Genomic DNA, 56,733 nt, shown 5'->3' with positions numbered 1-56,733 from the left:
CGGTGGGGTGGAGCGGGTCTGTTCCTTGCGGGGCTGTGCTTTGCGGTTTTGCGGGTGTCTGCAGGTCTTTGCGGGGTGTTGCAGCTCTTTGCGGGCTCGGGTCAGTCGCCGCCGCGCAGTTCGCGGAAGGAGTCGCGGAAGCGGGTGAGCAGGGTGGCGAGCTGGGCGCGCTCGGCGGGATCCCAGTCGCGCCACACGGTGGAGATGTCGCGCAGCCACACCTGCCGGACCCGCTCGCGGACGTCCAGCCCCGCCTCGGTGAGGTGCAGGCGCACGGCCCGGCCGTCCCGCGGATCGGTGTCCCGGTGCACCAGCCCGTGCTCTTCGAGCGGTCGGATCTGCCGGCTCGCCGTCGACTGCTCGACCCCCAGGCGCTCGGCGATCTCCTTCACCCCCAGCGGCCCGTGGCGATGCAGCACGAACAGGATCGAAATCGCCGACCGCGGCAGCGACCGCCCCGATGCGGCCTCGATCCGCGCGCGGTACCCCGGCGCACGATCGGCCTCGACGACGAGCGTGATGAACGCACTGACCATGGCCTCGGGCGCGTCGTCGGGGACGGGGGCCGGGAGGGGGGCCGGGGCGCTCGGGGAGCCGGCGGTGCCAGTGGTGCCGGGGGGTGGGTCGGCGGGCATGGGCGGATGCTTGCAGGTGTACATGCAATTCACAAGGGTTGGATGGGTGGCGTGGGGCGTGGGGCGAGGGGTGTGAGGGGGGCGAGGTGCGGTGGGGGCGGCGCTCGCGGTGACGGAGCGAGGCGGCTCTGCGCCTTCGTGCTGCGCCGCGCGTGTCCGCCTTACTCCCGCCCCACCCCGTGCTTCGTCCGCATCTGCTGCGTCTACACGACTGCTCCGCGTCTCCGCGTCTCCGCGTCTCCGCGTCTCCGCGTCTCCGCGTCTCCGCGTCTCCGCGTCCTCCCGCCTTCGCTCCGCTCTGACCGCCGCACCCTTCGCGTCTGTGTCGTCCTGTCCTTGGCCCCGTCGGGCCGGGCGCGCGCGGCATTGCCGTCCCCGCCCTCTCTAATCAATCAATCGTTTGAATTCTCTTGCGGCTGCGGGGCTTCCCCGTTAGAACCGTGGCGGGTAGGGGTCTTCGGCGGAGAGGGCGGCGTGGTGCGCGAGTTCGGGAATCTGGTGGGTGGCAAGGTTCTTCCGGCGGCGGCGGGTGGTGGGTGGCTGGATTCCGTGAACCCCTCGACCGGGGAGGTGTGGGCCCGGGTGCCGCGGTCCGGTGCCGTGGACGCGGAAGCCGCGGTGGAGGCCGCGCGGAGCGCCTTTCCGGGGTGGGCGGCGCTGCCGCCCGCGCGGCGCGCGATGTACCTCAAGGCGGTGGCGCGCGTCGTCGCCGAGCACGCGGCGGAACTCGCCGAGATCGAGGCCCGGGACAACGGTCGGATCATCCGCGACGTGGCCGGCGGCGACCTGCCCGGCGTCGCTTATATGTGGGACGCGTTCGCGGGCGAGTGCGATGCCGCGGTGCGCGGCATGAGCACGCAGGTCGGGCCGACCACGGTCGGTCTGACCCGGCGCGAGCCCTACGGCGTCGTGCTCGGCATCATCCCCTGGAACGCGCCGCTCCCCACCCTCACCGCGAAGGCCGGTGCCGCGCTCGCCGCCGGCAACACCGCGGTGATCAAGCCCGCCGAGCAGGCGTCCGCGTCGTCGCTGCGGTTCGCCGAGCTGGTGGCGGACGTGCTGCCGCCCGGCGTCCTCAACATCGTCGCGGGGCTCGGCGAGGAGGTCGGCGATCCGCTGGTCCGGCACGCGGGAATCGACCGGATATCCCTCACCGGCTCGACCGCGACCGGGCAGGTCGTCACCCGCGCCTCCGCCGACCACCTCAAGCCGTTGGCGCTCGAACTCGGCGGCAAGTCCCCGAACATCGTCTTTGCCGACGCCGACCTCGACGCCGCCGCCGTCGGCGCCACCACCACGGCCGTCTTCACCGGCAACGCGGGCCAGGTCTGCTACGCCGGGACCCGGATCCTCGTCGAACGGTCCGTCTTCGACGACTTCGTCGAGCGGATGCGGGCCGCGGTGGCGGGCGTCGTGCTCGGCGACGCGCTCGATCCCGCGACGACGATGGGGCCGATCGTGTCCGCCGAGCAGTTCGCCCGGGTGGCCGGATTCCTCGACGGCGCCGCGGGGGAAGGCGCCGAGACCGTGTTCGGCGGGCGCCGTCAGGCCGCGTTGTTCCCCGACGGATCACCGTACGCCGAAGGCTACTTCGTCGAGCCGACGCTGCTCCGGGTGCCGGACAACACGCTGCGGGTGTGCCGCGAGGAGATCTTCGGGCCGGTCGCGGTCGTCATGCCGTTCGCCGACGAGGACGACGCGGTGCGGATCGCCAACGACACCGGCTACGGCCTCGCCGCCGGCGTCTGGACGCAGTCCCTCGCCCGCGCGCACCGCATGAGCGCCGCACTGCACGCCGGGTTCGTCTGGGTCAACACCTACCGCCGCCTCGGCGGCGGCCTCCCATTCGCGGGCATCGGCGACAGCGGCTACGGCCACGACTCGGTGCTGGAGAACACGCGGGAGAAGTCGGTGATGATCGAACTGCTCGGCTAGTCCGTGTCCGGCCGTGTCCGTCCGGTGCCCGTGGCGGGCGTCGGGATCCGCCGGACACAGCCCGGGTGTCCGTAGCGACGTTCGACCGACGACCATGCGGCAACGAACCGGGGCAGGATCGGAGACGGCGCGCCAACGCTGCTCGGGGCCCCGCGGCTACTCCGAAGCCGCCGATCCGCTCCCCGATGCCGACTGCCGCCGCCCCGTCGCCTGCTTCACCGCGACCTTGGCCGTGCTGGCCTTCGCCCGCGTCCGGGCCCGGAAAGCGGCCGCCTTGGCGCGGTTGCCGCAGCCCCGCATGTCGCACCAGCGGCGGGAGCGGCGGTGGGACGCGTCCACGTACAGGCGCGTGCACGGCGTGGCTTCGCATTCGCGGATGAGGACCGCGTCGGGGCCGCCGAGGAGTTCGACGGCGGAGCGGGCCACGTCGGCGAGGACGCTGCGGATGTCCCCGGCGCGGCGCACCGTCGCGTCCGCGCCCAGGCGGACGGTGCCGGGCGCGTCGGCGGCGTGCCGGTTGACGGTGGCCAGGTCCTTCCGGGTGAAGCGGGCGCCGGTGCGGGCCGCGGTGGCCAGCCGGTAGACCGCTTCGCGCAGCGTGACCGCGTCCGCGTAGTCCGTGTCGGACGGCGGCTCGGCGAGCGCGCCGCCCGCGGTGCCGGATGCCGCCGCCCAGACCGCCAAATCGACGGTTGCGGGCATGAGTTCGATCGGCTCGGTGGTCCGCTGACCGACCGTGCCGACGAAGTCGAGGGCGAGATTTCCGCTGACGAACGTGAACTCGGGCGCTGACATGCCGTCGATCCTAACCGAATTGACAGGTTACTTTCTCGTCAATAATCTCTGGTAACCACATTGTAGGGTTACTTCTTGGGGGCTCTTGTGACCACGGCGACAACCGCGCCGGTACCGCACACCACCGTCCGGCCGCGGCACCGCTGGGTTGTGCTGGCCCTCGGCGTCGCCGCGCAGGCGGCGTTCTCCGCGATGTTCTCCGGGCTCCCGGTGACCGGCGTCACCATGCGCGCCGACTACGGCTTCAGCACCGGCCAACTGGGCTTCGTCATCGGCTGCCTCGGTCTGGGCGTCGCGGCGTCGGACATCGTGTGGGGCTTGCTGACCGACCGGTTCGGCGACCGGCGGATCCTGCTGACGGGGCTGATATCGACGGGATCGGTACTGGTGGCGATGGCTGCGGTCGCGACGCCCGCGGACGGTGCCGGGGTGTGGCGGTTGGCCGGATTCCTGTGTGCCGCGGGCGCGCTCGGCGGCAGCGTCAACGGTTCGTCCGGCCGTGCGGTGATGACGTGGTTCAGCGATGCCGAGCGCGGGTTCGCGATGAGCGTCCGGCAGACCGCGATCCCGGTCGGCGGGGCGGTGGGGGTGGCGGTGCTGCCGCCGGTCGCGTCGGCGTACGGATTCCGCGCCGCGTACCTCACCCTCGCCGTGTTCCTGCTGCTCACCGCGGCGGCCATCGCCCGGTGGCTGCGCGCGCCGGGGGAGCCGGCGCGGACGCCGGAAGCGGCCGCATCGGGCCCGAGCCCCTTGCGCCGCTGGGACGTGTGGCGGGTCGCACTGGCCGGGGCGCTGCTGACCGTCCCGCAGTTCGCGGTGCTGTCTTTCGCCGGGATCTTCCTGCACGACGCGAAGGGCGCGGGCGCGGCGGCCGCCGCCGTCGCGGTGGTCACGGCGCAACTCGGCGGCGGCGCGCTGCGGATCTGGACGGGGCGGCGCAGCGACCGGGGCGGCGACCGGCGCACGTACATCCGGGTGATCGGCGTGGTCGCGGCGGTTGCGATGGCCGCGGTCGCCGTCCTCACCCACGCGCCGACGCCGGTCGCCGTGCTCGCGTTGGCGGCGGCGGGTGTGGCGGCCAACGCGTGGCACGGCGTGGCCTACACCGAAGTCGCCGTCCTGGCCGGTGCGGACCGCGCGGGCACGGCCCTCGGCCTGGCCGGCACCACGATCTTCGCCGCGGGCTTCCTGACCCCGCTCCTGCTGCCGGTCCTGCACGGCGCGACGTCATGGCCGGTGGTCTGGGCCGCCGCGGCGCTGGCCGCGTTGGCGGCCGTGCCGTTGACGCCGGGCGCGCGCCACCGCTGACGGACCACAGCCGCCGGGTGCGCGGCACGGCGGCGGCTGGAGGGCCGAACGGCGAGATGTGGCGCCGTTCGGCCGTGTCCAAGGCAACGCGTCAGGGGGCGTGGCCGGCTGCCGGGTCGGTCAGGACGGTCAGTTGGCGGGTGGCGCGGGTCATGGCGACGTAGCGGTCGACGGCGCCCTCGATGCCGGTGCCGAAGGTGTCCGGGTCGAGGAGGACGACCAGATCGAATTCGAGGCCCTTCGACAGGTCGGGTGTGAGGGCCTGGACACGGGGGCGGCCGACGAGCGACTCCCGCAGCCGCTGGTGCTGTTCTGCGTGGGTGATGACGCATGCCACCCCCTCGTCGTGGTCGGCGAGCCACGTGTCGAGGATCGTGTCCAGGTCGGCGAGCGGGCCTCGGGTGACCGGGATGCCGCTTGCGCGGATGGACGTCGGCACGTTGGCGTCCGGCAGCGCGGCGCGGATCACCGGCTCGGCCTCGGCCATGACCTCTTCCGGCGTTCGGTAGTTGACGCTCAGCGACGCGACCTCGATCCGGTCGAAGCCGACGCGTTCGAGACGCTCCCGCCACGATTCGCCGAAGCCGTGCCGGGCCTGCGCGCGGTCGCCGACGATGGTGAAGCTGCGCGACGGGCAGCGCAGCAGCAGCATCTGCCATTCCGCGTCCGTCAGTTCCTGCGCCTCGTCGACGACGATGTGGGCGAACGGGCCGGCCAACGCGTCGCGGTCGGCGGCGGGTACGGCGTCCTCGTCGACCAGGCTGTTCCGCAGGTCGCCGATGCGCAGCATGGTGACGGCGCCTTCGCCGTCGTCGTCGGCCGCGACGACGTTGTCGATGACGTCGGCCATCCGCTCGCGCTGCGCGGCGAGGTCGGCCTCGCGGCGGCGCTTGCGCCGCGCGGCGTCCGGGTCGCCGAGGCGTTGGCGTGCGGCGTCGAGCAGCGGCAGGTCGGCGACCGTCCACGCGTGCGCGTCGGGGCGCTGAAGGGCGCGGACCTCGTCCGGGGTGAGCGACGGCGCGCACATGCGCAGGTAGGCGGGGACGGACCACAGGTCGCCGACCACGTCGGCGGGGTCCAGCAGCGGCCAGGCGCGGTTGAGTGCGTCGGTGAGGTCCTCGTCGTAGCGGAGCGAGCGGCGGAACAGGTCGGGGCCGATCGTGTCGTCGTGCTCGCTCAGCTTGTCGTGGAGGATCGTGGCCAGTTCGTCCCAGATCAGGTCGCGGGCCTCGTTGTGCGGGGTCGCCGCGCCGGGGGCGGCGAAGGCTTCGGCCCAGTCGTCGGCGGTCAGCCGGATGTCGGCCCAGTCGGTCGACACCGTCATGCCGCGGGACGGCGGCTCTTCGTAGAGCCGGACGGCCTTCTCGATCCCCTTCACCAGGTCCGCGGACGACTTGAGCCGCGCCACCTCGGGGTCGGCTTCCGGCGGCGCGTCCGCGCCCTCGGGGAGGAGGTCGCGGACGGTGCAGGTCAGCACGCCTTCCTCGCCGAGGCTGGGGAGGACGTCGGCGACGTAGTTCAGGTACGGCTGGTGCGGCCCGACGAACAGCACGCCGCCGCGGCGGTGGCCGAGGCGCGGGTCGGAGTACAGCAGATACGCGGTGCGGTGCAGCGCGACGACGGTCTTGCCGGTCCCGGGGCCGCCGTCGACGACCAGCGCGCCGCGGGAGCCGGCCCGGACGACGGCGTCCTGGTCGGCCTGGATGGTGGCCAGCACGTCCCGCATGTGGGGCGAGCGGGTGGTGCCGAGGCTCGCGATGAACGCCGACTGGTCGTCGAGCGCGGCGTGCCCGTCGAGACCGTCGGCGGTGAAGACCTCGTCCCAGTAGTCGCCGACCCGGCCGCGCGTCCAGCGGTACCGGCGGCGGCTGGCGAGCCCCATCGGATCGGCGTGCGTCGCCCCGAAGAACGGCGCGGCGGCAGGCGACCGCCAGTCGACCAGCAGCCGCCGGCCGTCGGCATCGGTGAGGCCGAGCCGTCCGACGTACACGGGCTCGTCGGCGCCCTCGGGCACCATGCGGCCGAGGCACAAGTCCAGCCCGAACCGGCGCAGCGCGCGCAGCCGGCCGCTCAGCCGGTACACCTCGACGTCCCGCTCCATCGCGGCCTGCCCCGCCCCGCCGGGCGCCTTCCGCACCGCGTCGAGCTGCTCGGCCACCTCGGCGGTCGCCCGCGCCAGGCTCTCCCCGATCGCCGCGAAATGCGCCTCGTCGTCCCCGATCAGTCCCGGATCGGCCTTCCCGGCCAACCGCTCCGGCAACGCGAACGCACTGCCGCCCTGCGCCCCGTCCCGTTCTGACTTTTCCGACAAACGCACAGACAAAGTGCTAACCGCCCAATCCTTCAGCTTTTGGCTTCGGCGGATGATTCTGCGGGGTGAGGGGGGCCTTGCCGCAAGACCCCCTGTGCGCTATACCTTGAACATGGCGAGGAGAGCACAAGCTCCTCGCCTTTGTGTTTCCCGGACGCGCGCCCGGCTGCCGGGCCGGGGCGGAACGGGCGCGATGGCGGCGAGGCGCGGTCCTGTGATCATGCGCCGCCCGGCGGGGGTTCGCGATCGGCGGATGCCGCCCGGCCCGCTGCCGACTCCTGTCGACCGAAGCCGGGGCGTGTCGCGCGGAAGGCTTCCCGCCCCGCGGGGTTCACCAGCGGCGGGAACGGCGGCTCTTGCGGCGGAAGAAGATGATCTTGAAGAAGCCTTGGATGAGATCAAGGATGACGTCCATCCCACCGTTCCCCCGACTCGATGGTTGTTGCGGTCGACTGTAGACGGTTGGTTGCCCCGGCCGTCTCCGTCGCGCTGAATTCACTCAGGCGTTTGACTTGATTCCGTTGCCGCGGCGCGCTTGCATGCGGGGATGGTGGACGGGTGGCCGCGGGACCGGGTGGCAATTGCCGGGGTGGGGTGGACCGAGTACGCGAAGGACTCGGGGGTCAGCACGCTGACGCTGGCGTTGCGGGCCGTCTCCCGGGCGCTGGCGGATGCCGGGCTCGGGCACGGCGACGTCGACGGGGTCGCGTGCCACCGGGTCGGGGACTCGGTGCAGGCGGTGCTGGTGGCGCAGGCGCTGGGGGTGCGGGACCTGCGGTTCCACCTGGACATGTTCGGGGGCGGCGGTACCTCGCACCAGGTGGTGGCGCAGGCCGCGTTGGCGGTGGCCTCCGGGATGGCCGAGACTGTGGTGTGCTGGCGGGCGGTCAACGCGCGGTCGGAGTTCCGGATGGGCGGCACCGGGCGAGCGGCGCCCGACGCGTTGGAGTTCGCGTACCAACTGCCGTACGGCTACGCCACCCCGCCGCAGCAGTACGCCATGCTCGCCCGCGCCTGGATGCATGCCCGCGGCGCGGTGCCCGAGGACCTCGGCCGGGTGGCCATCACCCAACGCGAACACGCGCTGCTGAGCGAGCGCGCGATGATGCGGAAGCCGCTCACCATGGACGACTACCTCGCCGCCCGCCCCATCGCCGAGCCGCTGCGGCTGTACGACTGCTGCCTGGAGACGGACGCCGCCGTCGCCGTCGTCGTCACCAGCGCCGAACGGGCCCGCGCGCTGCGGCAGCCGCCCGTGCTGATCGCCGGGGCCGCGACCGGCGGAGGGCACTGGCTGTTCTCGAACGGCCGGGAGGACCCGACGGTGAGCGCGGCGGCCGACCTGGCGCCGCGGCTCTACCGGGCGGCCGGTGTCGGACCCGACGAGATCGACGTCGCCGAGCTGTACGACGCGTTCACGTTCCTGGTGCCGCTCCAGCTCGAGGACTACGGCTTGGTGCCACGCGGCGAGACCGGCGGGTTCTACGCCGACGGCCACGCGCGCCTCGGCGGACGGCTGCCCGTCAACACACACGGCGGGCACCTGTCGGAGGGCTACGTGCACGGCATCAACCACATCGCCGAGGCCGCGACGCAGCTGCGCGGAGCCGCCGGTGCGCGTCAAGTCCCGGGCGCGGAAACCGCGCTGACGACCGGTCAGCCGGGATATGTGGGCGGGACGTGCTCCGCCCTCGTCCTGCGGCGCGATCGGTAGCGCCCGACCTCCGACGCGACCAGGAGCACCCGACGCGGAAAGGCCCGACATGACCGTACGACCGAACGTCGACCGCGACTCCGCGGTGTGGTGGGCCCGAATCGCCGCGCACGAACTCGTCTTTCAGCGCTGTGTCGACTGCGCGCGGTGGCGGTGGCCCGACCGGGCGATGTGCAACGCCTGCGGCTCGTTCGCCTGGCGGCACGAACCGGCCTCGGGAAACGGCGAGATCGCCAGTTGGATCGTCAACCACCACCGGTTCTCCGCGGATTCGCCGGTGCCGTACGTCGTGCTCACCGTGCGCGTGGACGAGCAGCCGGATCTGCTGCTGCCCGGCGCGTTCGACGGCGCCCACGACGATCCCCGGCTGGCGATCGGCGCCCGCGTCACGGTCGGGTTCCGGGACCTGCCGGGGGAGCCCGCGGCGGCCCTGCTGACCTGGTCGGTTGCCGCGCCGCAAGCCGGTGGGCCGCGGCAAAATTCAAGCACTCGCTTGATTTAGCTGGAACCCACCGGCAGGATGCGCCCAGAGCCCCACGCCCGTACACACGACCCGCGACTCTTCCAAGGCAGGTCCCGCGATGCGCAACGGATTTCCGGTCTTCGACGCCGACGCCCACGTGATCTACCCGCGCGACCTGTGGACGCGGTTCCTCGACAAGAAGCACGCCGACCGGTTCGGCCGCCGCCAGCCGTTCCCCGGGTTCGACACGTACAACCCGGTGACCGTGGACGGCCGTTGGACCCAGCACGACACCATCGTCTACGGCCGTTTCCAGGAAGCCATCAACTGGACCACGGACGACATGCGCCGCATCTACGGCGACGACCTGCTCCTCAACGGCTTCACCGGCGACCGCGTGGCCGCCGCCCTCGCCCGGGACGGCATCGACGTCGCGGTGATCTACGGACCCGAGTACGACATGTGGTTCGACGGCATCGACCCCGAACTCCAGGCCGCCATGGCACGCGCCTACAACCGCTGGGGACAGGAGATGCGCGAGACGTCCGGGCACCGCGTCCACGTCTCCGGGCCCGTCCCGCTGGTCGACATCGGCCGCGCCGTCGAGGAAGTCGCCTACGCATACGAGACGTTGGGCACCCGCTGCTTCTGGGCCCGGCCGAACCTGTTCGACGGGCGCACCCTCGGCGACCGCTACTACGACCCGCTGTGGGAAGCCCTGCAAGACCTCGGCGTCGCCTTCGGCACCCACGAGTTCATGGGGCTCAAGGGCCAATCGTTCGGCCACGACCGGTACAAGACCTTCACCGAATGGCACACGGTCGTGCACCCGTTCGAGACCATGGGCGTCATCACCTCGATGATCGTGCACGGCGTGTTCGAACGCTTCCCGCGGCTGCGCGTCGCCTACCTGGAAGCCGGCTGCGGCTGGCTGCCGAGCTGGCTGCACCGCATCGACGAACAGCTGGAGATGGCCGGAGAGCGGGAGTTCCCCGAGCTGACGATGAACGCGACCGGCTACTTCCGGCGCAACGGATGGATCTCGACGGAGTGCGAAGACCCCTTCGTGGCCGACGTCGTGCGCTGGATGGGCGACGACCGGATCCTGTTCGAGAGCGACTTCCCGCACCCCGACTCCAAATTCCCGCACACCACCGAGGAGTTCCTCGGCCAAGGCGCGCACATCCTGTCGGACGCGAGCAAGCGCAAGATCCTGTGGGACAACCCGGTGGACTTCTACCGCTTCCCGGACGCCTACCTGCCCACGGACCTCACCGAAGCCACGGACCGGAGCAACGCATGACGACGCGCATCATCTCCGCGGACTGCCACGTCAACGAACCCCCGCACGTCTTCGACAGCGTCCCGGCCGAATACCGCGACCGCACACCCCGCCTGATCCGCGGAGCCGACGGCGGCGACGGCTGGAGCTTCGACGGCAAGCCGCCCAAGCGCACCTACGGCGTGGAAGCGATGGCGGGCCGAACCAAGGACGAACACGTTGCCTCCGGGCTCCGGTTCGACGACATCCTGCCCGGCAACTACGACGGCGCCGCACACGTCGCCGACATGGAACGCGACGGCGTCGACGTGTCCGTGGTCTACCCGGCGCAGGCGATCTTCACCTACCAGGAAACCGACCGCGGCCTCGCGCAGGCCTGCATGCGGGCCTACAACGACTGGATCCTCGGCGAGTTCCAGGCCGCCGACCCGCGCCGGATCGTCGGGCTGCCGATGCTGCCCGTCGACGACGGCACGGCGGCCGCGACGGCCGAACTCGACCGGGTGCTCGCGGCGGGCGCGAAAGCGGCCTTCCTGCCCGGGAACCCGGAACGGCCCTACCACGACCCGTACTACACGGAACTGTGGACGGCCGCCGAACGCAACGGCGTTCCGCTCACCTACCACCGCACGTTCGGCGGGAAGCCGCAGGAAGCCGACTGGGACAACGTCGCCGCGAACAACTTCAGTGCGGCCGGCACCGTGCACCGGTTCTTCAGCTCGACCAAGCAGCTCACCTACATGGCGCTCGGCGGCGTCTTCGAACGGCACCCCGGGCTGCGTCTGGTCATCGGCGAAGTCAACTTCGGCTGGCTGCCGTTCTGGGCGCAGACCGCCGACGAGCAGTTCGAGAACCAGCACAGCATGGGCACCCACCGGATCACCGCACCGCCGAGCGGGATCCTCGGCGAGCAGGTGTTCGTGACCGTGCTCGACGACCGGGTGGGCTTCGACCTCGTGCGCAGCGGGGGTTACCCCTATCTGGCGAAGGCCGCGATGTTCTCCACGGACTACCCGCACAGCGTGTGCCTGTGGCCGAACACCCGCAAGATCGCCGACGAGCTGACGCACGGGCTGGTCGAAGCCGACACGGCGGCGATCCTGGCGGGCAACGCGGCCCGGATATACGGAGTCTGACGATGTCTCAGGGCATCCGCCGACCGCACGAGGCGGTGGACTTCGGCGAGGCGGCACACCGCTTCCCGCCGCCGCCGGAGTACTTCGAAACGGCCTACTTCGCCACGCCGGACGAGATCGAGCGCACACAGCTCGCGCGGCTGAGGCACCGAGCGGACACCGCATACCGCATCCCGTTCCACCGGCGGCGCTGGGACGCGGCCGGGTTCGCCCCCGGTGACCTGCGGAGGCTGGACGACCTGTGGAGGGCGCCCGCGTACACCGTCGACGACATCCGGCGCAGCATCGAGGCCGCGCCGCCGTACGGCGACTACCAGGGCGTGACGCCCGCCGACGCGGCCCGCGAGCCCATGCGGCTCTACATGTCGGGCGGTACCACGGGCGCCTCGCGGCCGACGTTCTACACCGCCTGGGACCGCGCGGTGGGCGGCATCCTGGAGGCCCGGCAGTTGTACATGCAGGGCGTGCGGCCGGGCGACGTGGTGATCAACTCGTGGTCGTACGGCACCCACAACGGCGCCTTCTCGTTCGACGAAGCCGCCTACCAGTGGCTCAACTGCGTCGTGATCACCGCGAGCACCGGCAACGTCACCTCCAGCCGCAAACAGGTCGAACTGGCCCTGGAATACGGCGCCTCGGCCATCCTGACCACCGGCGACTACGTGCTGCGCCTCGCCGAAGTCGTGCGCGAGATGGGGCTCGACCCGCGCACCGACCTCGCGCTCAAGGCGATCCCGAACATCGGCGACACCAAGCTGCTCGAAGGGACCTTCGGGCTGCCCTGCTACGCGACGTACGGCTTCCACGAAGTGCAGACCGTCGCGGTCGAGTGCGAGGCCCGCAGCGGCCTGCACATCTTCGAGGACGCGTTCGTCGTGCAGGTCGTCGACCCGGAGACCGGCGAACGCCTGCCGGACGGCGAGACCGGCGCGCTGGTCGTCACCGAACTGTACAAAACGGGCAGCGCGCAGTTCCGCTACAACATCATGGACCTCTCCTACCTGATGCCGCGTCACCGGTGCGCCTGCGGCTCCTGGTTGCGCAAGATCGGGCCGTTCGCCGGGCGCGGCGACAACATGGTCAAGCTGCGCGGCGTGAACCTGTGGCCGGAGGTCGTGGGCGAGATCGCGACAGGCGTGCCGGGCACGGCACCCGACTACTTCGTCCGGGCGATCCGCGAGGGGAACCGCGACGAGATGGTCGTGCACGTGGTCGGAGAGGGGGACCCGTCGGGCTTCGCGGTGCTTGCCGCTAGCGTCGAGGAAGCCCTGCGCGAACGCTTCGGCGTCCGCATCCGCGCCGAGATCGCGGTGCCCGGCGCTCTCGACGCGTGGACGGGCGTCGACGTCTCGCCGAAGCTCAAGAGGTTCCGCGATGAACGCTGAGACGAACGCCGAGACGAACGCCGAGACGAACGCCGCGATGAACGCCGCGATGAACGCCGGCGGCGCTCCCGCCGCCCTGCCCGTCGTCGACTACCTGTGCAACGCGTTCTTCCCGGACCGGCAGGCCCTGTGGAACGAGGCGATCGCGGCGACCGGCATCAACGTGCGCGTCCGCCGCGGCCCCGACGAGGCGTTCTGCGACGCCGACACGATGGTCGGACGGATGGACACGCTCGGTGTGGCCACCGTTCTGCTGCCTACCGGGGACCTGTCCGCGCGCGCCGCGATCGACCCGCGCGACTACGACCACTTCGCGATGCGCTGGGACGAGTACGGAGAGTTGACGAAGCGTCACCCCGGGCGTTTCGCCGCCCTGCTGGTCGTCGACCCGACGCGCGGCATGGCGGGCGTCGCCGAAGCACGGGCGCGGATCGCCGACGATCCGACGATCGTCGGCCTGTACCTGCACACGCACAGCTGGGACCGGCGCTTCGACCACGCCGACTACTACCCCTGGTACGCGATGTGCGCCGACCTCGACATCCCGGTCGCCATGCAGGCTGGAACCTCGGGCGGCCTTATGGCCAGCGAATGCGGCCACCCGATCGGCATCGACCGTCCCGCGCTGTACTTCCCGACGGTGCGGTTCGTGCTGTCGCACACCGGCTGGCCGTGGGTCGACGAGGCGGTCTCCCTGGCGCTGAAGTTCCCGAACGTCTACCTCGGCACCGGCGCGTACCCGCCGCGGCACTGGCACGCATCGGTGCACCAGTTCCTGACCGGGCCCGGCCGCCGCAAGGTGCTGTTCGGGACGAACTTCCCGACCGTCGCGCACGCCAAGGCCCTCGCTCAGATCGACGAGCTGGGACTGCGCGACGACGTGCGGGCGCGGCTGATCGGCGGGACGGCGTACGAGGTGTTCACCCGCCTCGCCCCGGTCCCGGGACTTCTCGGCACGGCAGGAGGATCCGCGTGAGCGAGGCGACGAACGGCGTGGCGACCGGGGCAGCGGCGGCGGACGTCGGGCCCACCGTGGGGGTGGTCTACGGCATCCCGCCGCAGCCGCCGGTCGCGGCGAACACCCGGATGCTGGAGGCCGGGGCGCTGCGGATCGGCGTCGAGTACCGCGATGTCGACCCGGAGGCGCTGCGTGCCGCGTACGCGGGCAACGCGGCACAGCTCGCCGAACTGGAGGCGAAGTCGCCGGTCGGCGGGTTCTCCGACGAAGGCGTCTCCGTGCACGTGTTCGACGCCGAGGACGGGCACGAGTACCTGCGGTTCGACTTGTTCGACGGCGAACCGCACTACCACTACAACCACCGTCCAGGGCCTGCCGGCGAGACGGTCAACAACGTCGTGCCGTTCGACGTCACCGCGGGCGGCGACATGCTGGAGTGGGCGTTCGAACGCCTGCGCACCCGGCTGCCGCAGATGTTGGCCAAGGCCGGCGGCGGGCACCTCGTGCCTCGGGTGGACCGGGCCGCACTGGAGCCCGTGCTCGCCGAGGCCCGGGCACTGGCGGTGGCCGCGCGCGAAGGCTACCGGCGGGCCGCGGAGGCCGGCGCGTGACCGGTGAGCCCGGGAAGGCTGTGCCCGGGAAGGCTGTGCCCGAACACGAGGTGAAGGCGCTGCTCGCCGGGTTGGGTGTGGCGGTGCCGCGCGGGATCGTGGTGGATGCCGGGGAGCGCGAGGTCGACTGGGCGGCGCGGGCGGGGTCGCTCGGCCCGCTCGTCCTCAAGGCGTACGGCCCCGGCATCGTGCACAAGACCGACGTCGGCGCGGTACGCCTCGGCCTGAACGCGGCGACGTTGCCGGACGCCGTGCGCGCGATGCGGGACCGCCTCGCCGACCACGGGATCATCCCGGACGGGTGGCTCGTCGAGGAACAGCAACCTCCGGGGGTCGAACTCATCGCCGGGGTGATCCGCGGCCCGTTCGGCCTCGCCACTCTCTTCGGGCACGGCGGCGTGCTCGCCGAGACCCTCGACCAGGCCGTGGTACGCCTCCAGCCGCTCGGCGACGGCGGCGCGGCCGCCTTGGTGGACGCTTTGCCGGGCGCCGCCGTGCTGCACGGGGTGCGCGGCGGGGCCGCGGTCGACCTCGACGCGGTGACGGCCTTGCTGCGCTGCCTCGACGGGGTTCCGGAGGCGGTGGCGAAGGCGTATCCGGGATTCGTCCTCGACGCGTTCGAATGCAACCCGGTGATCGCCACGCCCCACGGGGCGGTGGCGGTGGACGCGCGCCTGATCCTGCGCGCCGCGGATGCCCCCGAGCCGCCGCGGGACGGCACCGACTTCACCCGGCTCTTCGCCCCGCGCACCGTTGCGGTCGCGGGCGCGTCCACCACGAAAGTCACCTTCGGGAACCGGTTCCTGGCCGCGTACCGGGCCTTCGGCCGCACGGACGGCCTGTATGCGGTCCACCCGACGGCCGCCGAGGTGGACGGCGTCCCGGCGGTGCCCTCGGTCGCCGAGATCCCCGGCGGCGCCGACTACCTGCTCGTCGCCGTCCCGGCCGCGGCGACGCCGGACCTGGTCGCCGGCACGGCCGGGCACGCGCGGTTCGTGCACGTGGTCAGCGGCGGCTTCCGGGAAGCCGGAGATGCCGGGCTGGAAGCCCGCCTGGCCGCCGCCGCCCGTGACGCGGGCGTCCGGCTGCTCGGACCGAACTGCCTCGGCGTGTACGCCCCCGCCGGGCGCCAGACCTTCCAGCTCGGCGTGTCCGCCGAACCGGGCGGCGTCGGCGTCGTCTCGCAGAGCGGCGGCCTGGCCGGCGACATCGTCGCCGCCGGCATCCGGCGCGGCCTGCGGTTCTCCGGACTGGTCACCATCGGCAACGCGGTCGACGTCGACGCCGCCGAACTCCTCGGCCACTTCGCGGACGATCCGGCGACCCGGGTGATCGGCCTGTACGTCGAAGGCACCGGCGGCGGCGAACGCCTCACCGCCGCGCTGCGCCGCGCGGCCGACCGCGGAAAGCCGGTGGTGGCGCTGGTCGGCGGACGCAGCCGCCAAGGCGCCCGCGCGGTCGCGTCGCACACCGGCGCCCTCGCCGGGGACGCCCGGATGTGGCAGGCGCTCTGCGCGGACACCGGGCTGACCGTCGTGGACTCGCTGGAGGACTTCCTGGCCGTGCTGGGGATGTTCCAGCGGTATGCCGGGCCTTCGCGGGGCGCCGAGGGCGTGCTGGTCGTCGGCCCCGGCGGCGGCGCGTCCGTGCTGGCGACGGACGCGTGCGACCGCGCCGGGCTGGATGTCCGGCCGCTTCCCCCGGAAACGGTGGCCGGGCTGCGGCGGCTCGGCTACGGCGCCGGAACATCACTGGTCAATCCGATCGAGATCCCGCTCGGCCCGGCCGTCGAAGGCGGCTCGGTCTTCGCCCGGGTGCTGGCGGCGGTGGCGGACAGCGGCGCCGCGTACGGGGACGCGCTGCTGCACGTGAACGTCCAGTCTTATTACGGGTATGCGGACACCGGCGCCGCACCGCTCGTCCGACTTGTGGACGGGCTGGCGGAGTTGCCGCCCTCCGGACCGCGCCTGAGCCTCGTCCTCCGCAACCTGGAATGCGCGCCCCCGGACGATGCGGAGGCCATCGCCGCGGCGGGCCTCCGGGCCGCGATTCCGCTGTTCGGCAACCTCGACCAGGCCGCGGCGGCGATCGCGGCCGTGCGACGCCGGCAAGGCCTCCTGCACCCCCATGTGCACCCTCACCCGCACCCCCACCGCCTCCGAACCGACGACGACCGGAAGCCGATTCCGGTACGGGAGTTATAGATGCGCGCTGCTGTGCTGACCGAGTTCCACGCGCCGCTGGTGCTGCGCGACGACGTCGAGATCGCGGACCCGGGCCCGGGCGAGGTGCTCGTCCGGGTCGCCGCGTCCGGGATCTGCGGCTCCGACCTGAAGGCGATCGACGGCAAGAGCCCGGTCGCCCGCGAACTCCCGGCCATCCTGGGGCACGAAAGCTCCGGCATCGTCGAGGAGATCGGCGCCGGCGTCACCATGGTCGCGCCGGGCGACCGCGTGGTGGTCGCGATGACCGGCCACTGCGGGCGCTGCGCGGGCTGCCGCAGCGGTTCACCCGCGGCCTGCCGCAGCCCGATCCGGCAGAGCCAGCTCGGACGCATGCGGGACGGGACGACGCGACTGCGGGTGGACGGGATGGCCGCGTACCCGTTCATCGGCATCGGTTCATTCGCCGAATACGTGTGCGTGAACGAGGAGATGCTCGTCCCGGTGCCGGACGCCCTGCCGCTGGACGCGGCGTGCCTGCTCGCCTGCGGCGTGGTCACCGGGGTCGGCGCGGTGCTGAACACCGCGGACGTGCAGCCCGGTTCGACCGTGCTGGTGGTGGGCGCGGGCGGCGTCGGGCTCAACGTCGTGCAGGGCGCGGTGCTGGCGGGGGCCTCGCGGATCATCGTCGCCGACGTGAACCCGGCGAAACTGCCCGGCGCGATGGCACTGGGCGCCACCGAGACACTGGTCGCGGACGACGCGCTCGCCGAGACGGTCGGCAAGGCGACGGACGGCGGAGTCGACTACGCGTTCGACGTCACCGGTCACGCGGGCGTCCTCGCGCAGGCGTTCGCCGCCACGCGCGAAGGCGGCACCGCGGTGATGGTGGGGAGCCCGCCGAACGAGCCGATCAGCGTGCTGCCGCAGCACCTGTTCTTCAACCGCACGCTGAAGGGCTGCGCGGGCGGCGGCGGCCTTCCGTCCCGCGACTTGCCGCGACTGATGGCGATGGCAGTGTCCGGACGGCTCGACCTGGGTGGGTTGATCACCCGTCAGGTGCCGTTGGAGGAGATCAACACGGCCATCACAAGCGTGCGTTCGGGACGTGAGGCGCGAGCGGTGGTGTCGCTGTTGGCGTGAGCGGGGGCAACCAGCGGCGGGTCGCGCACGGAACTTCGTGTTAGCGGTGAGCGACACAGTCGCGCCCTGCTACTCGCCTACGGCTCCGACGGCGGCTGATCGCCGAGGGCGGAGACAAGCTGCGCTACGGCTGATTGCCGTTCTGGCGTAGGGAAACTCCGCCAACCGTAGGGGAGTTCCTCACGACCTGCGCCCCGTCACCGCGTTACCTTCTGGGAAACGCGGTGACACGGGGGGTTACGCGACATGGTCGAAACGTTGACTGAGCTTTGGGTCAGGGCAGGCAGCGGGGGAGGCCGCGGCGGGGGCAGCGGTGGCGGCGGACGCGGTGGTGGCGGGGGCGGTGGCCGCGGAAGCAGCGGGGGCGGCGGCAGTGGTGGTGGCTACTACGGGGGCGGTAGTAGCGGTGGCTACTACGGGAACGGCGGTGGAGGCGGGGCCGGGGACCCCGGTGACTTCTGGCTGGTCATCACGATTGTGCTCGTCTCTGTGTTCGTGCTCGTCCTGGTGGTGCTGATCGTCCGCCAGAACCAGGCGAACGCCGTCGCGGCGGCAGTCGGCGCCGCCTTCGTCCCACCCCTGCCGCCCTACCCGCCCCGCCCGACGACACCCGCACCGACGATGCCCCCACCGACCGCCCCACCGTTCGCCATCCCCCCACCGACGACACCGTGAACGTCTGACCCGGCCGGTGTCGGATTCCACGCCACCACGCCGGGGTGAAAACCGGTGCAGTGCCCGGATTGTGGAGTCCCGGGCCGACCGGTTCTGGTGCAATGGGGGCCTGGCTGCGGCAGCCGGGACGGGGTCGGATGCCCCGATGCCCGGGGTCGCGACGAGGGGGGCCCGGATGAGCACGGTGCAGCACGACGTGGATACGGTGCGGCCGCCGCGGGTGGAGGAAGTTGCGGACGGGGTGTTCGCGTATGTGCAGCCCGATGGGACCTGGTGGATCAACAACACGGGGTTCATCGTCGGGCGGCGCGGGGTGATCAGTGTGGACGCCTGTGCGACGGTGCGGCGGACGCGCGCGTATCTGGACGCGATCGCCGGGGTCACCGCGCAGGCCGTGCGGACGTTGATCAATACGCACCACCACGGCGACCACACGTTCGGCAACCACCTGTTCCGCGGGGCGACGATCGTCGGGCACGAGGCGACGCGGCAGGGGATCGCCGACTGGGGCGAGCCGCGGTCGGCGCCGTTCTGGACCGACGTCGAATGGGGGGACGTGGTCCTCGAACCGCCGTTCCTGACGTACACCGACGGGGTGACGATGTGGTCCGACGACATGCGTGCGGAGGTGCGGCACGTCGGCGGACCGGCGCATACGACGAACGACTCGATTGTCTGGCTGCCTGAGCAGCGGCTGCTCTTCAGCGGTGACGTGCTGTTCAACGGCGGTACGCCGTTCGTCGTCCAGGGGTCGGTGGCGGGCACCATCCAGGTGCTGGAGGAGGTCGTCAAGCCGCTCGGTGCCGCGACGATCGTTCCGGGACACGGCGCGGTCGCCGGGCCGGAACTGGTCGACCGGGTGCTGGGCTACCTGCGGTTCGTGCAGGCCGCGGCGGTGGCCGGGCACAGTTCCGGGCTGACGCCGCTGGAGACCGCACGGGAGCTGGATCTCGGCGAGTACGGCGAACTCCTCGACAGCGAACGCATCGTCGGCAATCTGCACCGGGCCTACGCGGAGCTGGAGCCGGGCCCGCTCGGCCGCCCGATCGACGTCGTGGCGGCGTTGGGCGACATGGTCGCGTACAACGGCGGCAAGCCGCTGACCTGCATGGCGTGAGAGCGGTGACGAAGGCCGACCGGTGTTGGGCCGGTCGGCTTGTCGTCACCCCTGCGGCGTCACTCTTCCGGCGGGCGGGTCGTCGCCGCCAGCATCCCGTCCAGCAACTCGCCTATGCCCAAAGCGATTTCGTCGCGTGACGGTGGTTCGTTCCAGCCCGCGCCCGCGACGGAGTCGAACATGACGCCTTCGCACCACATGACGAGGAAGCGGCCGTGGCGGGCCGGGTCGCGGGAGCCGAGGGCGCGCATGATGCCGACAGCGGCGGTGCGGAAGGTGCGTCCGGCGTCGTCGTAGGCGCCGCGCAGTTCGGGGCGGCGGGTGGCTTCGAGGGCGAGTTCGTAGCGGGCGATCTTCTGGTCGCGGCCGTCGCGGATCGCGTCGGAGACGATCGACGCGAGCAACTGCACGATGCCGTCGCGGTCTTGCGGGAGCAGCGCGGACAGGTCCGGCGGCGCCGGGTCGCCGGCGGGGGCCGGAGCCGCGCCCGGTTCCGGCATGACGTTGCCGAATTCGCCCGCTTCCAGGACGGTCATGCGGGCGAGTGTGAGTTCGAGGAGGGCCGCGCGGGTGCGGGCGTAGTAGGACGTCGAGCCGGCGGGCAGGCCCGCGGTCTCGTCCACGGCGCGGTGGGTGAGGCCGCGCATGCCGCGTTCCACGAGCAGGCGCACGGCGGTGTCGCCGAGGAGGTCGAGCCGGGCGCGTCTGCCGACTGCGGCACCGGTTCCGGACGCACTGCCACCCGACGTGCCTCCCTCCGCGGGCTTGCCCCCGGAAGGTCCGTTCCCGGACGAGCCCCCCGGTTCGGGAGCGCTGCCGGTGCCGGGTTCGGGGCTGCCGCTGGTGATCACGCTGCCACTGTAGCGAGCCGAGCACGCCGCACTACACCTGTAGAGAAAGGTCCACTACACCCGTAGAGGCATCGCCACTACAGGTGTAGAGTCTGGCGCACGGCAAGCGCTCTACACCTGTAGTGGGAGTGCCTGGCCTGGGCATGCCGACGCGGCATGTCCGCACCCTGACTTCGTGAAAGGGCCTGCCATGACCTCCCCGTCGACCCCCACCCCCACCCCCACCCCCACCCCCACCGCCCTCGTCGTCGGCGCCGGTATCGGCGGTCTCGCGGCGGCGGCCGCGCTGCACGGCGACGGCTGGGCGGTCACCGTCCTTGAGCGCGCCGATGCCGTGGAGCCGGTCGGCGCCGGTATCGCCATCGCCCCGAACGGCCTGCGTGCCCTCGACACCATCGGCGTCGGCGACCGCATCCGTGCGCTGTCCGCGATCCAAGGCGCCGGGGTTCTGCGCCGCCCGGACGGCCGGATCCTCGCCACGACCAGCGGCGACGCGATCCGCGAGCGCTTCGGCGACCCGATCGTGTTGGCGACCCGGGCGTCCGTCGTCGAAGCCCTGCTCGACCGGCTGCCCGCCGGGGTGCTGCGCCTGGGGAGCGCCGTCGTCGACGTCGATCCCGGCGACGCGGCGCGGCCGGCGAAGGTGACGACCGCCGACGGTGCGGCGTACACCGCCGACCTGGTCGTCGCCGGGGACGGGATCCGCTCCGCGATCCGCGGCGTCCTCTTCCCCGGTCACCCGGCGCCCGTCTATGCGGGCTTCACCACGTGGCGCGCCGTCGTCCCCGCTGCGGCGCAAGCAGGCTTCACGCTCGGCGAGACCTGGGGCCGAGGCCAGGTCTTCGGTGCGATGCCGCTCACCGACGGGCGGATCTACTGGTACGCGACCGCGAACCGCCCGGAAGGCGAGAAGTACGCCGACCCGCGGGCCGAAGTGCTCGCCTTGTTCGGCGACTGGCACGACCCGATCCCGGAACTCGTCGGGGCAGCGAGCCCGCGGGAGGTCCTGCACCTCGACGTGCACTGGTCGGCCACTCCGTTGCCCGCCTTCCACCGCGGCCGGGTCGCGCTGCTCGGCGACGCGGCGCACGCGATGACGCCCAACCTCGGCCAGGGCGGCAACCAGGCGCTCGAGGACGCGGTCGACCTGGCCGCGCTGCTGGCGAACGGAGGCGGCGATGTCGCCGCCGCGCTCCCGGCGTACACCGCACTGCGGCTGCCGCGGACCACCGCGGTGGTCCGCAAGTCCACGCGGATGGGCGCGATGGCGCAGTGGCAGGGCCGCGCCGCCGTTGCGCTGCGCGACCGGGCCCTCCGGCTCTCCGCCCGGCTGTCGCCGGACACCGCCATCAAGCCGCTCGACGACGTGATGGCGTGGCGGCCGGTGGCCCGCGCGTAACCGGCGACCGGGGCCGGTTTTTCCCCGGCCGGGGAAAATTTGCCCGACCGCAACCCGTCCCCGGCGAAAAACAGAGGACGGTACCGGCTCCTTGGTGGTTACATATATCTTTCGCCCGAACGGGGTGCGCTTCGGCTTGCCCCGCTTCGGCACGGCGCGGTCGGGAAGGCTGCACCGTCGGAGTTGGTGGGGACCTCCCCCCGTTGCCCTGAGAGATACCGTGCTGATCAAACTCGTCAGGGGCCATTTGCGGCCCTATGCCGGGGCCATCGGATTGCTGGTGATCCTCCAGCTGATCCAGACCTCGGCGACGCTCTATCTGCCCACCCTGAACGCGGACATCATCGACAAGGGTGTGGTCAGAGGCGACAACGGCTACATCTGGCGCACCGGCGGGGTCATGCTGGGCGTTTCCGTCCTCCAGATCATCTGCTCGGCCGGCGCCGTCTACTTCGGTGCCCGGACGGCCATGGCGCTGGGCCGCGACATGCGCGCCTCGGTCTTCGACCGCGTCCAGTCGTTCTCCGCGCGCGAAGTGGGGCAGTTCGGCGCCGCATCGCTCATCACCCGCACCACGAACGACATCCAGCAGGTCCAGATGCTGGCGCTCATGACGTTCACGCTCATGGTGTCGGCGCCGATCATGTGCGTCGGCGGCATCATCCTGGCGCTCAACCAGGACGTGCCGCTGTCCATGCTCCTCATCGCGATCGTGCCGACCCTCGGTGTGATCGTCGGCGTCATCGTGAGCCGACTGCGTCCGCTGTTCCGCCGCATGCAGGACGACATCGACACGGTCAACCGGGTGCTGCGCGAGCAGATCAGCGGCCTCCGGGTGATCCGCGCGTTCGTCAAGGACGAGCACGAGCGCGAGCGGTTCGCCGAGGCGAACGAAGAGCTGACCGATGTGTCGTGGCGCGTCGGCCGGATCATGGCGCTGATGTTCCCGCTGGTGATGACCGTGGTCAGCCTTTCCAGCGTGGCCGTGATGTGGTTCGGTGCGCACCGCATCAACAGCCATTCCATGGAGATCGGGTCGCTCACCGCGTTCCTCAGCTACCTGATGCAGATCCTCATGTCGGTGATGATGGCGACCTTCATGTTCATGATGGTGCCGCGCGCCGAGGTCTGCGCCGAGCGCATCCAGGAAGTCCTCGACACCGAGACCACCGTGGTGCCGCCGCTCGCGCCGGTGCGCGAGGTCACCCGGCACGGCTATGTCGAACTCCGCGACGTCGGCTTCCGCTACCCCGGCGCCGAGGCCCCCGTGCTGCGCGGCATCGGCTTCACCGCCCGGCCCGGCGAGACCACCGCGGTCATCGGCTCGACCGGCAGCGGCAAGACCACGCTGCTCGGGCTCATCCCGCGGCTGTCCGACGTCAGCGAGGGCGCCGTCCTCGTGGACGGCGTGGACGTCCGCGAACTCGACCCGGCGCTGCTCGCCCGGTCGGTCGCGATCGTGCCGCAGAAGCCGTACCTGTTCTCCGGCACCGTCGCCACCAACCTGCGCTACGGAAACCCGGACGCCACCGACGAAGAGCTGTGGGAGGCGCTGGAGACCGCGCAGGCCAAGCCGTTCGTCGAAGCGATGCCCGAGGGCCTGGACGCGCCGATAGCGCAGGGCGGCACCAACGTGTCCGGCGGCCAGCGGCAGCGCCTGGCGATCGCGCGGGCGCTGGTACGCAAGCCCGAGGTGTACCTGTTCGACGACTCGTTCTCGGCGCTCGACTACGCCACCGACGCGCGCCTGCGCGCCGCGCTGGCCCGGGAGATCGGCGAGGCGACGGTGATCATCGTCGCGCAGCGGGTCAACACCATCCGCGACGCCGACCGAATCATCGTCCTCGACGAGGGCGAGGTCGTCGGCGTCGGCACGCACAACGAACTCATGGCGGGCAACGAGACGTACCGCGAGATCGTGCTGTCCCAGCTCACCGAGGAGGAGGCGGCATGACGGACGTCGAACGCAAGGATGCCGTGCCGCCGCCCGCCCCGGAAGGCGGCGCGTCCGCCGCTTCGGAGGGCGAAGGAACGACGGCCGCGCCGCGCCGCGGCCCGGTGGCGCAGCCCGGCCCCGGCCGGTTCATGGGCGGCCAGCCCGTGGAGAAGTCGCTGAACTTCAAGGCGTCCGGCAAGCGGCTGCTGGCGCTCCTGGAGCCGGACAAGTTCCTGGTGTACGTGGTGGTCGCGCTGGCCGTGCTCGCGGTCGCGCTGTCCGTCGTCGGGCCGAAGATCCTCGGCGAGGCGACCGACAAGATCTTCCGCGGCGCGTTCGGGCCGTCGGGCGTCGACTTCGACGCGGTCGGGGTGATCCTCGGCTGGGCGGTGCTCGTCTACGTGCTGTCCGGCGTGTGCAGCATCATCCAGTCGCGCATCGCGAACTCCGTGCTGCAGCGCGCCATCAAGCGGCTGCGCGGGGACGTCGAGGACAAGATCGGGCGGCTGCCCCTCTCGTACTTCGACAAGCAGCCGCGCGGCGAGGTGCTGAGCCGCGTTACCAACGACATCGACAACCTCGGCCAGACGCTCCAGCAGACCATGAGCCAGCTGCTGTTCTCGCTGCTGACCATCGTCGGCGTGCTCGGCATGATGTTCTGGATCTCCTGGCTGCTCGCGCTGGTCGCGCTCGTCACCGTGCCGGTGTCGATCGTGGTCGCGGCGCGCATCGGCAAGAAGGCGCAGCCGCAGTTCATCCAGCAGTGGAAGACCACGGGCAAGCTCAACGCGCACATCGAGGAGATGTACACGGGCCACTCGCTGGTCAAGGTCTTCGGCCGCCAGGAGGAGTCCGCGGAGATCTTCCGCCAGGAGAACGAGAAGCTCTACAACGCCTCGTTCCGCGCGCAGTTCGTCTCCGGGCTGATGCAGCCCGCGATGATGTTCATCGGCAACCTCAACTACGTGCTGGTCGCCGTCATCGGCGGGCTGCGGGTGTCGTCGGGGGCGCTGTCGATCGGCGACGTGCAGGCGTTCGTGCAGTACTCGCGGCAGTTCAGCCAGCCGCTGACGCAGGCCGCGAGCATGGCGAACCTCATCCAGTCGGGTGTCGCGTCGGCCGAGCGCGTGTTCGAACTGCTGGACGCGCAGGAGCAGTCGCCCGACCCGGACCCGCCGGCCCGGCCGGCCGAGCTGCGCGGCCGCGTGGCGTTCGAGAACGTGGCGTTCTCCTACAGCCCGAGCAAGCCGCTCATCACCGGCCTGTCGCTCACCGTCGAGCCCGGCCACACGGTCGCCATCGTCGGCCCGACCGGCGCGGGCAAGACCACGCTGGTCAACCTGCTCATGCGGTTCTACGAGGTGACCGGCGGCCGGATCACCCTGGACGGCGTCGACACCGCCGCCATGTCGCGCGACGAACTGCGCAGCGCGGTCGGCATGGTGCTCCAGGACACCTGGCTGTTCGGCGGCACCATCGCGGACAACATCGCCTACGGCTCGGACGGCGTGACCCGCGACCAGGTCGTCGCGGCGGCGAAGGCCGCGCACGCCGACCGCTTCATCCGCACCCTGCCGGACGGCTACGACACCGTCGTCGACGACGAGGGAACCGGCATCAGCGCGGGCGAGAAGCAGCTGATCACCATCGCCCGGGCGTTCCTGTCCGAGCCGACGATCCTCGTCCTCGACGAGGCGACCAGCTCGGTCGACACCCGCACCGAGGTGCTGATCCAGCGCGCGATGGCCCGCCTGCGCGACGGCCGTACCGCGTTCGTCATCGCCCACCGCCTGTCCACCATCCGCGACGCGGACACCATCCTCGTCATGGAGAACGGCAGCATCGTCGAGCAGGGCACGCACACGTCGCTGCTGGCGTCGGGCGGCGCGTACGCACGGCTGTACGAGTCGCAGTTCGCGGCGGCGCCGGCGGAGGTCGACTGACCGGCTGTTCCCGGTTGCCGACAGGGCCCGGATCGCTCGTGGTGAGCGGTCCGGGCCCTTGTCGTTCTCACGCGGGTCGGGTCGGTGTGGTGCCGCGCAGGAGGATGTCGACGAGGGCGGCGAAGTCCATCGGCGGGTCGGCGGGGAAGCCGGACTGCTCGGCGGCGATCCAGCCCATCACGGCCGCGGCGAAGGCGTACCAGCACTGGCGGGCCCGGTCGTGCGGATTCCCGGCGAGTTCGAACGCCCGGGTGGCGGCCCGCTCCACGGGCCCGTGCCCGGCCTCGCGGTGGATGCCGACGGACAGCATGCGCGCGGCGAAGCCGGGGAACGCGGTGAACTCGCGGCGGATCGCGTACGCGAGATCGGTCAGCCACTCCCGCCAGTCGGCCGCCGTCGGCTCGCGCTCCGGCACGATGCGGCGGCCCATCTCCGCGCTGGCCAGGTCGAGCAGCTCGTCGCGGTTGCGCACCCAGCGGTAGAGCGCGGACGGCGCGACGCCGAGGCTCCCGGCCACGCTCTGCATCGTCAGCGTCGCGAGGTCCTGCGCCATGACGGCGGCGGTGATCCGCTCCCGGTCGAGGGTCGGTGGACGTCCCACGCGCGGGGCGCGGAGGCCGCGGGCGGTGGTGGCGGCGCGTTTGACGGCCGGTTTTCCTGCCGGCTTGCCCGTCGGCTCTGCCGCCGGGGGCGGCTCGGGTGCGTCGTCGTCGTGCGGCATGCGGGGGAGCATAGCTGGCCGCCCTGGTTAGTGAATGAGCTTCACAAACTACTTAGGTTCGCCTACTCTCGTGCTTCGTCAGGAGTTCCGTACGTCTTTTACGGGGGTGGCTCCGCCATGCCTGCACGTCCTGTTTCCGCTCCTTCTCCTTCCTCCGGTTCCTCTCCTCCTTCCGGTTCCCCTGTTCCGGGCTCCGGTTCGCCGACGGTCGTGCGCGACGGCCCGGCCGGTCCGCGGCCGGGTGTCCTGTTGGGGCTGGCCTGCCTGGTCGTGTTCGTGGTGATCCTCGACGCGACGATCGTGTCCGTCGCCCTGCCCGGCATCAGCGACGGCCTCGGCATGAGCGCTACATCGCTGCCCTGGGTCGTCAACGCCTACACGCTGGCCTTCGCCGGCTTCCTGCTGCTCGGCGGCCGGTGCTGCGATCTGTACGGGCGGCGCCGCACGTTCTTCGCGGGCCTCGTCCTGTTCACCGCCGCCAGCGCGGCCTGCGGGGCGGCGAACGGCGCCCCCGCGCTGCTGACCGCGCGGATCGCGCAGGGGGTCGGCGGCGCGCTGCTGACCCCGACGACGCTGGCGATCATCACCCACACATACCCGGAAGGCCCGCGCCGGGCCCGGGCGTTGGCGCTGTGGAGCGCGGTGGGGGCGATGGGCGCGTCGGCGGGCACGGTGCTCGGCGGGGTGCTGACCGAATGGCTGAGCTGGCGCTGGGTGTTCCTCATCAACCTGCCGGTGGGCGCGGCGGCGTTCGCGGTCGCGGCGCGGGTGCTGCGCGACCACCCGTCGGCGTCGTCCGCGCGGGGCGCGGGCCGGCACCGGCTGGACGTGCCGGGCGCGGTGCTGGCCACCGGCGGTATCGCGGCACTGCTGTACGGGCTGATGGAGTCGTCGGCGTACGGCTGGTCGGCAGGGCGGGTGTGGGGGCCGCAGGTCGCCGGGGTCGCGCTGCTGGCGGCGTTCGTCGTCCACCAGGCGCGGTTCTCGCCGAGTCCGCTCGTGCCCAAGGAGGTTGTCCGGGCACGGTCGGTGGTGAGCGGGAACCTGGTGATGTTCCTGATGGGCCTCGGGTTCTTCGCCAGCCCGGTCCTGCTGTCGCTGTACGTGCAGGGCGCACGCGACTGGTCGCCACTGCGGGCGGGCCTGGCGTTCCTGCCGGTGAGCGCGGCGCTGATGGCGGGCGGCATCGCGACGGGACGCCTGCTGCCCCGGTTCGGCCCACGCCTGGTGGCCGGCGTGGGCACCGCCATCGGCGCGGTCGGCTTTGCCTGGCTCGCCCTCGCCCTGGCTTTCGCCCGCGACTCGGGCTACCTGCCGACGATCGGCCTGCCCGGCGTGGTCTTCGGCCTTGGCATCGGCGCGTCGTTCACCCCGATCACCGTCTCGGCCACGTCGGGTGTGGCCCCGCACCTGGCCGGGATGGCCTCGGGGATGCTCAACACCACACGGCAGTTGAGCGGCGCGGTGGGCCTGGCGGTGCTGACGACGATCACCGCATCCGCGTCGTCGTCCTACGCCGACGACCACCCGGGTCTGGCGGGCGGCACGGCGGGTACGGCCGCGCTCGCCCATGGCAACGCCATCGCTTTCGCGATCGCGGCGGCCGCGGCGGTGGCGGCGTCGGGGGCGGCCTGGTGGCTGATGCGGGGGGCGGGGGTGAAGGCGGAGGGGCGGGGGTGAGGGGGTGAGGGGGGTGGTCTAGTCGGTGTCGGGGACTGGTGTCGTCCCCGACGCCGACGGGCCAAGGCAACGGGATCTGCATCTAGGCTCCGTACAACGGGACGTCGGCGGAGGTGTGGACGCGTGATCGGTGACCGGTGGGGCGTCAACGAGGACGAGACCGCCCGCTCCTACCCGTGCGACGAGTTCGTCGAGTCGCCGGCGCTGCAGGCGTGGCGGGGCGTGACCGTCGAGGCGCCCGCGGAAGCGGTGTGGCCGTGGGTCGCACAAGTGCGGCTTGCCCCCTACGCCTACGACTGGATCGACAACCTCGGCCGTCGCTCGCCTCGCGAACTGGCCGGCCTTCCCGAGCCGCAGGCCGGAGAGCGCTTCACGTGCGCCGGCGGGCGCAAACTGGGCCGGATTGTCTCGGTCGAACAGGGACAGCAGATGACGGGCACCATCATGGGCGCCTTCATGTCCTATGTCCTCGTGCCTCAGGGCGACCACACCACGCGCCTGCTGCTCAAGGTCACCATGGAAACGAACCGCGTGGTGGCCCTCGGGCTGTCCCTCGGCGATCTGATCATGGCCCGCAAGCAGTTGCTGAACCTGAAGCTCCACGCGGAACGGCATCACCGTCGTCGCTCTCCTCACCGCCCCTGAAGCCGCCCGCCCGAGCGCCGACGGCCGCCTCCGGCTCGACGACCAAAGCGCGGTGGTGAACGTGCCACGGAGCCTAGCTTCCGGAGCGGCGATCACCGGTCACCGCCGAAGCGACTGAACCGCGATGGACATGGTCGTCGGGGGTTGGGCGGCGTAGCATGCGCGACGTGATCCTGGGGTTCTCGCACATTCAGCTTGTGGTGCGCGATGTCGATGCAAGCGCGGCCTTCTATCGGGCGGTTCTGGGGCTGGAGGATCTCGCTTCGGGAACGCTCGGGTCCGGCGCGTACGCGGCCTTGCGGCATCCGACGGCGGGGTTTGTGGTCGGGATGCAGATGGCGGTGGACGGGGGCAGCACGGCCACGGCCGGGATCGACCACCTCGCGTTCGCCGTGGCCGACCTGGGGACGCTCGAAAGACTGCGCGGCGAGCTGGCCGCTGCGGGCTTCGCGCCCGGTGACATCTTCGAGGAAGCGGTCAGCTACAACCTGCGGCTGACCGACCCGGACGGGCTCGTGCTCGAACTCAGCGCGCCGAAGCGGCAGTAGCGTCCAAGCCCGCCGCGCACCCGGTCGGCGGGCACCACGGCGTTCCTGTTGCGGGACATCAGGAGCACCGACGGCAACGCGGACAAGGCAGCGGGCAGTGGCACCGCTTCGAAGCAGAGCACACCCCGAAACGCGGGAACCAGGTCTAGAACTGACGGACGTTGTTTACAGGTGGGACCGGCCGTCCCACGGCCGGCCGGGCATGCGCCTTACCGGGCGTCCGGGCCGCCGAGGTCGCCACGGCGCGGGCCGGGGCGCACGTCGCGGCCGAACCCCTCCGGACCGGGCGCGGGCTCTGTCCCCTGCGGGCCGGGAGTCGCCTGCTGCCAGGGGCCGGCGGCGGGCGGCGGCGTGGTGGTCCGACCGGCCGGATCCGCCGGCGGGATCCGGAAAGCCGCGGCCTCCGGATCGAAAGCCCCCGCATCCGCGCCGGGCGCTGCGGCTGCCTGGGCCGGGACCGCGGCAGGGGGGTAGGGGTACCCGCCGACGGGTCCCGGGTTCGGCCCGGCCGGCCCCGGGCCGCGCGTCGGGGTGCGGAGTCCGGCCCAGAGGGCCAGTGGCACCGCAAGACCGGCGAGTACCAGCAGCGGCACGGGCACTCCCCACGGCCGTTCCGTCAGCGCATCGACCCACGCGTAGTGCACCGCCGAACTCTGCAGATCCGGCCACACCGGGCTGCAGGTGGCGGTCAATCCCAGTGCCGCCAGGGCGGGTTCGGGCCGCAGGGCGCCGATGACGACGCCGAGGGCGAACGCGCCCGCGGCGCGTGTCAGCAGGACGTGCGTCTCGCCGGTGTCCGCGCCGGCCGCTTCGCAGAGGACGAGGAGCACCGCGGCGAGGACGATCGCGTACGATCCGCCGGCCCGCGCCACGACCGCGCCGACCACGCCCGCCGCCGCGAGGCCGAGCAGCCACGGCACCGACTCGCCGGCGCCGTCGAAGCCGAGTCCGGGATTGAACGACGTGCGGTCGAATCCGAACAGTGCGGCGGGCACGGCGGCGAGCCCCACCGCCATGGCCAGCAGCGAACCGGCGACCGAGGAGAAGCCGCCGGCGGTGTAGGTGAGGGCGGCCGCGACCAGGCAGCCGAGGAGGGCGACCACGGGCCACAACGCGACGGCTTTCGGGATTCCGCCCGGGTCCACGAGTGTCCACACCGCGACCGCGGTGCCTGCCAGTCCGAGCAGGACCACGCCGCGGAACGAACCGCGGGAGGCCCGCGGCCAGCCCTGGCCGGGCCCGACCAGTACCTTCCCGGTCGGCAGGAGCGCGAGCAGAAGCAGCAGCGCGATCAACGGAAGGGCTGTCTGGAGCACCGCATCGGGCTTCCACAACTGCAGCAGCAGGTCACTGCCGACGACGCTGAACATCAGCGGGACCGCGGCGGCGAAGGTCGCGGCGAGCGCGGCGTTGAGCGCCGTGCGGTGGGACGGCGGCGCGATGTGCACCCACAGCACCACCCCGACCATGATCTGCACGGCGAAGGCGAACCGCAGCAGATAGACCAGCCCCAGCCAGCGCGGCGGCTGTCCGTCGCCGGCGGCGACGAGGTCCAGCAGCGAGGTCAGCGCGGTCCCGCCCAGGCCGACCAGCAGGACGCCGGCCACCGCGCCCCGGCGGTGCACGAAAGCGGTGTCGGTCAGCCCCACCCCGCCGATGACGAGCGGGATCGCCCACGGCAGCAGCACCGCGGTCAGGTCCCAGATCGTCCAGCCTGCCGAACCGCCGGAGCCGGCCTGCCCGTAGCTGGTGGCGTCGGGTGCGACAGCGGCCGACGGACCCCCCAGCGACCCACCCGCGCGCAGTGAGATCAGCGCGGATCCGACCGCGACCACCACGAGTACCGCGCTCGGCAGCCATTCCAGCGCCCGGCCGCCGAGCGGCTGCGGACGGCGCGCGGTACGTTCCGCCAGCGCCGCACTCGCCTCGTACGTTCTCCGCAGCAGTCCGCCGCCCACAGCCATGCCCGATCCCCCAACCGCCCGGATCCCCGGGAACAGATATCAATCCCCCAAAAGGCCGCGTCTGTGCGGCAGTTGCTCGTTGGGATGATAGGGAAGCGGTGGACCATGTGTCATGGCGGAACGGCTCCCGTACCGGACTGCAACGCTATGGCGACAATGCGCACCGACGAACTCGCCGGCAACCCCTTGCCCGACCGCACAGCGCAACCAGGACGACGAGCAGGCTCGGTGCCTTCCCCGGGCAAGGAACGGACTCGCCGGCCTCACCAGCCGCCGGGCCCCGGCTTTCGGGCAACCGGCCATTCCCTCCATGCTGATGCCTGCGAACCGGCGGCACGTGGTGAAAGGAGCGTTCGCGCATGGAGATTCCGACGGACCAGGAGATCCGCGAGCTTCACGAGCGGCTCGCGCCGTCGCCGGAGGCGTTCGAGCGGGTGTACACGCACTGCCGGATCGTCTGCGAGCTGGCCGAACAGATCATCGACCGCCGCAGCCTCGCCGTGGACGTCGCCCTGGTCCGAGCGGGGTGCCTGCTCCACGACATCGGCGTCTACAGGCTGTCCGGCCCGCCCGGGGAACGGGAGCACTACATCCGCCACGGCGTGCTCGGCGCGGGGATTCTCGGTGATCTGGGCTTCCCCGAGACCATCCGCCGCTTCTGCTCGTGCCACACCGGCATGGGCCTGACCCGCGACGACATCCTCCGGCAAGGCCTGCCGATCCCCGTCGCCGACTACGTGCCGGAGACCGAGGAGGAGGAACTCGTCATGTACGCCGACAAGTTCCACAGCAAATCCCGGCCGCCCGTGTTCGTCGGCGCAGCCCACTACATGGTGGCCGTACGCCGCTTCGGGGACGACAAGGCCGCAACGTTCGAGGGCTTGGTCGACAAGTACGGCGAACCGGACCTCGCGCCACTCGCGACAGCGTACGGCCACAAGGTTGTCTGACCGGCGCGTCCGGTGCCGAACACGTAGGGGGTAGGCGGTTGCAAGCCTTGGAGCCGGGAGATCCGCAGCAGGTGGGCCGGTACCGGATCACGGCGCGGATCGGCGCGGGCGGAATGGGCCGGGTGTTCCTGGCACGTTCCCCCGGCGGGCGGGCGTTCGCGATCAAGGTGGTCCATCCGGAACTGGCGCGCGAGGCGGATTTCCGACGCCGTTTCGCCCGCGAGGTCGCCGCCGCGAGGCTGGTCAACGGCGCCTTCACCGCCGGAGTGGTCGACGCGGATCCGCACGGTTCCCCGGCTTGGCTGGCCACCGTCTACGTTCCGGGCGTCTCCCTGAAGGAGGCGGTCGCGCGGCACGGACCCTGGCCGGCGGCCGCGGTCCTGGCCCTCGGCGCGGGTCTGTCCGAAGCCTTGGAAGCCATCCACGACGCCGGGGTGGTGCACCGTGACTTCAAGCCGTCCAACATCCTCCTGGCCGCCGACGGCCCGCGGGTCATCGACTTCGGGATTTCGATCACGAGCGAGGCGAGCACGTTCACCGCTGCCGGAGCGACCGTCGGAACACCCGGCTTCATGTCCCCCGAGCAGCTCACCGGCGCTCCCGTCGGTCCGGCGAGCGACGTCTTCGCCCTCGGCGCGGTGCTGGCCTACACCGCCACCGGTGTGCACCCCTTCGGTGCCGGCCATGCCCACGTCCTCCACTACCGCGCCGTGTACGAGAGCCCCGACCTCCGGACTCTTCCCCCGGAGCTGCACGGCGTCGTGGCCGCCTGCCTGGCCAAACAGCCCGAGCAACGCCCCGTCTTGGCCGAGCTGCTCCGACATTTCTCCGGACAGATCTCCGGCCGCCGCCATGAGGGCGCAAATGCAACGCACGTACGCATGGAGCCGGGCTGGCTGCCCGCCCAAGCCGCAGGCCTCGTCCGCGAACACGCCACGACCGCGTCGTCTTTCACTCCACCCACACCAGCGCCGGCCGGGATCGATCAGGAGCCGACCCGAACTCGGGAGCGGCCCGGGCTGGGCGCGTTCTTCCGCGTGTCGCTCCGATACTCCGCATGGTCGAATCGGGGACTCATCCAGAAGGGCAACGGGGACTCCGGCTACGCCGGACCGCGGCTGCTCGCCATTGCCGACGGCACACACGTCCAAGCCGCCCACCAGACCGCCGGAGGCATCCCGTCCGCGGAAGTGATCGCCGCCATCGTCACGCTCGACGATCACGAACCGGGACCCGACATCCTCACCCCACTCGCAACTGCCGTGCAGCAGGCCGATGCCCGGCTCCGGCAGCTGGCCGCGGAGGATCCGCAGCTGAAGGGCATGAGTTCCACGCTGACCGCCCTGCTCTGGACCGGCCGACGGCTCGCTGTGGCCCACGTCGGCAACTCCCGCGCGTACCTGCTGCGGGACGGCGTGCTGACGCAGATCACCCAGGACCACACCTTCGTACAGCGCCTTGTCGACGAAGGGCGCATCACCGCGGAGGAGGCCGCCACCCATCCGCAACGCTCCCTGCTGCTGCGCGCGTTGGGCAGTGGCGATGACGCCGAGCCGGACCTCTCCCTCCACGAAGTACGCCCCGGCGACCGCTACCTGATCTGCTCCGACGGCCTCAGCAGTGCCGTCTCACACCCCGCGATACACGACACTCTCGCCTCCTTCGCCGACCCGCAGGCGGCCGTGCGAGAACTCATCATGCTCGCGCTCCGCGGCGGCGGCCCGGACAACATCACGGTCATCGTGGCCGACACCGTCGCGCACCGCGCCTCCGGATCCGCCTCCGGATCCGCCTCCGGATCCGACTCTGGCTCCGGCTCCGGCGACACCCTGGACGAACAGTTCTCGGACGTCCCGATAGTGGTGGGCGCGGTCGCCGAGGACTTGCACTGACCGCTCCTCACCAGGCCAATCACCTTGTCGCGCCCTGCGATTTGTCGGATGCGGTGCCCACGGCGCACTCCCGCCCTGCGCTGCCCTACCGACGCTGTACGAGCTCGTTAGGGTTGACGATGTGCGTGAGATACGGCTGGTGCGATCGCGGTGGCATCCGGGAAGGGCTGCCGCATACGACGGCCCGGTACTGGTGACGTTGACGGACTTTACGGCGGCACGTTCGCGGGATCTCCCGGGGATCGCCCGCGCCGGATTCCGCCTGCGTCGCCATTGGCCGGTGCTGGAAGGGGCCGTGGGGGTCTGGCTCTGGGCGTCTCCCCAAACGCGGCGCGTCGGCTCGGTCGCCGTGTGGACGGACACCCCCGCGCTGCACGGTTTCGTAGGCCTGCCGGATCATGTGGCCATCATGCGCCGCTACCGCGACCGGGGAACAGCCCGTTCCGTGTCCTGGACGGCGGACCGTGCCGTGTCCGCAGACGAGTTGTCCGCCCTCTGGTCGGACGCGCACGTACGACTGACCGCCGGGACCACCCCGAACTGAACGCTTCAGTTGCCGCGCGGTCCCGGGGCTGCGCAGTTCGCGGCACCAACTCGTCGCAGGAGCCCTCTATTTGCCAACCTGCGCGCGCACCAGGACCCGGAGCCCCACGGTGCGGCCCATCACCCGCACCACCAAGTGCGCGAGTTCCGGAAGAAGCATGCCCATGCCTGTCTCCTTTCGTGATCTTCAACTCGGAGACGAACCGGGTTGTGTTGTGGTTCCCGGGGTCAGCGGCCGCTGTCCCGGGGTTGCTTCGTCAGCCGCGTCGGGACGGTCGGCACCCCAGGGGGCTGCAAGGAGCCCTGCTGCTGAATGCAGTCGAAGCGACGTGGCTACCAGCCGATTTCGCCTGGTCCGAGGATTTGTAGTCCTGCTTGCGTGGCGAGCCATTCGGCGCGCCGGTCGTCTTCGGCGTCGCTCCACTTGACGTGGACGTAGACCAGGTGCCCGGCGGCCGGCTGCTCCATGTAGATGCCGGAACAGTTGAGCATCAGCTGGACCTCGGAGTGGTCGCACCGCCGGCAGAGGTCGAGTTCCGGGACTTCGGGCCAGGCCACTTCCCAGCCGACGGACGCGATGAGGTGCTCGGCCTCTTGGAGGAACGGCACTTCGATGCTCTGGTCGGAGCGGGACGATGCCTCGAAGGTCCACCATCCCGGGCGATGCCCGCCGTTGTCTTGCTGGGAGATCGTCACCGGTGCATCGGGCCGTGCCAAGACGTCGGACAGCTTGTCGAGCTCGGACTTGTCGGGTGCTTCGGCCCACAACGTGGTCAGCACCTCGTCGGTGTCGGACAGCGCCAGGAGACGCTTGGCGGCGGCGTAGGCCGCGTCCAGGTCTTCGGACTCGAACACCGGATAAAACCTGGTCTGCCCCATGGCGGCAGATCCTTCCAGGCCACGCATCGCGACACTACTGCCTTTCGCGAAGGGGGGCCGCCGCGGGGGTTCTGATGCGGCACCGGTGCAACGGCTTGGACTCGCATCTCGAGCGGGTGGCTTTGTTGTGTCTGCTCCCTCAGGAGAGGAAGGTGTACGGCGGCTCACCACCGAAGGCTTGGGGTTGGTTGGGAGAATGAGTTACGACCTGGCGGTTTGGAAAGGCGATATGCCATCCGGTCATCGCGAAGCGGGGAAGGCGCACTGCCGTCTTTATGGTGAATACCTGGATGGCGAAACCACAACTCCGGTGGAGGCGGAAATTGTGGACCTGTTGGAGGTTCTGGCGAGGCGCTGGCCGGATCGAGACACCGGAGACGATACGCCTTGGGCCTCAACCCCGCTCGCAGGTGGGGCAAGCGGTCCATACGTATACATCGCGCTTGCATGGAGTTCTGCAGAAGCAGTGTCCAGATATGTGTCCGAAGTCGCCGACAGACTGGGATTGGTCTGCTTCGATCCCCAGAAAGGAGAAGTCCGGGCGGGCATGTCGATTTCCCGCGGCACGGCTACGGTTTGATCTGTGCGGCCGACCTGGCGGCCTGCTCGATCTTCGCGCAGTAGGCCGCACGGGCTTCCTCGTCGATCTGCTTCTCATGGTCGGCGCGCAACCCGGTCCGGCCGTCGAGGCCCTCGCGCAGGATGTCGGCGTGCCCGGCATGCCGGATGGACTCGCCGAGGACATGGACCATGACGGCGAAGAGGTTCGTGTCGGCATAAGGCTCCGGCCACCACGGCACGTGGCCGGGGGCGTCGAGGGGAAGCTCGTTGATCGTCGCGTCCGAGTGCTCCCACGTGCGCCGGTAGAACCCGATGATCTGATCGCGGGTCTCGTCCTCGGCCGCCCACAGATCGCTGCCGTCGGCGTGGTCCTGCCAGCGGCACAGCGGTTCCGGGGAAGGGCGATCGAAGACCTCGCCGAAGTACCTGGCCTCGACGCCGGCCACGTGTTTGACCAGGCCGAGGAGGTTGGTCCCGGTCGCTGTCAACGGCCGGCGGGCGTCGTACTCGGACAAGCCGTCGAGTTTCCAGAGCAGCGCCTTGCGGTCCCGCCGCAGTCTCCCGTGCAGGTGGTCTTTCGCGAATTCATCGATCATGCGGCGTGAGCGTGCCATGGGCTGCTCGCGGTCTCAATATCTCGCACACACTCCGCAAGGACCTGCCGCTTTACGTGGACGCGGTATCCCCGAAGTCGTCGACAGAACCGAGTGTCCCCGGTTGTCCGGCATGACCGCCACTCGCCCCGATGCCCGCCCGGGGGATTCAATCAGCGGGACTGTCGCACGACTTACCGAATCCCCTTACGGGTGCGTGGCCCGAGTGTGGCCAACGTTCATGGCGGTGGGCCACGTTCAGTCGGCTCTCGGCGGCGATGGTGCAGAACCGGCTCATGATCCGGAGGTAGCCCTGCGGCTCGAATCCCTTGGCGGGCGGGCCGTCGACCCACCGCTGCCAGAGCCCGCCAGGGGTGAGGAACCGGGCTGCGGTGTCGGTCCCGAGGTTTGCGTCGAGGTGCAGCAGCGCACCCATCGCCTCGGGCTGGTTGTAGTCGAGGTCCGGCCTCCTCAGGTAGTGGTCGAGGTAGGAGGCCAGCAGGGCCGCGTCGGCCGGGGTGCCGAACGCTGCGAGGGCGACGCAATAGCCCCGCCCCGCGTAGCAGACCTCGCTGGCCAGCAGGAGTTCGCCGAGGCGATCACGGAACTCGGTTCTGCGGGCGACGGCAATGAGCCAGGCGGCGGCGTGCCGTCCACGCCATCCGCCCTCCAACAGGATGCTCAGCTCGCGGGGAGTGATCTCGCCGGCGGCGTGGCCGAGCGACTTCGTGAAGTGTTCCCTCTCGAGTGCGTCCATGCGCAGGAGGCCGCCGCCGAGCAGCAGCAAGTGGCGCTGCTCCGGTGTGACGTAGCGGCCCATCAGTTCGCGTAGTTCGGGATCTTCGTGGGCTCGGCGCATGGCGGTATCTTTCCCCGACTCGAATTCCGGGTTCGTACCTGGTCCGATGGTCGGCATGCGGCGGCTGTCGCTTCCACGCGGAGGGACTTACGCGGTCGGGCCGGTGTCGGGTTCCGCGGTGCGGGCGGCGCGTGCGTAGCGGGCGGCGAGGTCGGCGCACGCGGTGGCCAATTGCGGCGGGCCGACGACGTCGAAGTCGGTGCCGAAGCGGCCGAGGGCCGCGGCGAGGCCGGTCCACGACCACGAGCCGAGGGTGAGCCGGCATCGGTGGCCGTCGAGTTCCTCGACGATTCCGTCGACGGCGAAGGGCGCGACCTGGGCGGCCGGGAGGTGGAGGACGACTTCGCCGCGGCAGGGCCAGTCGCCGGTGGCGTCGTCGTTGCCGCGGAACCGGCCGGTGAGGAACTCCGAGACGCTGTGGCCGGGGAGGTCGCGCGGGGCGAAACGGGGTCCGGTCGGGGTGCGGGGGCGGATCCGGTCGGCTCGGAAAGTGCGCCAGTCCCCGCGGTCGAGATCCCAGGCCACGAGGTACCAGTGCCGGCGCCACGTGGCCAAGTGGTGGGGCTCGACCCGGCGGCGCCGGCCGCCGTCCGTGCCGTTCGGGCCCGGGGCGTAGTCGAAACGGAGTTCTTCGCGGGTGTGGATGGCCCGGCTCAGCTCGACCAGGACGTCGTTGTCGACCCGGGTGCCGTCCTGCGTCTCGCGCGGCCGTACGGCGGTGAGACGCAGCAGGTCGATGCGGTGGCGCAGCCTGGACGGCATGACCTGGCGGAGCGCGGCCAGGGCGCGTGCGGCGTCGTCGGGGACGGCGGTGCCGTCGGCCGCGGTCTGCAGTGCCACGGCCAGAGCGACGGCTTGGCCGTCGTCGAACAGCATCGGAGGCATCTGCGCACCGGCTTCCAGGCGGTAACCGCCGGCCGGTCCTTTCACGGTCGCGATCGGGTAGCCGAGGTCGCGCAGGCGGCCGATGTCCCGCCGTACGGTGCGCGTGGTCGTGTTCAGGCGCTCGGCCAGCTCGTCGCCCGAACGCTCGCGGTGCGTTTGGAGCAGCGAGAGAAGCGAGAGCAGCCGGGCGGAGGTCTTCTGCATGCCCTCCATTCTGCGCGTAGTACAGGACACAACCTGTCCGCTACCTCCGCCACTGTGGACGACGAGCCGTCCGGGACGGAGAACCGCCCGGAGACGGCACCCGCCGCGTGGCCAGGCCGGCCCGCGGATTCACCACCCGTCGCGCAGCAAGGCAAGGAGCAGACCATGTCCGTCACGACCACGACCCATCTGAATTTCCGGGGCACGGCGCGGGAAGCGCTGGACTTCTACCAGTCCGTCTTCGGCGGGCGCACCGTCGCGGTCACCTACCGGGACGCGGGCGCCGTGCAGGACGAGCACGAAGCGGACTGGGTGATGTGGGGCGAGGTGGTCGGTGAAAACGGCTTCCACGTCATGGCCTACGACGTGCCCGGCCGGCTGCCGTGGGAACAGGGCGAGAACCCGTTCTTCGTCTCGGTCCGCGGTGACGACGCGGAGGAGATCGGCGCGCTGTGGCACCGGCTCGCCGAGGCGTCGACCGTGGTCCGTCCCCTGGAGCCCGCGGCGTGGGCTCCGCTGTACGGCATGCTGACCGACCGCTTCGGCGTCACCTGGGTCCTGGACGTCGCCGCCCCGTATTCCGGCTGAACCCCGACGCACCGAGCCCGCGCGGCCGCGGACCGCCGCCGCGCGGGCTCGGTGCGTCCGGCACGACGGCCCGGACACCGGTCTCGGCCCGGATGACGGATGAGGGGCCCGGGCAGCCGCGCTGGGGCATTGGCCGCGCGGAGGCGTGCTGTTCGCCCGTCAGAACTGCACGCCGTCTTCGGGGCCGGACGCTTCGCGGGTTGCGTGGCGGGTCGTTCCCGCGTCGGGTTGGACCGGGGGCCGGCGTGATTGCGTTGTGGCTTGGGTGCCGCGGAGCTTCGACACCCGCGGCAGCGAACGGGCGACCACGTCGAACGCTCCGCTCTGCCAGAGGGTTCGGGGGTCCTGTCGGCCTGACCGGTCGATGAAGGCTTGGGACTGGTCGCCGTGATGGGGTTGGGCGACAGCCGCGGGCGGTGGTGCCGGCCATGGCGCGGCATAGGGGACGTGCGTTTCTCCGGCTGGGGGGTCGACGGGTGGGCCTGCTTGGGCCGGTGAGCGGGTATCCGCGGCGGCGGCTGGTGTGGGCTTGGGAGGGACGGACATGTGCGTTCGGGACCTTTGTCGTGAAGTCGTGCTTGCCCTATGTCTCTCATATTTCCGGTTCGTGGCCTATCCAGAACGCGTGCCTGGGGCGGCGCGGAACTGACCGGGGGAGGAGGCTTGCCCAGGTGGGGGTGTCGTGGACGGCGATGCCGAGTCCCAGCGCGAGCATGAGGGCCGGCGGCCCCCGTCCTGTCGCTCAGCCCGGATGGTTGTCGTCGGCATGCGCCCGCGCCGTGCCGTCATGGAGTACTTCCCGTTGCCAGGCCGAGCGCTGTTGGGTGTGCAGGCGCCAGTAGTGCTCGGCGATGTCGTCCGGGTCGAAATCGGTTCCGGGGGCGACGGGGCCCGCAACGGTGACGCTGGCGAAGTGGACGCCGCTGGGGCCGTATTCCTGGTCCAGCAGGTCCACCAGCGTCCGCACGCCGGCTTTGCCGAGGGAGAGGCTGACGTACGCGGACTTCGGCTCCGGCATGCCCCCGGTGACGATGAAGGTGCCGCCGCCGTGCCGGGCCATCAGTGGTGCCGTGTGGGCCGCGGCCGTCAGCGCTCCGACGACGTTCACCGCCCAGGCGTGCTGGTGGCCGCGGACGGTGAGTTCGCCGGGCGCATCCGGGCGGACGACGGCGGCGTTGTAGACCACCGCCTCCGGCGGGCCGAACGCCTCCACCGCCCGGTCTAGGGCTCCGCGCAGCTCGGTCTCGTCCGCGCTGTCGGCACGTAGCCGCACGACGGGCGTACCGAGCGGTGTGACCGCTTCGGCGGCAGCGTCGAGGGAGGCGGGCGTTCGGGAAATGAGGGCCACCGCCATGCCCTCCGCGGCGAACCGCCGAGCCACCGACCGCCCGATCCCCGGGCCCGCACCAATGATCACCGCTCCTGGCATCACGGTCTCCTCTCTCGGTTGCCCGGCTTCCCGAACCGCCGGTGACCGGAACGCTAAGTCGTCACACCGGTGTGAGGGTCAAGGGCGGCAAGTGCGGCAAGGATGGAAAGAGCGGCAAGGATGGAAAGAGCGGCAAGGGTGGAAAGAGCGGCGCACGGCCGCATTCCCCGGCCTCGGACGGCCCGGCCGCGCGCGGGAAGAAGGCCTCGGTCGGCGCGCTTGATACGAAGCGGGTGCCGGCGAGGAAGGGCGGACGTATGCGGATCGGTGCGCTGGAGGACGCGACGGGGGTGAGTCGGCGGCTGTTGCGCTACTACGAGGAGCAGGGGCTGCTCCGACCGGCGCGGTTGGCCAACGGCTACCGCGATTACAGCGAGGCCGATGTCGCGACGGTGCGGCGCATCCGGCGGCTGCTTGCCGCCGGGCTCCCCACCGCGGTCATCAACCGGATCCTCGACTGCTTCCACGACGACGACGGCACCGGCAACGACGGCGACGGCGACGGTCTGATGACGTCCTCGGGGTGCGCAGGCCTCACCACCCATCTCCGCCGGGAACGGGCGCGCATCGCGGAGGAGATCGAGCGGCTGCAAGCTTCCGATCAGGCCCTTGAGTCCATACTGGCCATGCCCGCGAAGATCTCCGGGGCGCCGGGTTAGCCGGCGCGGGGAGCAGCCCTACACGCGCCGGGGTGCTTGGACGGCATTCACTCCATCGGCGTCGGCGGAGGCCCTGCCTCATCGGCAACGGCTGGCCGGCCCTGCCCGGCGAAACCGTGCCCGGCGCGACCCCGCCCAACGAATTCCTTACGGCGTCCCGCGTGTTGCGGATAGTCCCGGCGGGGTTTCCGTGATCCGATGAGGTCGGATAGTGCGCATCGATGAGGTCCAGGTGGCTGCGGAAGGAGGCGGGATGTCTGCTGTGTCCCGCCGTGCATTCCTGCTGACGCGGCACCGTATCTGCCACCTGCCGGTGCCGCCCGGGGGTCGCTGTCGCTGACGGCATGGGCGAATCCCGCCCGTGACGTTTCGACCGTCCGACACCGGCACTCCGGAAGCGAAGTTCCCGCAGCATGTCTGCCACCACACGGCGGCGTGGCCCTCGGCCCGCCGCTGAAACCGGGTTTGTCCTTTTCCTCTGCCTGTTGCTGCCGATCGGTGCCGTATCCGGCATCGGTGTCACCGCCGTCCGTGGCGGGCCGTGGGCGGGTGCGGGCGCCGCCCTCGGCGCGGTCGCCGTTGCGTCCGCCGCGGGGCTGCTCGTTCGGCGCCGACGCCGATGGCCGGACGTCGACCGCGCGGCACGGCTTCTGGCGGGCCGGCCCGGGGTCGCGCGGTCCACCACACGCGGGGCCGCAACCGAGGCCGTCCGGCTCGGGGCGCGAACCGCCGTCCCCGGCGTGTACATCGGCCGCACGGTGCACGGCCGCCGGGACCTGTGGGGGTCCTGGGAGGACATGCACATGGACATTTGGGGGCCCCGCACCGGCAAGACCTCGACACGGGCGATACCGGCCGTGGTCGGCGCCCCCGGCGCGGTGATCGTCACGTCCAACAAGCGCGACATCGTGGACGCGACGCGCGGCGTCCGCGAACGCCGCGGCCCGGTCTTCGTGTTCGACCCGCAGAACCAGGCCGGGGAGTCGCCGTCCTGGTGGTGGAACCCGCTGTCGTTCGTCGGCGACAACGTCGCCAAAGGCCACATGCTCGCGTCGTTCTTCGCGGGCATCAACCGGCAGAGCCACGTGCGCAGCGACGGCTACTTCGAGCCCGCCGGACGGGACTTGTTCGGTTCCTTCCTCCTGGCCGCGTCCCTGGAGGGGTTACCCATCACCCGGACGCTGACCTGGCTCATGCGCCCCGGAGACAGCACTCCCGAGCACATCCTGCGCGCGAACGGCCAGCCGTTCGCCGCGGATTCGATCGCCATGGTGCGGGAAGCCCCCACCCGCCAACGCTCCGGAGTGTTCGGGGTCGCGGCGCAGATCGCGTCTCCCCTCGCGGTGCCTTCGGTCACGGAATGGGTCACCCCCGGAAGCAACCCGAGGCGCCCCGAGTTCCGGCACGCCGACTTCGCGCAACGCGACGACGCGACGATCTACCTGCTGTCGGAGGAGACGGAACGCGCCGCCGCGCCCTTCCTGATCGGGCTGGTGTCGGCGCTCGCCTACGCCATCGAAGGGCGGGCGATCGAGAGCCCCGGCGGACGCCTCGCGGTGCCCGCGCTCTTCGTCCTCGACGAAGCCGCGAACGTCTGCCCGTGGCACGAACTCCCTTTCCTCTACAGCCACTACGGGTCGCGCGGAATCGTGATGATGACCGTCCTGCAGTCGTGGGCCCAAGGCGTCGGTGTCTGGGGCGAAGCAGGCATGGCCTCGATGTGGGGCGCGGCGAACGTCCGTGTCTACGGCGGAGGTTCCGCCGACACCCGGTTCCTCGACGATCTTGCGCAGACCACGCCCAGGTTCGAGCCGCAGACCGTCGCGACCAGCCGTTCCGTGAGCCGGATCTTCGGAGAATCCGTCACACATGCATCACGCAGCGAACCCGTGCTGGACGCCGCCGACCTCTTCCGCCTGCCCCGCGGCCGGGCCCTCGTGCAAGTGAGCGGCGGCCCGCCGATGCTGGCCCGGACGATCCCTTGGTGGGACGGCCCGTACGCCGCGGAGATCCGCCGTTCCCTGGCCAAGTACGCGCCGTGACCGCCAACTTGCCGCAGCGGCCCGCCCGAACCCGCAGCCCGCCCCGACCGGCGACCCTGGCACCCCCACACACCCGGCACCCCCTGACGCACCCGAACCCGCCCACCGATTCCGCCGCGCTCTTCCGAGGACTCCCACACATGTCGCACAACACCACCGTCGCGGGCGAACCGTCCGCTGTGCCGGCCGATCCGACGTCGCCCGCGCCCGCGCCCGCGGTACGCCCGATCGACATCGTCGCCGGGTACGCCCGACAAGCCGCCGCTTCGCTGCACACCGTCGAGTTCGACCCGGTCTCACGCTGGTACCGCCGCCTGCACGCAGCAGACGACCACGAGGTATGGCTGCTGAGCTGGCTGCCCGGCCAGGGCACCGGACTGCACGACCACGGCGAGTCGTCCGGCGCGTTCACGGTCGTCGCGGGCACGCTGCACGAACGCTCGCTGATCGCCACGCCCCGGGGACGAGGAGCCGCCCGCGAACGGCTCCTCGTCCCCGGCGCGACACGGGCGTTCGGGCAGGGCTACATCCACCAAGTCACCAACACGGGGACCGAGCCGGCCGTCAGTGTCCACGTCTACGCGCCTCGGCTGACCGCCATGACGATCTTCGAGAACGACGCCGGCCTGCTCGGCCGCCCGGGCGACGGGCCGTTGACCCAACTGCGCGTCGAGCGGTCCGGAGAAGACTGGTGAGCGCGGCGGACCAGGCCGGGCACCCCACGCCCGAAGACGACCCGGTGACCGCGGAGCGCGGCTCTCCGCCGCCTCCCCACCACGGCCGGGCGCGCGGCGTCGACGCGCTGCTGGCCGCGGCGCGTACCCGCTACGCACGTGTGGACGTCCGGCAGGCGTACGACGAGTTCCACCACCACGGTGCCGTGCTCGTCGACACCCGCATTGCCGGGCAACGCGCCGCCGACGGCACCGTCCCGGGCGCGCTCGTCGTCGAACGCAACCATCTGGAGTGGCGGTTCGACCCGGAGTGCGACGCACGCCTGCCCGAGGCGGTCGGCTACGGCATCCGGATCATCCTGCTGTGCGACGAGGGCTACGCGTCGAGCCTTGCCGCGGCCTCGTTGCTGGACCTGGGGCTGTTCCGGGCCACCGATGTGGTCGGCGGATTCCAGGCGTGGCGGGCGGCCGGACTGCCCGTCGCCGCGCCGGACGACTCCGCACCGGGCGTCGGCTGAGGGTGTTGCCCCCGAGTCGGCGAACCCTGCCGTTTCGGGCCGCGGTCGGATTCCCGTCCGGCCGTGTGCCCGCGCCCGCCCGACACTGTGCCTGGTGGCTGCCCGCGCCGCTCGCGCGGTGTCTGCCGAAGGTGGCGCTGGAACGGTCGTCGGGAGCCGAGAAGGAGGGGCAGCCGGTCGGCTGACCCGGATACGGCGTCGATCCTCGGACCCCGGGCTCGCCCGGGGTCCGAGGATCGAGGCGATTTCGCCGCGAAGTCGCTCCGGAGGGACGACCGCGGCTTTCGCCGCGACCGCCTGTCAGACCCCGTCCGGCATGGTCTCCCGCAACGCCGTGCCCGTGGCGGAGTCGGGGTGGTCGGCGAGTTCCTCCGGGGTGCCTTCGAAGAGGACGCGGCCGCCGTGTCGGCCGGGGCCCGGGCCGAGGTCGACGATCCGGTCCGCGCGCCGGATGACCGTCAGGTTGTGCTCGATCACGACGACGGTGTTGCCGGTGTCGACCAGGCGGTCGAGGACGCCGAGCAGGGTGTCGATGTCGTCGAGGTGGAGGCCGGTGGTGGGTTCGTCGAGGACGTACAGCATCTCGCCGGTGGCCGACCGCAGTTCCTTGGCGATCTTGAGGCGTTGACACTCGCCGCCGGAGAGCGTGGACAGCGGCTGTCCGAGGGTGAGGTAGCCGAGGCCGACCTCGGCGATGTGGCGGAGTGCGCCGCCGATGTCCGGGACGTCGAGGCGGTGGCGGGCCTCGGTGACCGTCAGGGCCTCGACGTCCGCGATCGTGAGGCCGTCGACGGTGTAGCCGAGTGCCTTGTCGTTGAACTTGCTTCCGCCGCAGGCCTCGCACGGTGCGGAGTGGCCGTCCATGAACGCGAGGTCGGTGAACACGACGCCGGTGCCCTGGCATTCCGGGCAGGCGCCGGCGGAGTTCGCGCTGAACAGCCCGGCGTTCACGCCGTGCGTCTTCGCGAAGAGCTTGCGGATGGCCGGGCCGATGCCGGTGTAGGTGATCGGGGTCGAGCGGCGGTTCGTGGACACCGCCCGCTGGGTGATCGCCGTCGCGGTGTGCCGCGCGAGCAACTCGGCGAGCAGGCTGGACTTTCCGGAGCCCGCGACGCCGGTGACCACGGTGAGGATCCCGGCCGGCAGGTCGACCGTGACGTCGCGCAGGTTGTGGCGGCGGGCGTCGGCGATGCGGAACGGGCGGCCGGTCGAGGCGCGGCGGCGCGTCGCGCGCGGAGTCCGGCGCAGGGCGCGGGAGGTGGGGCTGTCGGCGTTGGCCAGGGCGTCATAGTCGCCCGCGAAGACGACCGAGCCGCCGTCGCGGCCCGCGCGGGGGCCGACCTCGACGATGTGGTCGGCGATGCGCATGACGTCGGGGTCGTGTTCGACGACGAGGACGGTGTTGCCCTGGTCGCGGAGACGGGTGAGCAGGCGGGTCATGGCGCGTACGTCCTGCGGGTGAAGTCCGACGGTGGGTTCGTCGAACACGTACAGCATCTCCGTCAGGCTGCTGCCGAGATGCCGCACCGTTTTGACGCGCTGCGATTCACCGCCGGACAGCGTCGCGGTGGCACGGGCGAGCGACAGGTAGCCGAGGCCGATGTCGGTCATGGCGGTCAGGCGCGCGTGCAGCGCCGCGACCGCAGGGGCGACCCGTCGGTCGTCGATGTCCGCGACGAACGCGGCGAGTTCGGAGATTTCGAGGCGGCTCAGCTCGGTGATGGTCCGGCCACGCACGCGGACCGACCGGGCGGCTTCGCCGAGCCGCTCCCCGTGGCAGTCGGGGCAGGGGGCGGACCGGGTGAAGCGGTCCACCACGGCCTGCTTCCGCGCGGACACCGTGTCGGAGGTGTGCAGGTACACGCGTTCGAAGCGCTGGACGACGCCTTCGTAGTCCTTCGGTGGCTTGGTGCCCAGGCGGGCGGCGGCGGGGCCGCCGTACAGCAGCGCCTCGCGCTCGTCGGGTGTCCAGTCGGCGAGCGGGGTGCGGGCGTCGAAGCTGCCGATGTCGGCGTACTGGCGGTACCAGTACTGCCCGTTGCCGAAGCCGGGCAGCAGGATCGCCCCGTCGGCCAGGGACTTGGCGGGATCGAGGATGGCATCGACATCGGTGGCCAGCGTCTCGCCGAGGCCGGCGCAGGTCGGGCACATGCCGGACGGGTCGTTGAACGAGAAGCGGGTGGACTCGCCGATGTGGGGTGTGCCGATGCGGGAGAAGAGGAGACGGAGGTAGGCGTACGTGTCGGTGATCGTGCCGACGGTCGACCGGGCGTTCCCGCCGATGCGGCGCTGGTCGACGACGATGACGGGGGAGAGGCCGTCGATGTGGTCGACGTCGGGGCGCACGTACTGCGGCAGGCGATTGCGCACGAACGGCGTGTACGTCTCGTTGAGCTGGTAGCCGGCCTCGGCCGCGATCGTGTCGAAGACGAGCGAGGACTTGCCGGAGCCGGACACGCCGACGAACACGGTCAGCGCGTTGCGCGGGATGTCGAGGTCGACGGATTTGAGATTGTGGGTGCGGGCGGCGCGGATCCGGATGGCACGGCCGGACCGGGCGGCCGGGGTGTCGGCGTCGGGCGGGCTGTCGGCTCGGGGTGCGTGCTTGGTGACCACGTCCGCCACGCTAAGCGGCATTGCGGCCGGATTCCGACCGCAATACCCGGACACTGGGAAGCATGGCCGACGTCACCCGCCGCATGCTCGATCTGCTCGCCGCACTCCAGACCGGGCGCACCTTCGGCGGCGCCGAACTGGCCCGCCGGCTGTCGGTGAGCCCGCGCACGCTGCGCCGCGACGTGGAGCGGCTGCGGGAGTACGGCTACCCGGTGGAGACCCGGACGGGCCCGGACGGCCACTACCGCCTGCGGCCCGGGACGGCCGTACCGCCGCTGATCTTCGACGACGACGAGGCGGTGGCGACGCTCGTGGGCTTGGCGTTGGCACGGGCCGACGGTGCCGGCGCCGGTACCGGTGCCGGTGCGGATGCGGCCGAGGGCGGGGGTGGGGACGGGGATGCGGGCGGGGGCACCAGCATCGCGGCCGCGGCCGACCGGGCGTTCGGGAAGCTCGACCACTTGCTGCCGACCCGACTGCGGCCTCGTGCGCAGGCGGTGCGGGCGTCGCTGGAAGCAGTGCCGCTGCCGGGGCCGCCGGTGGACGCGGGCGTGCTGGCGGTGGTCGGGGCGGCGTGCGCGCGGCACGAGCGGATCGGCTTCGTGTACACGGCGGCCGACGGGGCCGAGTCGGCGCGTCGGGTGGAGCCGTACCGCCAAGTCCTGATGCGGCGCCGGTGGTACCTGCTCGGCTGGGACCTCGACCGCGCCGACTGGCGCACCTTCCGCCTCGACCGGGTGCGCGAACCCGTGCCCGCGGGAGCGCTGTTCGTGCCGAGGCCGCTGCCCGCGGAGACCGCCTACGCGTACCTTCGCGCCGAGATGACCACGCCCCGGCACCGGGTTGTCGTAACCGTCGAGGCCCCGGCGGACCGGGTCGCCGACCGGTTCAAGTACGACGAGCAGGCGGTGGTCGAACCGCTCGGGGAGCGGCGCTGCCGGGTGGTGACGCGGGTGGACTCGTTCGAGTGGCTCGTCTTGGTGGTGGGGCTGCTGGACGCCGATTTCGTGGTCGACGAGCCCCGCGCGTTCGCGGACCGGTGCCGGGCCACGGGCGAGCGTCTTAAGCGGGCCGGGCGCGGCGGCTGACGGCCGGCTGCCTGGGCCGTGCCCGGGGCGGGGAGCCCCGGGCACGGCCGTTGTCGGCAGGGGATTCAGGAGTCGCTCAGGACGCCGGAATCCAGGGACTCCACGCCGTGAACGGGAGCGTGCTCGACAGTTCCGGGTTCTGGGCGGTGCCGACCACCCGAAGGCCGATTCCGAACTCGCCGGTCGAGGCGCCCCACAGGTGCTCGGTACCCGAAGGCAGCGTCACCGGGCTCGCCGGCTGGCCGGGGCGGGCGGGCAGCCGCACCGCGTACCCGGCTTCGCCGATCGGCGCGGACGGCTCGTTCCGGGCGCCCACCGCGACCGGTCCCGCCGCGGTGAACGCGACGTCGTCGAGCTGCCGAGCGGCACTGCCCGCGGGGAGCGGCACGCGTTCCCAGGCCCGACCGGTCCAGCGCAGCGCGATCGCTTCGCGCTCCTGGCCGACGACGTAGCCGACGGCCCAGGTGCCCTGGGTGCGGGAGGCACGCACGTTCTCCAGCCAGACACTCGCACCGTCGCCGCCGAGCGGCACGGCGACCCGGGTCCACGCGCGGCCGTCCCAGTGGGCGGAGGTGTTCTCCGGGCCGACCACCCACACGTCGTCGGCCGCCGCGGCGGCGACGGCGGAGTACCAGCCGACGTCCCACGCCGAGCCGTCGGGGGCGACGGGCAGCTTGACCCGGGTCCAGGCGCGGCCGTCCCAGTGCGCGACGAGCGCGCCGTCATCGGCGGCGCCGACCGCCCACAGGTCGTTCGCGGTACCGGAGAGGCCGTACAGGATGCCGCTCGGGAGCGCGGAGGTGTCGACCGTCGTCCAGGCGCGGCCGTCCCAGCGGGTGACCCACGGCCGGTCGGTTCCGTCGGCGCTGACGTACCCGGCCGCCCACGCCTGGCCGGCACCGGTGACCTGCACCTGGTGCAGCCGCGCGACCGCCGAACCGCCCGGCACCGGCACGGTGTCCGGCACCCACCGGCCGTTCGCGTAGTGCGCGGCCAGCGGAGCCCAGCCCTTGGTGCCCGCGGGCCGGATGTACCCCACGGTCACGCTCGTGCCGCCGACCGTGCTCACGTCCGCGGGCACCGCCACCGATGCGTCGCCCACCCCAGGCGTATCGATTCGCCATACGGAGGCGTCGGGCGTCACGGCCGCGGGCGCCACCGGCCCCGCGCCCTGCGCGTGTGCCGCCGCCGGCAGCGCCAGACCCGCCGCCAACAGCGCCGCGGTCAGCCCCACTCCGGCCATCCGCCCGGCCTTGCCCGTGCGCTTGCCTTGCTTTACCGCCATGTACCTGTGCCTCCCGGCGTTGTCGTTCCGGTACGGGCGGGATCGATGACGACCCGCCTGCCCTTCACGACGCGGCGGGAGGAACACGACGTCACACAGGCTTCGTGGAGAATTTCACTCGACGCATCGCCGAGGCACTCGACACGTTGCCGGTCCGCGGACTGCCGACCACCGACCTGGGCATCGACCCGGCGACGGTCCGCGCGCCCGCGAACGTCACGGTGACCGCCGCGACCCCGGGCAACCTGGCGCTGCGCCACGCGGCGGTGACGGTCACACACGGGGCACGGAACGGCGGTGAAGTCGCCGGCGGGACGGGCGGTGAAAGCCTGAGCCGCCTACCGAGGGCTTTTCACGGCGGCGACCAGCGACGCCCACTCGGCGCGGGGGAACACCAGCACCGGAGAGTCGGCGATCTTGCTGTCCCGCACGGGCACGATTGCGGGGAACGAGGGCGAGACTTCGAGGCAGGCCCCGCCTTCCCCGTTGCTGTACGAGGACTTGAACCACACAGCGTCAACGCTCATGAGGTCTCCTTCACCGAGGAGACGAGTTCCGCCCAGCCCGCGTACGAGAACACGAGCGTGGGGGAGGCGCTGAGCTTGCTGTCCCGGACGGGTACGACGGCCGGGAACGAGGGCGAGACCTCAAGGCAGGCGCCGCCGTCACCGTTGCTGTGGGAGGACTTGAACCAGATGGCGTCAACGCTCATGAGCTCTCCTTCATCGAGGAGACGAGGGCCGCCCATCCTGCGTACGAGAAGACGAGCGTGGGGGAGGCGCTGAGCTTGCTGTCCCGGACGGGTACGACGGCCGGGAACGAGGGCGAGACCTCAAGGCAGGCGCCGCCCTCTCCGTTGCTGTGCGACGACTTGAACCACACGGCGGCGATTGTCATGTCCGATAGGCCCTCACTGCCGATTCGAGCACGGTCAAGGACGCCGCCGGTGACAAGGCGGCAGCCCTGACGTGATGGTAGGACCTCATGTAGTTGCTCACCAGTGCTGGGTCTTCGATGAGCTGTGCCGTGTGCGCGCCTTCGTTGTAGGCAATCGACGGGGCATCGTCGAAGGTCATGAGGATGGTCGATCCGTACATCAACGGATGCGGACCGGCGCTGCCCGGCATCACTTGGACGATGACCGGCGAGTCGCCGGCCGAGAGGTCGCGGAGATGAGTCAACTGAGCCGCCATCGTCTGGGGAGAGCCGACTGTGATGCCAAAACACGCTTCGTGGATGACAGCCCAAATCTCCGGCGCGTTGCTGCGATCCAGCAGCTTGCCTCGCTCCAAACGGGCTTGGACGTGGGATTCGATCTCGGTGCGCGGCGCGTAGGGCAGCGAGGCCCGCATGAGCCCCCTGGCATAGTTGGCGGTCTGCAAAAGGCCGTGCGATCACTCCGTGTGGCCGTTCGATTACTGCAAGACGTCTGTTGTGTCGCGGCAGGGGGATCCGGCCTAGCATCTGCCGGATGCCCTACTTCGACGACGACGAGCCGGTGTTCAAGAAGCAGAAGTGGGGGAATCCGCGGTATGTCTACAACCCGCGGAACCCCGTGGGGATGTTCCTGATCGTCGTGTCGTTGGTTGTCGTGGTGGTGGGGCTGGTGTCGCTGAGCAACAAGTCGCCGACCGAGTCGAAGCCCTACGCGCCGTACCCGTCGACGGACTACTCGGCGCTGTTCCGGAGCCTGGAGGCGCAGCGGACGGCATCGGCGAGCCCCACCGCCACCGTCTCTGCGAGTGTCACCCCATCGCGAAGTGCCGACGCCTCGGCCACCCCCACGCCGTCCCGCTGACGCGAACCCCCCGCCCGCCCCGGGCCGTCCCGGGCCGGGGCGGGCGGAGGCCGTTCGGGGTCAGGCGCCGGCGGTGCGGCGGAAGACCGTGGTGCGGTGTTCGGCTTCCGTGTCGAGCTTGGGGATGATGTGTTCGCCGAAGAGGCGGATGGTTTCCAGGGTGCCCTCGCGGGTGTCCGGGCCCAGGCCGAGGACGAGTTGGTCGACGCCCGCGGCCTCGAACTGCTTGACGGCCTTGAGGGCATTGTCTGGGTCGCCCACGATCATCGCGCCGGCGTCCGCGGCGAACTCCACCATCTCCGCGTTGATGTCCGGCACCAGTTCCGGCCAGTTCGGCAGGCCTTCCGGGTGCGGGAACGTGTCGTGGTAGCGGTACACGTTGCTCACCAGGTACGACGGCCGCGCCGCGACCGCCCGGTCGATCGCCGCGCGCTTCTCGGTGGCCACGAAGCCCGTCGACACCGCGAGTACGTTGTTGTTGACGAACGCGCCGATCGGCTCGGCGTTGCCGATCGCCTCCTTGTACTTCGCCGTCAGCTTCTCCGCGGCCTCCAGGTCGCCGATCGAGAAGCCGAGCACGCCCAGGCCCAGTCGCGCGGCCATCTCGTACGACGGCGGGCTGCCCGCCGCGTACCACATCGCCGGGTGGCCCTTGCCGTACGGCTTGGGCAGGATCCGGCGCGGCGGCAGCGACCAGAACCGGCCGTCGTAGCCCTCGTACTCGTCCTGCAGCCACATCTTCGGGAACTCGCGGATGACGTCTTCCCAGATCTCCTTCGTCTGGGACATGTCCTCGATGCCCGGCAGGAAGCCCAGGATCTCGTGCGATCCCGCGCCGCGCCCGGTGCCGAACTCGAAGCGGCCGCCGGACAGGTGGTCGAGCATGGCGACGCGCTCGGCGACCTTCGCCGGGTGGTTGACCTGCGGCAGCGGGTTGAAGATGCCCGAGCCTATGTGGATGCGCTCCGTCGCGTGCGCGAGGTAGCCGCACATCACGTCGTTGGCTGACAGGTGCGAGTACTCGTCGAGGAAATGGTGCTCGCTCAGCCACACGTACTTGAAGCCCGCCTTGTCGGCGGCGATGCCGTACGCCATGTCGTTCATGAGCGCTTCGTGCTCGGCGTTCGGGTTGCCTTCACGGCGGAAGGCGGGGTTGTAGCCCTGGAGGAAGATGCCGAACTCCACGGAAATCCTTAAGCGTCGAAGGAGAATCGAGGGAGAGTGCAGGGGGAGCGAGAAGAGCCGCTGAGCGCTACGCGGGGTCGATCTTGAGCAGGCGTGCCGCGTTGCCGTACAAGAACTGCGGCCACACCTCGTCCTTGAAGCCGACCGACGGGAGTTCCCCGAAGATCCGGTCGAGCGTGAGCCCCATCGGGAAATACCCCGCGTAGAGGATTTTGTGCGCGCCACGGGTGTTGGCGTAGTCGACGATCGCCTTCGGGTAGTAGCGGGGCGCGAACGCCGACGTCGAGTAGTACAGGTTGGGCCACTTCAGCATGAGCTTGACCGCGAGGTCCACCCACGGCTCGCAGCCGTGCCGGGTCACCATGACCAGCTCGGGGAAGTCGTACATCACTTCGTCGATCAGCTTGACGTGCTGCGGTGCCATCTTCAGGCGCGGTCCGGGCACACCCGCGCAGACGAAGATCGGGATGTCCAGCTCGACGCATTTCGCATAGAACGGGTACATCTTCTTGTCGTCGATCGGCACCTGCGGGAACGTCCCGGACGGGAAGCATCCGGCCGCCCGCACCCCGAATTCCTCGTACTCGCGGACGAGTTGCCGGATGCCGTCCATCCCGGTGTTGGGGTCGACGTTCGACGACGCGAGGAATCGGTCCGGATGCTTGCGCAGCGCCGTACGGGACGTCTCGTCGCCGACGCCGATCAGCCCGTGCCGGATGCCGAACCGGTCCATCTCGTGCAGCGTGAACCCGACCGGGTCGTCGGTCGGCAGATCCTTCGGCACGCCCTTGAACATGTACTCGGCCGGGAACTCGAAGTCCTCGCGCGACTCCCGGTCCTTGGTCTGCCGCCGGATGAACGCGTACTGGTCCCAGCCTTCGTGCGGGAAACCGATCATCGTGTCGACGACCGGGACATCCGTGGGGAACGGCATCGAATACCTCCTCGGAACGGTCAGGGCAGACGGCGGACGAGCGACTCGGCGTTGGTGCGCATCACCTTGACCTGCTCCTCGTCGGTGAAGCCGGACGCCTCCAAGTCCTTGGCGAAGGCCAGGGGTTCGGCGATGCCCTCGGTGTGCGGCCAGTCCGAGCCGAGCATGATGCGGTCGGCGCCGATGGTGTCCCGGAGTTCGGTGAGGTCGTTCTCGTGGAACGGCGCCACCCACAGCCGTTCGCGCAGCGTTTCGCGCGGATCCTGCGGCCAGGCGTGCCGTTGCTGCGCATACGACTTCTTCAGCCGCCGGAACAGCACCGGGACCCAGTCCGAGCCGGTCTCGATCGCCGCCAGGCGGATGCGCGGGTGGCGGGCGAGCACGCCGTACGACAGCAGTGCGGCGATCGTATCGGCGATCGGCTCCGGGCTGATCAGGCCGCGCATCGGCGTCGCCCGGAATGCCTCCAGGTCGTGCGACTCGCCCCACCACGACAGGAGTTCGGCGTACGCGTTGTTGCCGCCGTGGTAGACGACGGTGATACCCGCCTCGTTCACGAGCGACCAGAACGGTTCGAACACCGGATCGCCCGGGGACGTCCAGCCGCGGGCGGTCGTGATCGGCCCGTACTGCATGACGATCATCCGCGCGTCGTGCTCCAGCGCCCACCGGAGTTCGGCGACCGCGTTGTCCGGGTCCGCGAGCGTGATGTACGGCGCCGCGAAGATCCGGTCCCGGTACGCAAACCCCCAGTCCTCGTCGAGCCACCGGTTGAACGCCCGGAACGCCGCGCACAGGGCCGGGATGTCGTGCCGCAGCGCCTGCTCCATGCCGACGCCCAGCGTCGGGAAGAACATCGCCCCATCGAGCCCGAGTTCGTCCATCGCGGCGAGCCGCGCATCGCGTTCGCGGTACGCCGGACGGGTCGGCTCCAGTTCGCCGAACTGCTCGATCAGCGAACCCTCGGCGGTGCCCCGGAACCACTTCTCCAGCACGCCGGGCTTGGCCAGCCGGGAGAACGTCGGGTCGGGGATGAACTTGTTCACCTTGCCGCCGACGAGCAACCGGGTCTTGCCGTCCACCTGCGCCCACTGCATGCAGCGCTTGCGGAACTCCGGCTCGATGTGGCGGGTGAAGGCGTCGAGTGCTTCGTAGTAGTGGTTGTCGGCGTCGAACGCGCGGAACCCCTGAGGCAGCATGCGACCAAACTAAAACGCGATTCTTGTCATGGTCAACGTTTTCGGAAGGCGGATGCGCGGAACGGGGCCGGGGTACGTGGCCCTTGACGGGGATTCGGCAGGGGCGCGGCGGGAGCCCGGTGGGAGTTCGGCGGCGGGGGCGGCTCAGAGCCCGGCCAGCACCCGCCGGGTGACGCGCTCGGTGTCGTCGAGGATCTCCGGCCAGGCCTTGCGCCCGGTCACCCACGCGATGAGCCCGGTCGACACGACGGCCTGCACGGCGACCCCGGCGGTTGCCGCGGCCTCGGCGGGGACGTCCGGCATCAGCGCTGCCAGGGCGGCGTCCGATGCGGCGTTCATCCGCGCGATCATCTCGCTGGCGTACGGATCCGCGGAGCAGACCAGACTCACCGTGAGCCGCGCGAAATGCGGATGCCGCTGGAAAGCCCGCAGCTCGCGCCGCGCGAACCGGAGCACCCGCTCCTCCGCCGACGCGGCCGGCGGGCGTCCGCCGCCCGGCCCCATCTCGGTCAGCACCCGGTCGGTCAGCCGGCTCTGCCAGTCCGCGACCGCGGCGGCCAGGAGATGGTCCTTGGACGAGAAGTACCGGTAGATGGTGGCCAGCGAAATCCCCGACCGCGCCGCGACATCCCGCATTTGCAGAGCATCCGGCCCGATCTCGGCGACCAGTTCGATCACCGCGTCGGTGATCCGCCGGTACCGCGCAAGCTGCGCGCGCGTCATGGCGTCCACAGCCCGCGGAGGAAGCTCACTCGTCGACACGGGCGCAGTCTAGACGGGCGGAGGCGGGGGAGGGTCCGCGTGTGCGCGATCGGGATTTCGAAAACCTGGTTTTCATGCCGGATTCGGCGGAATGGGGGCGGCCCCGGGCAGGATGCCTGTGCCCGGGGCCGCGTGATGGCTTGGTCAGCCGAGGTCGGTCAGCGCCGTCGAGGCCTGCTCCGGCAGGGACGCGGTGACGGGGAGCTGCGCGACGGCCTCGCGGGCCGCGGCGGCGGCTTGGTCGGCGGTGTCGGCGGTGTCGCGGACGGTGTCCGCGCCGGGAAGCGCAGCCGGGTCGACGGGCAGCGTGCGCACCGGGTTGTCGGGCATCGTCGGCACCGGGTTCTCGGCGGACGGTGCCTGCGGCACGCCGGGCAGGAGGTCGGTCACCGTCTGGGACAGGCCCTCGGTGAGCTGCGTGACCTGGTCACGCGCGCCGTCGAGCGACGGCACGCCGTCGAGACGCGTGCCCGGGGTGTCCCCAGGAGCTATGCCGGTCGCACCGGCCGGCACCTCGACGGGCAGGGCGGCCGTGAGGTCGGCGGCCGGGACGTGCGCGGCGACGAGACCGCGCACCGCGTCCGCCACCTGGCCCGGGTCGGTCGGCAGGGACGCGACGTCCGGCGTCCCCGGCAGCGGCGGAACGAACGGCACCGACGGAACGGCGGGCGCCGCAACCACCGACGACGCGGACGGCACGGCCGGGGTGGCCGGCGCCTTCGCGGCGGTCGCGGCCGCGGCACCGGCCGCGCCGAGCGCGGCCAGGCCGAGGGCGACGCCGGTCACGACGAAGCCGCGGTTCCAACGGACGATCTTGCGCATGTGTGAATTCCTCGAAGTGCTCGAAGGGTGGGGAGATTCCCGGGATGGACCGGGATCTCTTCGGATTGCCGGGGATGTCCCCGGATGCCGCGGACGTCGTACGTGCGTCGGGTGCGGCGGCCTGACCGGAGTCCCGGCCCGTGACGGGGTCCGGGTCGGTCAGGAGTCTTGGGTGCGGCCGGGTGCGGGCATGGCCGCCTCGCACCGTGGCCGGAGATGTCCGGGCGTGGCCAGTACGGGGCGGGATACGGCGAGGGGCGTGAGGGGACCCGCCGGTCAGGCGGATCGTGGTGTCACGACTGGCAGCGTCGGAGGCCGATGCGGCCGGTCGACGCGCCTACCCCGGGCCACGGCGGTGCGCTGCCGCACCCCGTGGTTCGCCGTGCTGCCGAGGAACCGTGATGCCGGGTGCCGAGGCACGCGGTATCCGGACGCGGCCGGCCGGGAGTCC

At 71.4% G+C, this 56,733-nt stretch carries 52 protein-coding genes; 30 read left to right on the top strand and 22 right to left on the bottom strand.

Annotation, left to right across the window (positions count from 1 at the left end; all coding sequences use genetic code 11):
- Positions 1–101: 101 nt before the first annotated feature.
- Entirely contained in the window at positions 102–635 is a 534-nt protein-coding gene (locus tag ACPA54_RS00760) for a MarR family winged helix-turn-helix transcriptional regulator (RefSeq protein WP_423525696.1), read from the bottom strand.
- Between the two features lie 549 nt (positions 636–1,184).
- Between ACPA54_RS00760 and ACPA54_RS00755 the strand changes: the two genes are divergently transcribed.
- Complete coding sequence (locus ACPA54_RS00755; protein ID WP_423525694.1) at positions 1,185–2,570, top strand: aldehyde dehydrogenase family protein; 1,386 nt, start codon at positions 1,185–1,187, stop codon at positions 2,568–2,570.
- Between the two features lie 156 nt (positions 2,571–2,726).
- On the opposite strand, the gene ACPA54_RS00750 is transcribed toward ACPA54_RS00755, so the two are convergent.
- Positions 2,727–3,365, bottom strand: a complete 639-nt coding sequence (locus ACPA54_RS00750; protein WP_423525692.1) for a CGNR zinc finger domain-containing protein — start codon at positions 3,363–3,365, stop codon at positions 2,727–2,729.
- 75 nt (positions 3,366–3,440) lie between these two features.
- Between ACPA54_RS00750 and ACPA54_RS00745 the strand changes: the two genes are divergently transcribed.
- A complete protein-coding gene (locus ACPA54_RS00745; protein WP_423525690.1) occupies positions 3,441–4,673 on the top strand; it encodes an MFS transporter in 1,233 nt (410 codons plus the stop codon).
- A gap of 91 nt (positions 4,674–4,764) precedes the next feature.
- Here ACPA54_RS00745 and helR read toward each other — a convergent pair whose 3' ends face one another.
- Positions 4,765–6,990, bottom strand: coding sequence for an RNA polymerase recycling motor ATPase HelR (gene helR, locus ACPA54_RS00740; RefSeq protein WP_423525688.1), 2,226 nt, complete (start codon positions 6,988–6,990; stop codon positions 4,765–4,767).
- Positions 6,991–7,531: 541 nt separating this feature from the next.
- Here helR and ACPA54_RS00735 point away from each other — a divergent pair.
- The 11 genes from ACPA54_RS00735 (at position 7,532) to ACPA54_RS00685 (ending at position 19,630) form a co-directional block, all read left to right on the top strand.
- Positions 7,532–8,698, top strand: coding sequence for a thiolase C-terminal domain-containing protein (locus ACPA54_RS00735; protein ID WP_423525687.1), 1,167 nt, complete (start codon positions 7,532–7,534; stop codon positions 8,696–8,698).
- Positions 8,699–8,747: 49 nt separating this feature from the next.
- Positions 8,748–9,200 (top strand): Zn-ribbon domain-containing OB-fold protein, encoded by a 453-nt coding sequence (locus ACPA54_RS00730; protein ID WP_423525685.1) that lies wholly within the window; start codon positions 8,748–8,750, stop codon positions 9,198–9,200.
- Positions 9,201–9,279: 79 nt separating this feature from the next.
- Entirely contained in the window at positions 9,280–10,464 is a 1,185-nt protein-coding gene (locus ACPA54_RS00725; RefSeq protein WP_423525683.1) for an amidohydrolase family protein, read from the top strand.
- Complete coding sequence (locus ACPA54_RS00720; protein ID WP_423525681.1) at positions 10,461–11,579, top strand: amidohydrolase family protein; 1,119 nt, start codon at positions 10,461–10,463, stop codon at positions 11,577–11,579. The genes ACPA54_RS00725 and ACPA54_RS00720 overlap by 4 nt, the downstream gene beginning before the upstream one ends.
- 2 nt (positions 11,580–11,581) lie before the next feature.
- Positions 11,582–12,964, top strand: coding sequence for a phenylacetate--CoA ligase family protein (locus ACPA54_RS00715; protein ID WP_423525679.1), 1,383 nt, complete (start codon positions 11,582–11,584; stop codon positions 12,962–12,964).
- Complete coding sequence (locus tag ACPA54_RS00710) at positions 12,954–13,940, top strand: amidohydrolase family protein (protein ID WP_423525677.1); 987 nt, start codon at positions 12,954–12,956, stop codon at positions 13,938–13,940. Before ACPA54_RS00715 ends, ACPA54_RS00710 begins: the two co-directional genes overlap by 11 nt.
- Complete coding sequence (locus ACPA54_RS00705) at positions 13,937–14,533, top strand: DUF7700 domain-containing protein (RefSeq protein ID WP_423525675.1); 597 nt, start codon at positions 13,937–13,939, stop codon at positions 14,531–14,533. The genes ACPA54_RS00710 and ACPA54_RS00705 overlap by 4 nt, the downstream gene beginning before the upstream one ends.
- Positions 14,530–16,737: an acetate--CoA ligase family protein gene (locus ACPA54_RS00700; protein WP_423525673.1), complete on the top strand. Its 2,208-nt coding sequence runs from the start codon at positions 14,530–14,532 to the stop codon at positions 16,735–16,737. Before ACPA54_RS00705 ends, ACPA54_RS00700 begins: the two co-directional genes overlap by 4 nt.
- Entirely contained in the window at positions 16,738–17,838 is a 1,101-nt protein-coding gene (locus ACPA54_RS00695) for an alcohol dehydrogenase catalytic domain-containing protein (protein WP_423525671.1), read from the top strand.
- A 477-nt stretch (positions 17,839–18,315) separates the two neighbouring features.
- Complete coding sequence (locus ACPA54_RS00690; RefSeq protein ID WP_423525669.1) at positions 18,316–18,513, top strand: hypothetical protein; 198 nt, start codon at positions 18,316–18,318, stop codon at positions 18,511–18,513.
- A gap of 175 nt (positions 18,514–18,688) precedes the next feature.
- The gene (locus ACPA54_RS00685; RefSeq protein WP_423525667.1) at positions 18,689–19,630 is read left to right on the top strand and encodes an MBL fold metallo-hydrolase; all 942 of its coding nucleotides are present in this window, start codon (positions 18,689–18,691) and stop codon (positions 19,628–19,630) included.
- A 59-nt stretch (positions 19,631–19,689) separates the two neighbouring features.
- On the opposite strand, the gene ACPA54_RS00680 is transcribed toward ACPA54_RS00685, so the two are convergent.
- A complete protein-coding gene (locus ACPA54_RS00680; RefSeq protein WP_423526852.1) occupies positions 19,690–20,301 on the bottom strand; it encodes a TetR/AcrR family transcriptional regulator in 612 nt (203 codons plus the stop codon).
- 370 nt (positions 20,302–20,671) lie between these two features.
- Between ACPA54_RS00680 and ACPA54_RS00675 the strand changes: the two genes are divergently transcribed.
- The 3 genes from ACPA54_RS00675 (at position 20,672) to ACPA54_RS00665 (ending at position 25,759) form a co-directional block, all read left to right on the top strand.
- Positions 20,672–21,880, top strand: coding sequence for an FAD-dependent monooxygenase (locus ACPA54_RS00675; protein WP_423525665.1), 1,209 nt, complete (start codon positions 20,672–20,674; stop codon positions 21,878–21,880).
- A gap of 220 nt (positions 21,881–22,100) precedes the next feature.
- Complete coding sequence (locus ACPA54_RS00670; protein WP_423525663.1) at positions 22,101–23,834, top strand: ABC transporter ATP-binding protein; 1,734 nt, start codon at positions 22,101–22,103, stop codon at positions 23,832–23,834.
- Positions 23,831–25,759: an ABC transporter ATP-binding protein gene (locus ACPA54_RS00665; protein WP_423525661.1), complete on the top strand. Its 1,929-nt coding sequence runs from the start codon at positions 23,831–23,833 to the stop codon at positions 25,757–25,759. The genes ACPA54_RS00670 and ACPA54_RS00665 overlap by 4 nt, the downstream gene beginning before the upstream one ends.
- 67 nt (positions 25,760–25,826) lie before the next feature.
- Here the strand turns inward: ACPA54_RS00665 and ACPA54_RS00660 are convergent, their stop codons facing one another.
- A complete protein-coding gene (locus ACPA54_RS00660) occupies positions 25,827–26,480 on the bottom strand; it encodes a TetR/AcrR family transcriptional regulator (RefSeq protein ID WP_423525659.1) in 654 nt (217 codons plus the stop codon).
- A 210-nt stretch (positions 26,481–26,690) separates the two neighbouring features.
- Here ACPA54_RS00660 and ACPA54_RS00655 point away from each other — a divergent pair, with 210 nt between their 5' ends.
- From ACPA54_RS00655 to ACPA54_RS00645, 3 genes are all read left to right on the top strand, one after another.
- Positions 26,691–28,160 (top strand): MFS transporter, encoded by a 1,470-nt coding sequence (locus ACPA54_RS00655; RefSeq protein ID WP_423525657.1) that lies wholly within the window; start codon positions 26,691–26,693, stop codon positions 28,158–28,160.
- A 123-nt stretch (positions 28,161–28,283) separates the two neighbouring features.
- A complete protein-coding gene (locus tag ACPA54_RS00650) occupies positions 28,284–28,805 on the top strand; it encodes a hypothetical protein (RefSeq protein ID WP_423525655.1) in 522 nt (173 codons plus the stop codon).
- A gap of 158 nt (positions 28,806–28,963) precedes the next feature.
- Positions 28,964–29,353 carry a VOC family protein gene (locus ACPA54_RS00645; RefSeq protein ID WP_423525653.1) on the top strand — a complete coding sequence of 130 codons (390 nt, stop codon included), beginning with the start codon at positions 28,964–28,966 and terminating at the stop codon, positions 29,351–29,353.
- Between the two features lie 209 nt (positions 29,354–29,562).
- On the opposite strand, the gene ACPA54_RS00640 is transcribed toward ACPA54_RS00645, so the two are convergent.
- Positions 29,563–31,317, bottom strand: coding sequence for a hypothetical protein (locus ACPA54_RS00640; protein WP_423525652.1), 1,755 nt, complete (start codon positions 31,315–31,317; stop codon positions 29,563–29,565).
- 359 nt (positions 31,318–31,676) lie between these two features.
- Here ACPA54_RS00640 and ACPA54_RS00635 point away from each other — a divergent pair, with 359 nt between their 5' ends.
- The 3 genes from ACPA54_RS00635 to ACPA54_RS00625 all read left to right on the top strand — a co-directional run bounded on the left by ACPA54_RS00635 (position 31,677) and on the right by ACPA54_RS00625 (position 34,703).
- Positions 31,677–32,267 (top strand): HDIG domain-containing metalloprotein, encoded by a 591-nt coding sequence (locus ACPA54_RS00635; protein ID WP_423525650.1) that lies wholly within the window; start codon positions 31,677–31,679, stop codon positions 32,265–32,267.
- Positions 32,268–32,305: 38 nt separating this feature from the next.
- Entirely contained in the window at positions 32,306–34,159 is a 1,854-nt protein-coding gene (locus tag ACPA54_RS00630) for a protein kinase domain-containing protein (RefSeq protein WP_423525648.1), read from the top strand.
- Positions 34,160–34,454: 295 nt separating this feature from the next.
- Positions 34,455–34,703 carry a hypothetical protein gene (locus tag ACPA54_RS00625; protein WP_423525647.1) on the top strand — a complete coding sequence of 83 codons (249 nt, stop codon included), beginning with the start codon at positions 34,455–34,457 and terminating at the stop codon, positions 34,701–34,703.
- A 332-nt stretch (positions 34,704–35,035) separates the two neighbouring features.
- On the opposite strand, the gene ACPA54_RS00620 is transcribed toward ACPA54_RS00625, so the two are convergent.
- A complete protein-coding gene (locus ACPA54_RS00620) occupies positions 35,036–35,581 on the bottom strand; it encodes a hypothetical protein (RefSeq protein ID WP_423525645.1) in 546 nt (181 codons plus the stop codon).
- A gap of 196 nt (positions 35,582–35,777) precedes the next feature.
- Here ACPA54_RS00620 and ACPA54_RS00615 point away from each other — a divergent pair, with 196 nt between their 5' ends.
- Positions 35,778–36,161, top strand: a complete 384-nt coding sequence (locus tag ACPA54_RS00615) for a hypothetical protein (RefSeq protein ID WP_423525643.1) — start codon at positions 35,778–35,780, stop codon at positions 36,159–36,161.
- Here ACPA54_RS00615 and ACPA54_RS00610 read toward each other — a convergent pair.
- From ACPA54_RS00610 to ACPA54_RS00600, 3 genes are all read right to left on the bottom strand, one after another.
- Complete coding sequence (locus ACPA54_RS00610) at positions 36,151–36,738, bottom strand: DinB family protein (RefSeq protein ID WP_423525641.1); 588 nt, start codon at positions 36,736–36,738, stop codon at positions 36,151–36,153. The genes ACPA54_RS00615 and ACPA54_RS00610 overlap by 11 nt on opposite strands.
- A gap of 166 nt (positions 36,739–36,904) precedes the next feature.
- Entirely contained in the window at positions 36,905–37,594 is a 690-nt protein-coding gene (locus ACPA54_RS00605) for a DUF6000 family protein (protein WP_423525639.1), read from the bottom strand.
- An 87-nt stretch (positions 37,595–37,681) separates the two neighbouring features.
- Positions 37,682–38,683 (bottom strand): helix-turn-helix transcriptional regulator, encoded by a 1,002-nt coding sequence (locus ACPA54_RS00600; RefSeq protein ID WP_423525637.1) that lies wholly within the window; start codon positions 38,681–38,683, stop codon positions 37,682–37,684.
- Positions 38,684–38,848: 165 nt separating this feature from the next.
- On the opposite strand from ACPA54_RS00600, the gene ACPA54_RS00595 reads away from it, so the two are divergent.
- A complete protein-coding gene (locus ACPA54_RS00595; protein WP_423525635.1) occupies positions 38,849–39,271 on the top strand; it encodes a VOC family protein in 423 nt (140 codons plus the stop codon).
- A gap of 742 nt (positions 39,272–40,013) precedes the next feature.
- Here ACPA54_RS00595 and ACPA54_RS00590 read toward each other — a convergent pair.
- Positions 40,014–40,700 carry an SDR family NAD(P)-dependent oxidoreductase gene (locus ACPA54_RS00590; protein WP_423525633.1) on the bottom strand — a complete coding sequence of 229 codons (687 nt, stop codon included), beginning with the start codon at positions 40,698–40,700 and terminating at the stop codon, positions 40,014–40,016.
- 257 nt (positions 40,701–40,957) lie between these two features.
- Here ACPA54_RS00590 and ACPA54_RS00585 point away from each other — a divergent pair, with 257 nt between their 5' ends.
- The 4 genes from ACPA54_RS00585 (at position 40,958) to ACPA54_RS00570 (ending at position 44,593) form a co-directional block, all read left to right on the top strand.
- Positions 40,958–41,359, top strand: coding sequence for a MerR family transcriptional regulator (locus tag ACPA54_RS00585; protein WP_423526850.1), 402 nt, complete (start codon positions 40,958–40,960; stop codon positions 41,357–41,359).
- 803 nt (positions 41,360–42,162) lie between these two features.
- On the top strand, positions 42,163–43,401 hold the full coding sequence (locus ACPA54_RS00580; RefSeq protein WP_423525631.1) for a type IV secretory system conjugative DNA transfer family protein: 1,239 nt from the start codon (positions 42,163–42,165) through the stop codon (positions 43,399–43,401).
- A 140-nt stretch (positions 43,402–43,541) separates the two neighbouring features.
- Positions 43,542–44,096, top strand: a complete 555-nt coding sequence (locus tag ACPA54_RS00575) for a cysteine dioxygenase (protein ID WP_423525629.1) — start codon at positions 43,542–43,544, stop codon at positions 44,094–44,096.
- Positions 44,090–44,593 carry a rhodanese-like domain-containing protein gene (locus tag ACPA54_RS00570; RefSeq protein WP_423526848.1) on the top strand — a complete coding sequence of 168 codons (504 nt, stop codon included), beginning with the start codon at positions 44,090–44,092 and terminating at the stop codon, positions 44,591–44,593. The genes ACPA54_RS00575 and ACPA54_RS00570 overlap by 7 nt, the downstream gene beginning before the upstream one ends.
- Positions 44,594–44,893: 300 nt before the next feature.
- Here the strand turns inward: ACPA54_RS00570 and ACPA54_RS00565 are convergent, their stop codons facing one another.
- A complete protein-coding gene (locus ACPA54_RS00565; RefSeq protein WP_423525627.1) occupies positions 44,894–47,209 on the bottom strand; it encodes an ATP-binding cassette domain-containing protein in 2,316 nt (771 codons plus the stop codon).
- Positions 47,210–47,271: 62 nt separating this feature from the next.
- Here ACPA54_RS00565 and ACPA54_RS00560 point away from each other — a divergent pair, with 62 nt between their 5' ends.
- Complete coding sequence (locus tag ACPA54_RS00560) at positions 47,272–48,297, top strand: helix-turn-helix transcriptional regulator (protein WP_423525625.1); 1,026 nt, start codon at positions 47,272–47,274, stop codon at positions 48,295–48,297.
- 76 nt (positions 48,298–48,373) lie between these two features.
- Here the strand turns inward: ACPA54_RS00560 and ACPA54_RS00555 are convergent, their stop codons facing one another.
- From ACPA54_RS00555 to ACPA54_RS00535, 5 genes are all read right to left on the bottom strand, one after another.
- Positions 48,374–49,582, bottom strand: coding sequence for a hypothetical protein (locus tag ACPA54_RS00555; protein ID WP_423525624.1), 1,209 nt, complete (start codon positions 49,580–49,582; stop codon positions 48,374–48,376).
- Between the two features lie 338 nt (positions 49,583–49,920).
- The gene (locus ACPA54_RS00550; RefSeq protein ID WP_423525622.1) at positions 49,921–50,109 is read right to left on the bottom strand and encodes a DUF397 domain-containing protein; all 189 of its coding nucleotides are present in this window, start codon (positions 50,107–50,109) and stop codon (positions 49,921–49,923) included.
- A complete protein-coding gene (locus ACPA54_RS00545) occupies positions 50,106–50,294 on the bottom strand; it encodes a DUF397 domain-containing protein (protein WP_423525620.1) in 189 nt (62 codons plus the stop codon). Before ACPA54_RS00545 ends, ACPA54_RS00550 begins: the two co-directional genes overlap by 4 nt.
- Complete coding sequence (locus ACPA54_RS00540; RefSeq protein WP_423525618.1) at positions 50,291–50,479, bottom strand: DUF397 domain-containing protein; 189 nt, start codon at positions 50,477–50,479, stop codon at positions 50,291–50,293. The genes ACPA54_RS00545 and ACPA54_RS00540 overlap by 4 nt, the downstream gene beginning before the upstream one ends.
- Complete coding sequence (locus ACPA54_RS00535) at positions 50,476–50,964, bottom strand: DUF5753 domain-containing protein (protein WP_423525616.1); 489 nt, start codon at positions 50,962–50,964, stop codon at positions 50,476–50,478. The genes ACPA54_RS00540 and ACPA54_RS00535 overlap by 4 nt, the downstream gene beginning before the upstream one ends.
- Before the next feature lie 89 nt (positions 50,965–51,053).
- Between ACPA54_RS00535 and ACPA54_RS00530 the strand changes: the two genes are divergently transcribed.
- Entirely contained in the window at positions 51,054–51,380 is a 327-nt protein-coding gene (locus ACPA54_RS00530) for a hypothetical protein (protein WP_423525614.1), read from the top strand.
- 60 nt (positions 51,381–51,440) lie between these two features.
- On the opposite strand, the gene ACPA54_RS00525 is transcribed toward ACPA54_RS00530, so the two are convergent.
- The 5 genes from ACPA54_RS00525 to ACPA54_RS00505 all read right to left on the bottom strand — a co-directional run bounded on the left by ACPA54_RS00525 (position 51,441) and on the right by ACPA54_RS00505 (position 56,282).
- Positions 51,441–52,565 carry an LLM class flavin-dependent oxidoreductase gene (locus ACPA54_RS00525; protein WP_423525613.1) on the bottom strand — a complete coding sequence of 375 codons (1,125 nt, stop codon included), beginning with the start codon at positions 52,563–52,565 and terminating at the stop codon, positions 51,441–51,443.
- A 67-nt stretch (positions 52,566–52,632) separates the two neighbouring features.
- On the bottom strand, positions 52,633–53,499 hold the full coding sequence (locus ACPA54_RS00520) for an amidohydrolase family protein (RefSeq protein ID WP_423525611.1): 867 nt from the start codon (positions 53,497–53,499) through the stop codon (positions 52,633–52,635).
- 20 nt (positions 53,500–53,519) lie between these two features.
- Positions 53,520–54,698 carry an amidohydrolase family protein gene (locus ACPA54_RS00515; RefSeq protein WP_423525609.1) on the bottom strand — a complete coding sequence of 393 codons (1,179 nt, stop codon included), beginning with the start codon at positions 54,696–54,698 and terminating at the stop codon, positions 53,520–53,522.
- A 144-nt stretch (positions 54,699–54,842) separates the two neighbouring features.
- Positions 54,843–55,460 carry a TetR family transcriptional regulator gene (locus tag ACPA54_RS00510; RefSeq protein ID WP_423525607.1) on the bottom strand — a complete coding sequence of 206 codons (618 nt, stop codon included), beginning with the start codon at positions 55,458–55,460 and terminating at the stop codon, positions 54,843–54,845.
- Between the two features lie 144 nt (positions 55,461–55,604).
- Positions 55,605–56,282 carry a hypothetical protein gene (locus ACPA54_RS00505; protein WP_423525606.1) on the bottom strand — a complete coding sequence of 226 codons (678 nt, stop codon included), beginning with the start codon at positions 56,280–56,282 and terminating at the stop codon, positions 55,605–55,607.
- Positions 56,283–56,733 lie beyond the last annotated feature (451 nt).

The sequence above is a fragment of the Uniformispora flossi genome, assembly GCF_049534875.1.
Taxonomy (GTDB): Bacteria; Actinomycetota; Actinomycetes; order Streptomycetales; family Streptomycetaceae; genus Yinghuangia; species Yinghuangia aomiensis.
The sequence above is the reverse complement of the archived record's forward strand: the minus strand, read 5'-3'. Positions and strand labels throughout refer to the sequence as shown.

Excerpts from the sequence above, each read along its gene's own strand:
- ACPA54_RS00720 (WP_423525681.1), top strand. The coding sequence starts at position 10,461 with ATGACGACGCGCATCATCTCCGCGGACTGCCACGTCAACGAACCCCCG.
- ACPA54_RS00515 (WP_423525609.1), bottom strand. The coding sequence starts at position 54,698 with ATGCTGCCTCAGGGGTTCCGCGCGTTCGACGCCGACAACCACTACTAC.
- ACPA54_RS00665 (WP_423525661.1), top strand. The coding sequence starts at position 23,831 with ATGACGGACGTCGAACGCAAGGATGCCGTGCCGCCGCCCGCCCCGGAA.
- ACPA54_RS00695 (WP_423525671.1), top strand. The coding sequence starts at position 16,738 with ATGCGCGCTGCTGTGCTGACCGAGTTCCACGCGCCGCTGGTGCTGCGC.
- ACPA54_RS00545 (WP_423525620.1), bottom strand. The coding sequence starts at position 50,294 with ATGAGCGTTGACGCCATCTGGTTCAAGTCCTCCCACAGCAACGGTGAC.
- ACPA54_RS00575 (WP_423525629.1), top strand. The coding sequence starts at position 43,542 with ATGTCGCACAACACCACCGTCGCGGGCGAACCGTCCGCTGTGCCGGCC.
- ACPA54_RS00615 (WP_423525643.1), top strand. The coding sequence starts at position 35,778 with ATGAGTTACGACCTGGCGGTTTGGAAAGGCGATATGCCATCCGGTCAT.
- ACPA54_RS00600 (WP_423525637.1), bottom strand. The coding sequence starts at position 38,683 with ATGCAGAAGACCTCCGCCCGGCTGCTCTCGCTTCTCTCGCTGCTCCAA.
- ACPA54_RS00635 (WP_423525650.1), top strand. The coding sequence starts at position 31,677 with ATGGAGATTCCGACGGACCAGGAGATCCGCGAGCTTCACGAGCGGCTC.
- ACPA54_RS00640 (WP_423525652.1), bottom strand. The coding sequence starts at position 31,317 with ATGGCTGTGGGCGGCGGACTGCTGCGGAGAACGTACGAGGCGAGTGCG.
- ACPA54_RS00735 (WP_423525687.1), top strand. The coding sequence starts at position 7,532 with ATGGTGGACGGGTGGCCGCGGGACCGGGTGGCAATTGCCGGGGTGGGG.
- ACPA54_RS00590 (WP_423525633.1), bottom strand. The coding sequence starts at position 40,700 with ATGCCAGGAGCGGTGATCATTGGTGCGGGCCCGGGGATCGGGCGGTCG.
- ACPA54_RS00550 (WP_423525622.1), bottom strand. The coding sequence starts at position 50,109 with ATGAGCGTTGACGCTGTGTGGTTCAAGTCCTCGTACAGCAACGGGGAA.
- ACPA54_RS00685 (WP_423525667.1), top strand. The coding sequence starts at position 18,689 with ATGAGCACGGTGCAGCACGACGTGGATACGGTGCGGCCGCCGCGGGTG.
- ACPA54_RS00530 (WP_423525614.1), top strand. The coding sequence starts at position 51,054 with ATGCCCTACTTCGACGACGACGAGCCGGTGTTCAAGAAGCAGAAGTGG.
- ACPA54_RS00585 (WP_423526850.1), top strand. The coding sequence starts at position 40,958 with ATGCGGATCGGTGCGCTGGAGGACGCGACGGGGGTGAGTCGGCGGCTG.
- ACPA54_RS00710 (WP_423525677.1), top strand. The coding sequence starts at position 12,954 with ATGAACGCTGAGACGAACGCCGAGACGAACGCCGAGACGAACGCCGCG.
- ACPA54_RS00505 (WP_423525606.1), bottom strand. The coding sequence starts at position 56,282 with ATGCGCAAGATCGTCCGTTGGAACCGCGGCTTCGTCGTGACCGGCGTC.
- ACPA54_RS00645 (WP_423525653.1), top strand. The coding sequence starts at position 28,964 with ATGCGCGACGTGATCCTGGGGTTCTCGCACATTCAGCTTGTGGTGCGC.
- ACPA54_RS00730 (WP_423525685.1), top strand. The coding sequence starts at position 8,748 with ATGACCGTACGACCGAACGTCGACCGCGACTCCGCGGTGTGGTGGGCC.
- ACPA54_RS00760 (WP_423525696.1), bottom strand. The coding sequence starts at position 635 with ATGCCCGCCGACCCACCCCCCGGCACCACTGGCACCGCCGGCTCCCCG.
- ACPA54_RS00580 (WP_423525631.1), top strand. The coding sequence starts at position 42,163 with ATGGACATTTGGGGGCCCCGCACCGGCAAGACCTCGACACGGGCGATA.
- ACPA54_RS00725 (WP_423525683.1), top strand. The coding sequence starts at position 9,280 with ATGCGCAACGGATTTCCGGTCTTCGACGCCGACGCCCACGTGATCTAC.
- ACPA54_RS00560 (WP_423525625.1), top strand. The coding sequence starts at position 47,272 with ATGGCCGACGTCACCCGCCGCATGCTCGATCTGCTCGCCGCACTCCAG.
- ACPA54_RS00675 (WP_423525665.1), top strand. The coding sequence starts at position 20,672 with ATGACCTCCCCGTCGACCCCCACCCCCACCCCCACCCCCACCCCCACC.
- ACPA54_RS00540 (WP_423525618.1), bottom strand. The coding sequence starts at position 50,479 with ATGACAATCGCCGCCGTGTGGTTCAAGTCGTCGCACAGCAACGGAGAG.
- ACPA54_RS00605 (WP_423525639.1), bottom strand. The coding sequence starts at position 37,594 with ATGCGCCGAGCCCACGAAGATCCCGAACTACGCGAACTGATGGGCCGC.
- ACPA54_RS00715 (WP_423525679.1), top strand. The coding sequence starts at position 11,582 with ATGTCTCAGGGCATCCGCCGACCGCACGAGGCGGTGGACTTCGGCGAG.
- ACPA54_RS00555 (WP_423525624.1), bottom strand. The coding sequence starts at position 49,582 with ATGGCGGTAAAGCAAGGCAAGCGCACGGGCAAGGCCGGGCGGATGGCC.
- ACPA54_RS00610 (WP_423525641.1), bottom strand. The coding sequence starts at position 36,738 with ATGATCGATGAATTCGCGAAAGACCACCTGCACGGGAGACTGCGGCGG.
- ACPA54_RS00750 (WP_423525692.1), bottom strand. The coding sequence starts at position 3,365 with ATGTCAGCGCCCGAGTTCACGTTCGTCAGCGGAAATCTCGCCCTCGAC.
- ACPA54_RS00620 (WP_423525645.1), bottom strand. The coding sequence starts at position 35,581 with ATGGGGCAGACCAGGTTTTATCCGGTGTTCGAGTCCGAAGACCTGGAC.
- ACPA54_RS00595 (WP_423525635.1), top strand. The coding sequence starts at position 38,849 with ATGTCCGTCACGACCACGACCCATCTGAATTTCCGGGGCACGGCGCGG.
- ACPA54_RS00520 (WP_423525611.1), bottom strand. The coding sequence starts at position 53,499 with ATGCCGTTCCCCACGGATGTCCCGGTCGTCGACACGATGATCGGTTTC.
- ACPA54_RS00660 (WP_423525659.1), bottom strand. The coding sequence starts at position 26,480 with ATGCCGCACGACGACGACGCACCCGAGCCGCCCCCGGCGGCAGAGCCG.